Genomic DNA, 55,778 nt, shown 5'->3' with positions numbered 1-55,778 from the left:
TCGACGCTGCGGCATTCGATGCCTACCGCGCCCTGGCCACCGGCAGGAAGACTGTCTTCCACGCTGATCGCCGAGGTGATGCGGTCTTCGAACCCGAGGCGGATCAGACCGGCCGCGGCCAGAATGATCGCGTCATATTCCCCCGAGTCCAGCTTGGCCAGGCGCGTGTTGACGTTACCGCGCAGGAAGTGGATTTTCAGGTCGGGACGACGTGCCAGCAACTGGGACTGGCGACGCAGACTGGACGTCCCGACGATGCTCCCGGCGGGGAGTGCTTCCAGGCTGGCAAAGGTGTTGGACACGAACGCATCGCGGGCGTCTTCGCGCTCGCAGATGCAGAACAGCCCGAGGCCATCAGGGAAATCCATCGGCACATCTTTCATCGAGTGCACGGCGATGTCCGCTTCATTTTCAAGAAGCGCTGTTTCGAGCTCTTTGACGAACAGCCCCTTGCCGCCGATTTTCGACAATGGCGAGTCCAGCAGCTTGTCGCCACGACTGACCATCGGCACCAGCGTCACGACCAGGCCGGGGTGGGCTTTTTCCAGACGTGCTTTGACATATTCGGCCTGCCAGAGGGCCAACGCGCTCTTGCGGGTAGCGATGAGGATTTCGCGAGAAGACATTGAACGATCCGTACTGGGTAGATGCGACGGATAATAACAGCTCAGCCGGACAGCTTCAGCGTTGACCGAAAACCGACACCGACCCGCCTGCAGGTATCAGGACCACAGACTGGGCTCAATGAAAACGGAAGGTGGATTGTTCGCGTAGAACCGGAAAACCCAGGGTCTGGAATCCAATCCCAGGACCATGGCTCGGTTTTCGCGAGCAAACCCGTGCAACGGTGTTTCTACAACGTTTGCATCATCTTGCGCACGCCAGCCACATGACGACGGCTGACAATCAGGGCATCACCACCCAGCCCTCTCAGGAACAGCTGAAAGTGCCCCAGCGGCGTGCGCTGCAAGCGTTCGATCCGCTCACGTGCCACCAGGGCATTGCGATGGATACGCACGAATCGATCACCGAATTCGTCTTCCAGCGCCTTGAGTGGCTCATCCAGAAGAACTTCGCCACCCTCGTGACGCAGGGTCACGTACTTGTGGTCGGCGATGAAATAGATCACCTGGTCCAGCGGGATCAATTCGATACCTTTACGGGTACGCGCGCTGATGTGTGTCCGCGGGCCATTGCCACTTTCGGCTGCAGGCCGGGTCATGGCGGCCAATTGAACACGATTTGGCCGTTCGGCCTTCCTCAATGCCTCTATCAGATGCTCGGGACGTACGGGCTTGACCAGGTAGCCGACAGCGCTGACCTGAAAGGCATCCAGCGCAAATTCGTCATGCGCAGTACAGAAGACCACCGCAGGCGGGGCTTCGCGCTCGCACAACCTGGCCGCGACCTGCAAGCCGTCCATACCCGGCATACGGATGTCCAGCAGCACGACATCGGGCTTGAGATTATCAATCAGCGCCAATGCTTCATCACCATTTGTGGCGCTGGGTTCTAGTACCCGGTAACCCTCGAGTTCGCTGACCAATCGGCTCAGTCGCTCGCGGGCCAGGGGTTCGTCATCAACGATCAGGACATTCATATAGCTCTGGCTTCCTGCGTGAGTCTCGCACAAGGATAGCGTAGACAGGTGTAGTGACGACCGTCACGGCGCTCCACGCTCAGACTGGCGTACGGCCCAAAAAGTGCCGTAATACGAGCACCGATATTCGTCAGGGCCTGTTGAGTACCGTTGGAAGTCTGCCGATTGGCAACTTCTTCATAGGGATTGATGACACGCAATATAAACTCTCCCCCTCTATAGTCTGCTTCGACTGTTACTACACCCCCTTCGACTCGCGGGGCAATGCCATAGATCAAAGCGTTTTCAAGTAATGGCTGCAAGGTTAGCTGGGGAATCGGCAAGTCATCAGGAATTGCACTTACCCTCCAGTCCAACTGTAGACGCTCGCCGAGACGATATTGCTCAATCGATAAATATCGTTTCGCCAAAGCCAGTTCCTCGCTCCATGTCACCAGGCTGCCGGGCTTGGCCAGGCTGGCGCGAAAAAGGTCGGAAAGATCCAGTACCGCCTGCTCGGCCTTGGCCGGATTGCTGGCCACCAGGCTCGCGATGCTGTTGAGCGTGTTGAACAGGAAATGCGGCCGGATACGCGCCTGTAACGATTCGATCCTGGCCTGAAGCTCGCCCTGCTGTTGCTTGCGCCACTGACTCTGCAGGTAAAAGTAGCGCAGCATCAGGGCCGACATGATCAGCGCAATCATCGAATAGCGAATGTACCGATCCACCATGCCGCCCACCGTGATCCTGCCGGTCAGCTGGCATACGTCAGTGACCGCCGTGCACAGCAGCGTCAGGCCGACCACCAGCAGACAACCGAGCAGACCCGCCAGCCCCGGCGAGAGACGTGCCAGCCAGGGTCGCAGGCTGCACAGCAATGCGGCGGACAGCAGCACGATCCACTGCACGAATAGCGACATCAGTGCCAGCCGTACACAATCGAACCCCGCGCGCATCGGCTCGACCAGCACCAGAACCAGCACCAGCAACTCGGCCAGCACCACGAGCACGAGCAACGCCTGCGGCAGGCACAGTTCGGGGAGGAAGAATTCTTTGCCGGGAGCACGCCCGGCGTCACGCTTTACAGGATGATCTCGCATCGGCTCAGTCTCGGCTCTGGCAGGGCCAGCGGCAAGCCATCCGGAAATAAAAAAGTGTCAACCCTGTTATCATCGCAACCGCCTTTGTGCCACGTATCGGGCACGCCACTTTCCGTAGAGCAACGAGCGAATCCATGAGCACCGACAAGACCAATCAGTCCTGGGGCGGCCGCTTCAGTGAACCCGTCGACGCGTTCGTCGCGCGCTTCACTGCCTCCGTCACCTTCGATCAACGCCTGTATCGCCACGACATCATGGGCTCTATCGCCCACGCCACGATGCTGGCCAAGGTGGGCGTTCTGACTGACGCCGAGCGCGACACGATCATCGATGGCCTGAAGACCATTCAGACCGAGATCGAGGCAGGTACTTTCGAATGGCGCGTCGATCTGGAAGACGTGCACATGAACATCGAAGCGCGCCTGACCGACCGCATTGGCATCACTGGCAAGAAGTTGCACACCGGTCGAAGCCGCAACGATCAGGTGGCCACGGACATTCGCCTGTGGCTGCGTGACGAAATCGACCTGATCCTGAGCGAGATCACCCGCCTGCAGCAGGGCCTGCTGGGTCAGGCCGAGCGTGAAGCCGACACCATCATGCCGGGCTTCACCCATTTGCAGACCGCGCAGCCGGTCACGTTCGGTCACCATATGCTGGCCTGGTTCGAAATGCTCAGCCGTGACTACGAACGCCTCGTCGACTGCCGCAAGCGCCTGAATCGCATGCCGCTGGGCAGCGCTGCGCTGGCAGGCACCACATACCCGATCGACCGTGAGCTGACCTGCAAGCTGCTGGGTTTCGACGCTGTTGGCGGCAACTCGCTGGACGGCGTTTCGGATCGTGACTTCGCCATCGAATTCTGTGCTGCAGCCTCCGTGGCGATGATGCACCTGTCGCGCTTCTCCGAAGAACTGGTGCTATGGACCAGCGCGCAATTCCAGTTCATCGACTTGCCGGATCGTTTCTGCACTGGCAGCTCGATCATGCCGCAGAAGAAGAACCCGGATGTTCCAGAACTGGTACGCGGCAAGAGCGGGCGTGTATTTGGCGCCCTGATGGGTCTGCTGACCCTGATGAAAGGCCAGCCGCTGGCCTACAACAAGGACAATCAGGAAGACAAGGAGCCGCTGTTCGACGCAGCCGACACCTTGCGTGACTCGCTGCGTGCGTTTGCCGACATGATCCCCGCCATCAAGCCAAAGCACGCCATCATGCGCGAAGCGGCCCTGCGTGGCTTCTCGACCGCAACCGACCTGGCCGACTACCTGGTGCGTCGTGGCCTGCCGTTCCGTGACTGCCACGAGATTGTTGGCCACGCTGTGAAGTATGGCGTCGAGACCGGTCAGGACCTGGCTGAAATGAGCCTGGAGGAACTGCGCCAGTTCAGCGATCAGATCGAGCAGGATGTGTTTGCCGTGCTGACATTGGAAGGCTCGGTGAATGCACGCGACCACATCGGCGGCACTGCTCCAGGGCAGGTTCGCGCTGCGGTGGTTCGCGGGCAGGAGCTGCTGGCGACTCGTTGATCGTGCACAGGCTCTACGCCAACAAAGTCTCACTGGATACATGCACACTCTGTGGGAAGCGGCTTGCCGGCGATGCGATTTTTGCAGCGCCCTGTCAGTGAATAGACTGACGCCATCGCCGGCAAGCCGCCCCCCCACGGTTCGATATCTATTGCGAGACCTGTGTGGATAACGCTCGCGCGCAGCCTGGGAGCGATAAGCCCTGGAAGCAGGCACCGCCTACCCTGCCTGAAGCCCCGTCGGTCTCACCCGCGCCATGAACGTCGGCCAGTCGGCCTCTTTGTCTGCGGCGACTCGCTGCACATTCGGATTCAATGCCAGCCGCTCCAGCAAGGCCTGGGCTTTGGGCATGTCGCCCAGAAAGTCCAGATCGAACAATCGCTCGCCCACCTGCTGAGCCAGGTCGATGCTGTACAGAAAATACACATCCGCCACGCTGAACTGCTCACCTGCTACATAAGGCGCGAAGCGGGCACGCTGGGCCAGTGCGGCAATCCCCTTGATCAGATCACGACGCGCCTTGGCCTTCAGATCAGGCGGTGTCGGTCTGCCGCCGAATATCACCTCGGCATAGCAGACCCGCGCAGGCAACTCGATGTAGAGCTCGATCTCCTTGGCGATGGTCAAGACCTGAGCCCGCGAGAAGGGGTCGGCAGGTAGCAACGGCCTGTCCGGGCAGGTCTCTTCGATGTAACGCAGGATGACATCCGTTTCGCTGATGAAGCCTCCGGGCGTTCCCAGCACGGGCACCTTGCCGCGTGCGCTGACGGCGAGCACTTCAGGGCTCTGGCAGCCGAACAGCGGCACCTCCTGAAATGGCAACTGCTTCTCCAGCAACGCCAGCTTGACCATATTGAAATAATTGCTTGAGGCAAATCCGTAAAGTTTCAGCATCGTTGGCCTCCTTGACCTGACTCTCCATTGCAGATGACCGAAACCCTATAGATTTAGCTATATGAATCAATGATTTGTATCAAATATTGAAAATTCAAAGACCCTTCCTACGCGCAGCTTCCCTCGGTCTCACGAATGCCTCGTCGAAAGAATCCGGTTAGACTGCGTGCCTTACCTGAGGAATGACCATGACCGACGCCATCGACAATGATGAAGAAGAATTCGCTGCTTCGACCTTGATCGAAGCCATCGAAAACCAGATCGAGGCCGACAATCCGCCGGCGGCCAAAGCCACGTTCAACAAGCTGACGCTGGTCGGTTATGAGCGTGATGACATTCTCGAGATGATGGCCCATGTACTGGCCATCGAAATCGACGCCCTGTTGGAACAGGACCGTCCATTCGATACCGAATGGTACGAAGCCGCCCTGCGCGCGCTGCCTGAATTGCCGCCAGAGAAATAACCGGCCAGCCGGATCAAACCCGTCAGATATATGCTGCAAAGTTTCCAGACGCTGGACTACACTGCAAAAGCCCCGCTGCCGTTAAATTCTCCGGGGCTCTCACGCCACGCATGCTTTAGCGGTCATCCAGAACCGACGAGCGCAGCACGGACACGTCGATTCCAGAACACACCCGCAGCCTGCGAGGTCGTACTACTACAAAAAGTCTGGAGCACCTATGTCGTATACCCCTGAGCTGGTTGCCGAACTGGAAATCCTTGCACTGTTCAACCTGGGCAATACCCAGGAAGGCCTCAAAGTCCACCACGTGGCGGCCCCGACAGCCATTGCAGCTGCAAAAAGACTCTTTGAAAAAGGACTGACGACCCAGGTCGATGGCGGCTATCTCACGAGCCTGGGCCTGGAAGCTGCCGAGCACGCCCAATCGTTGCTGACCATTCTGAACGTATCCCGACGAGAAGCGGCCTGAGTGCCCTGAGGGCTTGCGCGCAAAAACTGCGCGACAGGCCCTTTATTTATTGCGGTAAAGGTCGATATAGAAAATTGGCGCCAGAATAACAACCCGACCGAACCTGCATTCTTTCGGCTGCAAACCTTCTTCGCCATCTTGCTCAGTAAATCCACGCCTGTCACAGGCCAGATGCCTTGAGTTGCGATGACGCGTAATCTTGAAATCCGCCCCGACCTGGATGAGGGGATAGACCGCAAGGTCCTCAGCCAGCTGCGTAACCGCTTCCTGACTCTCAATGACGGGCGGTATGCCCGTGCCATGGAAGGAATGTCGACCCGCCAGCAGACCGTCCTGACTCTGCTGCCGCTGTTCTTTCATGTGAACCATCCGTTGTTGCCGGGGTACGTCTCCAGCAGCACGCCTGCCGGTGTATCGCATTACGAGCCCGATGCACTGGCGCTGGCCGAAGCGCAGCGACTTACACGCTCGTTCTCCTACAAAGTCCGTCACGGCAATCCGCCGCAGCCCATTCACGGCCTGTTTCTGATGGGCAGTCTCGGCACGCTGGCGCAGGCCGAACAGAGCGACATGGACGTGTGGGTCTGTCATGACAGCGCACTTGATGAAGACGCCATCGCCGAACTGCGCAAAAAATGTCAGGCACTTGAAGCCTGGGCCGCGACCATGGGCGCTGAAGCTCACTTCTTTCTGATCGACCCACAGCGCTTCAGAGTCGGGGATCGCGACACGCAGCTCAGTTCAGACGATTGCGGCACGACCCAGCACTACCTGCTGCTCGACGAGTTCTATCGCACTGCCATCTGGCTCGCCGGGCGCACACCGATGTGGTGGCTGGTGCCTGTCTATGAAGAGCAAGGTTATGAGGACTACACCCACACCTTGCTGTCCAAGCGTTTCATCCGTGCAGACGAGGTCATCGACCTTGGCCCGATGGCGCAGATTCCGCCTGCGGAGTTCGTCGGCGCAGGCCTCTGGCAGCTGTTCAAGGGCATCGAATCACCTTACAAGTCAGTGCTCAAACTGCTGTTGATCGAGGTGTATTCCAGCGAACACCCTGACGTTCAATGCCTGAGCCTGCGCTTCAAGCAGGCCGTGTTTGCCAATCAACTGGACCTGGACGAACTCGACCCTTACATGGTCGTGTATCGCCGCATCGAAGAGCATTTGCTGGCGCGCAAGGAAACCGAACGCCTGGAGCTGGTTCGGCGCAGTTTATATCTGAAGGTCAACAAGAAGCTCACAGGTCCAACCCGCCAGCGCAGCAACAGCTGGCAGCGGCAATTGATGGAACGCCTGACCCGCGAATGGGGTTGGGATGATCGGCAACTGGCGCTGCTCGACAGCCGCAGCCAGTGGAAGGTGCGTCAGGTAGCACATGAACGGCGTGCGCTGGTCAACGAGCTGAATTACAGCTACCGCTTCCAGACCCAGTTTGCCCGACTGCAGAGCACGGTCGAGGCTCTGGATGCACGCGACCTGACGATTCTGGGCCGTCGCCTGTACGCCGCCTTCGAACGCAAGGCGGGCAAGGTCGAGTTCATCAATCCGGGAATCGCGCCGGACCTGGCCGAGGACACACTGACACTGGTGCACTCGCCCGATAAACGCGAACCCGGCAAACACCAATGGGCGCTGTATAACGGCAATCTCGGCATTCATGAAGTCACCAGCTTCTCGCCGATCAAACGCAGCCGCGAGCTGCTCGAGCTGTTGGCGTGGTGTCACCGCAACAACGTGATCGACACCTCCACCCGCCTGGCGCTGCATCCCGGCACCAGTGACCTGAGCGAATTCGAGCTGTTCAACCTGCTTGGCGCCCTGCAACAGACCATCGAGCTGCCGCTGCCCGACGTCAGCGATGAAGCCCTGCTGCAGCCCAGCGAGCCCAGGGAAATACTGCTGCTGGTCAATGTGGGTGTCGATCCGCTCAGGCATCACCGCGACCTGAATATCCTCATGACGACCGAGCGCACCGACTCGCTCAGTTACGCGGGCGTGCGGGAAAATCTCGTGCTGACCCTGGATCAGATCACGCTCAATACCTGGAATGAAACGCTGGTCAGCCGCTACGACGGTCCTCACGCATTGCTCGACTGTCTGAGCGAATTGCTGGGCAGCCTGCCGCAAGGCACGAGTCAGCCGAAAATTCATGTGCGCTGCTTCTGCCACAACCGAGCGCCAGCCATCGCGCAGCGTGTTGAAGAACTGGTCAGTACTGCACGCCTGCTGCTCGCCCGGCAGCTCAACCACCGCTACCTGATTCAGGTGCAGCAGCAATATCACGTACTGGAAATGGTGCCGGGCCGGGTTGGCCATGTGGTGGTCAACAGCCTGCCAGGTTTGTTCAAGTACCTGGGTGAAGAGCTGCCGCGTTACAGTCCATTGCATCTGGACCCGCACGCGCTGGACGAGCACGACCTGGCGCTGATTCTGCCGTTCGGGCAGCCGGAATGCATTCAGGTGTTTTATCGCGTCAACGAGACAGAAGCGGATCTGTACGTGCTGGACGAACACAACTCACTCTGGCATCAGCGCCTGCCCTATCACGATGACCAAAGCCTGCTGATGCCGCTGCAGCGCTTTTTTCACTCGCTGGTCTACCGCCGGGGCGCGTCGTTGCCACTGGACGATCCCAGCGAGCCGGTGATGCTCGAAACGCTCTATTACCAGGTCATGCCGTCGGGCAACTCCCGTGCCCGCCGCATCGAACCGCGTCCGGCCCCCACTGCGGCGGACAAGCCGTTTTACGACGTGCAGGCGATCATCGAAGAGACCTCACCGGGGCAGATCAACGTCACGCTGTACTGCGACAACCGCGAGTTTTCCGAGCTGGAATACGGTGATCAGCTTTACGAAGCCGTCGCGAGGCAGATTCTGGGCAAGCGCCTGGAGCCCAAGCGCTACCGCTGCTACATCACTGACCTGGACCTGTCAGGCCTGCTTGATGACGGGCACGGTCAGAGCATCCTGTTCCTGCGCCACAAGGCCGGACTGGAAAAACTGCTCAATGAGGCGATGGATGAGGCTTGAGGCGAAGGTTATTGAACCCGATCGGTCGTCACCTTCAGCGTAAACCGACCCCATGGGACGCAGAGCGTCCCGGGCTGCATGCCAACGCGGAGCATCGGCACGATCAGTTACATTGATCGTTCTTCACCGAAGCTTACTGGTATTCGCCCGCCGCTTCCGGCTGATACTCGACCGCAAGCAGGTTCAGTTTCAGGGTCTTGCCGCCCGGCGCCGGCCAGTCGATGTGCTGGCCGACCTGCAGGCCGAGCAACGCCGAGCCCATCGGGGCCAATACCGAAACCGTCCCATCGACACCCGCATCCTTCGGATAGACCAGCGTGAGGTGATAGTCCTTGCCGCTGCTCTCTTCGCGGCAGTGCACGCGGGAATTCATGGTCACCACGCCGTCTGGAACTTCATCGTGACCGACCACCTGCTCGGCACGATCCAGCTCGGCCTGTAGCGCCTGGACACCTGGCGTGGAGTCGTCCTGACTGTCGATCAGGCTTTCGAGACGCTGTATGTCGAGCCGGGTGAGGATGAGTGAAGGGGCAGTGTTCATGATCTGGGCAGACTCCTTTTTCCACGCGTTATAAAAGCAAAACCCCGCCGGGCTGGGCGGGGTTTTGGTGGGCCTCTCTTCAAGAGAAGCAGGTTCTGACACTAACACAGCCTAATAAATACACAACCCGACGAGGCGTCAGCCCGCAATCTTGCCCGACTCGGCATGCGCCCGGCGCTGATCGGCCTGATGACGGATCTGGCGGCGGCGGTCATCATCGGCCGAGCGCCACTCGCGGATGTCTTCGACATGGCGAAAACATCCCAGACAGACCTTTTGCTCATCCAGCCGACACGTGCTGATGCACGGCGATGGCACGGCCGGGCTGACATTGCTGAACAACGGCTTGGGCGGCCTGACGGTGGCAGGCTGAGGATTCTGGCTCACAATCAGATCTCGTCGAAGTCCAGCTCGGTACCGGCCTGTTCAAGCGTCATACGGGCAAGCATCTCGCTCAGCAGCTCATCGCTCGTGTCGCAGACCCATCGGCTTTCGACTTCGTCGTAATCGAAGTGAAAACCGCCGGAGCGGGCCGCCAGCCAAAGCTGACGAAGCGGTTCCTGGCGACTGAAGATCAGTTGGGAGCCGTTTTCGAACTTGACGGTCAACACGCCGGCCGAGTTTTCAAGGTCCACGTCCAGGCCACTCTCATCGAACACATCTTCCAGATTTTGCTGGGTGGCATCGACCAGATCGTGGAAGCGGGCTTCGGTCAAACTCATTGCGGGAACCTCGGAAAATGTCTACTGAAAGCGCAGTGAAGGCACGATACGGACGCCACCCGCCAAATGCAAAGCATACCCTTCATTGACACCGGGCTGACGCAATAATCCGGCGTAACCGGCCATTGCCCGCACAATCGCGTCAAAACCCCGCCGGACGGGAGGAGCATCACATAGGCAAGCCGCCGGGTGGTGGGTATACTCGGGCGCAATTAATGCTTTTACAAAGGATTTCGCCATGAAGCGCCTGATCTCTTCGCTTGCTGCGCTCGTCGCGGTCGCTTGTCTTGTTACAGCCTGTGGCCAGAAAGGCCCGCTGTACCTGCCGGATGACACCAAGTCTCCCGATGAACAAGCCAAATCGCACTCGTCGCACAAGCATCTTTAAGGGAATCCCATGGACGCCTTCAACTACCGCGACGGTGAGCTGTTCGCGGAAGGTGTAGCTTTGTCTGCCATTGCCGAGCGCTTTGGCACACCGACCTATGTCTACTCACGCGCTCACATCGAAGCGCAGTACCGCGCCTACACCGACGCTCTGGACGGCATGCCGCATCTGGTCTGCTTCGCGGTCAAGGCCAACTCCAACCTGGGCGTGCTCAATGTTCTGGCCCGCCTCGGCGCAGGCTTCGACATCGTCTCGCGTGGCGAACTGGAGCGTGTTCTGGCGGCAGGCGGCAAGGCCGAGAAAATCGTGTTTTCCGGCGTCGGCAAGACCCGTGAAGACATGCGTCGCGCCCTGGAAGTCGGCGTGCACTGTTTCAACGTCGAGTCCACCGATGAGCTCGAGCGTCTGCAGAGCGTTGCGGCCGAACTCAATGTCCGTGCGCCGATTTCGCTGCGTGTGAACCCGGATGTCGATGCAGGCACCCACCCGTACATTTCCACCGGCCTTAAAGAAAACAAATTCGGTATCGCCATTGCAGACGCTGAAGACGTTTACGTACGCGCCTCGCAGTTGCCGAACCTTGAAGTGATCGGCGTCGATTGCCACATCGGCTCGCAGCTGACCACGCTCGAGCCTTTCATCGACGCACTGGATCGCCTGCTGGATCTGGTCGATCGCCTGGGCGACTGCGGCATTCATCTGCACCACATCGATCTGGGTGGCGGTGTGGGCGTTCGCTATCGCGATGAAGAGCCACCGTTGGTGGCGGATTACATCAAAGCTGTGCGCGAGCGTCTGGCCGGGCGTGATCTGGGCCTGATGTTCGAGCCGGGGCGCTTCATTGTCGCCAACGCGGGCGTGCTGCTGACCCGTGTCGAATACCTCAAGCATACCGAGCACAAGGATTTCGCCATCGTCGATGCGGCCATGAACGACCTGATCCGTCCGGCGCTGTATCAAGCCTGGATGGACGTCACGGCCGTGCGCCCACGCGAAGGCGTTGCACGCCCGTATGACATCGTCGGACCGATCTGCGAGACCGGTGACTTCCTGGCCAAGGGCCGCGAACTGACGCTGGCCGAAGCTGATCTGCTGGCTGTGCATTCGGCTGGCGCGTATGGTTTCGTCATGAGTTCGAACTACAACACGCGCGGTCGTGCTGCCGAGGTACTGGTGGACGATACGCAGGCCTTTGAAGTGCGTCGTCGCGAAACCGTGGCCGAGCTGTTCGCTGGCGAAAGCCTGCTGCCGGAGTAACCCCATGCTGCTGCGTTTTACCAAAATGCACGGGCTGGGTAACGACTTCATGGTCCTGGACCTGGTGAGTCAGCACGCGCATATTCTGCCCAAGCACGCCAAACAGTGGGGCGACAGGCACACCGGTGTCGGCTTCGATCAGCTGTTGCTGGTCGAGGCGCCGAACAACCCGGACGTGGACTTTCGCTACCGCATCTTCAATTCCGACGGTTCGGAAGTCGAACAATGCGGTAACGGCGCGCGCTGCTTCGCCCGTTTCGTGCTCGACAAGCGTCTGACTGCCAAGAAGCAGATCCGCGTCGAGACGAAAAGCGGCATTATCGAACTGGATATCCGCAGCGACGGCCAGATCAGCGTCAACATGGGTCCGCCACGCCTGATCCCGGACGAGATTCCGTTTCAGGCTCCAGCGCAGGCCACGAGCTACACCCTCGATGTGGATGGACAGAGCGTTGAACTGGCCGCCGTTTCGATGGGCAATCCGCATGCGGTACTGCGGGTGGATGACATCAACAACGCCCCGGTTCACGCGCTGGGCCCGAAAATCGAGCATCACCCGCGCTTTCCGGCACGGGTCAATGTCGGGTTCCTGCACATTGTGGATCGCCAGCGCGCGCAATTGCGCGTCTGGGAACGCGGTGCCGGGGAAACACAGGCGTGCGGTACCGGCGCTTGCGCAGCGGCAGTGGCCGCCATCACCCAGGGCTGGATGATGTCGCCATTGCTGATCGACTTGCCCGGCGGGCGGCTGTCCATTGAATGGGCAGGCCCGGGGCATCCTGTGATGATGACTGGCCCGGCCGTCAGGGTTTACGAAGGCCAGGTTCGTCTTTGAGTGAGCATACGTGATGACCGATCAGCCTCCGGCTTCAACCGGCACCCCCAGCGAATCGCCTGCCGATAGCGCAGCGCCAAACCTTGAAGCAGAGGCGGTCATCGCCTTTCTGCTGCAGCATCCGGATTTCTTCGCCGAGCACGACGAACTGTTGGTGTCGATGCGCATTCCGCACCAGCGTGGTGACACGGTGTCGCTGGTCGAGCGACAACTCAAGCTGCTGCGCGAGCGCAACATCGAGATGCGCCATCGCCTTTCGCAACTGATGGATGTGGCGCGGGACAACGACCGGCTGTTCGAGAAAACCCGTCGCCTGAATCTGGCGCTGATGGATGCCACCAGCCTGGATGAAATCGTCATCGCCGTGGAAGACAGCCTGCGTCAGGACTTTCAGGTGCCCTATGTCAGCCTGATCCTATTCAGTGACACTCCCATGCCGGTTGGTCGCTGGGTCAGCAGTGCCGAAGCGCAGAAGACCATCGGCGGACTGATCGGCGAAAAGGTCGTATGCGGTGCTCTGCGTGAGCACGAGCTGGCGTTTCTGTTCGGTGCAGAGCAGGGCAAGGAAGTCGGCTCGACCGCTATCGCCAGCCTGAATCATCTGGGCCTGCATGGCGTGCTGGCCATCGGCAGCCGCGACCCGCAGCATTACAAAAGCTCGGTCGGCACCCTGTTCCTCAGCTATATTGCCGACGTCTTGAGCCGCCTGCTGCCACGCTTCGCCCACTCGCTGCGTTCGGTCCGCTAGCCATGGAACAGCATCTGGACGCCTACTGCATGCACCTGCGCAGTGAGCGGCAGGTGTCACCCCACACGCTGGAAGCCTATCGACGCGATCTGGACAAGGTGTTGGCGTTCTGCAAAAAAAACCAACTGTCCAGCTGGACCTCGCTGGACATTCAGCACCTGCGCAGCTTCACGGCCCGCCAGCACCAGCGGGGTCAGTCTTCGCGCAGCCTGGCACGCATGCTTTCCGCAGTGCGTGGTTTCTATAAGTACCTGAACCGCGAAGGCGTATGCCAGCACGACCCGGCAAACGGCCTGTCGCCACCCAAGGGGGAGCGTCGCCTGCCCAAGACGCTGGACACCGACCGAACCTCGCAACTGCTGGACGGCGCGGTCGAAGATGACTTTCTGGCACGCCGCGATCAGGCCATTCTGGAGTTGCTGTATTCCTCGGGCCTGCGCCTGTCGGAACTGACGGGGCTGAACCTGGATCAGCTCGACCTTCGCGACGGTCTGGTGCAAGTACTCGGCAAGGGCAGCAAGACCCGCGTGCTGCCTGTGGGCAGCAAGGCCCGTCAGGCGCTGGAAGCCTGGCTGCCGCTGCGCGCGCTGGCCAATCCACAGGACGACGCCGTGTTCATCAGCCACCGAGGCACACGCCTGGGACCTCGTGCCGTGCAAAATCGGGTGAAGGCCTTCGGCGAGCGCGAGCTGGGGCAGAACCTGCACCCGCACATGCTGCGTCACTCCTTCGCCAGCCATTTGCTTGAATCCTCGCAGGACCTGCGCGCCGTGCAGGAACTGCTGGGCCATGCCGACATCAAGACCACGCAGATATATACCCACCTGGACTTCCAGCACTTGGCTACTGTTTATGACAGCGCTCACCCCCGCGCCAAACGCAAAGGATCTGTAGATGATTAAGCTGGTGACGTTCGACCTCGACGACACACTCTGGGACTGCGCGCCCGCCATCGCTGGCGCCGAAGCTTCGTTGCGCGACTGGCTGGCCGAACACGCGCCCAGGCTTGGGTCTGTGCCGGTGGAGCATCTGTGGGAAATCCGCTCGCGACTGGTCGAGGCCGATCCGTCATTCAAGCACAGGATCAGCGCCCTGCGTCGCCGGGTGCTTTTTCACGCGCTGGAAGACGCCGGTTATGAAGAGGACGAAGCACAGGACCTGGCCGACCAGAGCTTCGAGGTTTTCCTGAAAGGACGTCATCAGGTACAGATATTCCCGGAGGTGCAGCCGACCCTGGAAATCCTCGCCAAAACCTTCACGCTCGGCGTGATCACCAACGGCAATGCCGATGTGCGCCGACTGGGGCTGGCGGACTACTTTTCCTTCGCGCTGTGCGCAGAAGACCTGGGCATCGGCAAACCGGATCCGGCCCCGTTCCTGGAGGCTCTAAGGCGCGGCAATGTGGACGCCAGTGCCGCCGTGCATGTCGGCGATCACCCCAGTGACGACATCGCCGGCGCTCAGCGCGCAGGCATGCGGGCCATCTGGTACAACCCGCAAGGCAAGGCCTGGGATGCCGATCAGCTGCCGGACGCGGAAATTCACAATCTGTCGCAATTGCCCGAAGTGCTGGCCCGCTGGGCCTGAAATCAGAAGCTCCTCAAAACGCAGCCAAGAAAAAGCCCGCAGCGACGGCGGGCTTTTTCTCATACGACATCTGCTGCCTTAGATAGGGCGGCTGCCGTATTTGTTGTCAGGCTTCTTGGGCGGATCGGCGACCACGTTGGCCTCCACTTCCTGCACCTTGCCACCACGCGCCAGGAATTCCTCCATGGCACGCGCAAGAGCATCACGTTCCTTGTTCTTGGCTTCTACGCTGGGCAGCTCGTCGACCGAAACTGCAGCCTTGGCCTTGCCTTTGGCAGCCGGTGCCGAAGGCTCGGCATCATCTACCTCGGCAACGTCGTCTTCGGGAGCAGCGGCAAGTTCCTCGCCGTCGTCCTCGCCTTCCAGGTCGTCTACCAGATCGTCGTTGTCGTTGTCGTCGTCGCTCATGTTGTACCTCATGACTTGCGAAAGCAGATTAGTTATAGCCCAGCAGCCCCAAGAGTTTAAAGCTGCCGGAAAAAATTCAATAACCACTGACCCCAGCGGTTATATCCATTCACCCTGAAGAGTGGCCAGGACGTTACGAGAACCACCTACATCTCGATGTTCGCCCAGGTAAACGCCTTGCCAGGTGCCCAGCGCCAGTCGCCCCGCCGTAACCGGCAACAGCAACTGGCAGCCCAGCAGACTGGACTTGAAGTGCGCGGGCAAGTCATCAGGCCCTTCATCGTTATGTTCATGTCCGGCCACGCCCTGGGGCACCAGCCGGTTGAAAAAACGTTCGAAGTCACGACGTACCGCCGGATCGGCATTCTCGTTGACGGTCAACGAGGCCGAGGTATGTTGCAGCCACAAGTGCAGCAGACCGACTCGACAATCCCGCAGCTGAGGCAAGCCTGCCAGTATCTCGTCAGTGACCAGATGGAACCCGCGAGGCCTGGCCCGCAAGGTAATTCCGGATTGATGCCACATACCGTTCTCCGCACCTTCGGCGCGCATTCTAACTCGCCTGAGAAAAAAGCAAAGCGCGCAATAAACCGGCTTCCCTGCAAGTTAACGAAGACTGTCGTGACAACGTTACAAGCACTGCGTCATGCTGCCGAAATCATTGACGCGGGCACATCAGTGACAGCAGAAATTCGCGGTTTATCCGCAAACGTCAGACAAAAAAATGCCCGGCAAACCGGGCATTCTTTTTTTCAGCGCAGCGGCTTTTACAAGTTGTAGCCACGCTCGTTGTGTTGCGCAAGGTCCAGACCGACAGACTCTTCTTCTTCGGTGACACGCAGACCCATGACCGCGTCCAGCACCTTGAGGATGATGAAGGTCACGATGGCCGTGTAAACGACAGTGAACGCGACACCTTTGAACTGAATCCAGACCTGAGCACCGATGTCGGTCACAGTGCCGAAGCCGCCCAGTGCAGGCGCTGCGAAGACGCCGGTCAGGATCGCGCCGACGATACCGCCGATACCGTGTACGCCAAATGCGTCCAGGGAGTCGTCGTAACCCAGCTTGCGTTTCAGGCTGGTGGCACAGAAGAAGCAGATCACGCCTGCCGCCAGACCGATGATCAGTGCCCCCATCGGGCCGACCGTGCCGGCTGCTGGCGTAATAGCCACCAGACCTGCAACCACACCCGAGGCGATGCCCAGAGCGCTTGGCTTGCCGTGGGTCAGCCACTCAGCGAACATCCAGCCCAATGCAGCGGCGGCGGTCGCGATCTGAGTGACCAGCATCGCCATGCCCGCAGTGCCGTTGGCAGCTGCAGCAGAACCTGCGTTGAAGCCGAACCAGCCTACCCACAGCATTGCTGCGCCGATCAGGGTGTAACCCAGATTGTGCGGAGCCATCGGGGTAGTCGGGAAGCCTTTACGCTTGCCCAGTACCAGACAGGCGACCAGACCGGCTACACCGGCGTTGATGTGCACAACGGTGCCGCCAGCGAAGTCCAGAACGCCCCAGTCCCACATCAGGCCACCGACGCCGCCCCAGACCATGTGAGCGATTGGCGCGTAGACCAGGGTGAACCAGATGCCCATGAAGATCAGCATCGCGGAGAACTTCATGCGTTCTGCGAAGGCACCCACGATCAGGGCAGGTGTGATGATTGCAAAGGTCATCTGGAAGGTGACGAACACCGCCTCAGGGAACAATGCCGCAGCGCCGGTAATGCTCGATGGCGTGATACCCGCCAGGAACGCTTTACCCATGCCGCCGAAGAAGGAATTGAAGTTGACGACGCCGGCTTCCATACCGGTGGTGTCAAACGCGATGCTGTAGCCGTAAACAACCCACAGGATGCTGATCAGGCCGGTGATGGCAAAACACTGCATCATCACGGACAGGATGTTTTTCGAACGAACCATGCCGCCGTAGAACAGGGCGAGGCCGGGGATGGTCATGAACAGGACCAGAGCGGTCGCCGTCAACATCCAGGCCGTGTCGCCGGAATTGAGCACGGGCTCGGCCACTGGGTCAGCCGCCAGGGCCAGACCAGGTACTGCAAGGGACAACAGGGCTCCTAGCCCTGCGAATTGACGCAGAGTCATATTGTTTTCTCCTGGGGCGTTGGGGTTTGGCGGCTTAAATTGCGTCGGTATCGGTTTCGCCGGTACGGATGCGGATGGCCTGTTCCAGATTGACCACGAAAATCTTGCCGTCACCGATCTTGCCGGTGTTGGCGGCCTTGGTTATGGCCTCGATGACGCGATCCAGATCCTTGTCATCGATGGCAACATCGATCTTCACTTTTGGAAGGAAGTCGACAACGTATTCAGCACCGCGGTACAGCTCAGTGTGACCCTTCTGACGCCCGAAGCCTTTGACTTCAGTGACGGTGATGCCCTGCACGCCGATTTCCGACAACGACTCGCGGACGTCATCCAGTTTGAACGGCTTGATGATGGCAGTGACTAGCTTCATGAAAACTTTCTCCCGAATTGGTGGACTTGCCCCAGGAAAACAAACCCGACTCAAGTCTAAGCGCAGTGTCTGGCTTTGTAACGCGTCGGTCGCCTGATCAGGCCAGACCAACGCCAGAAAACCGCTTCTGACGAAACACTTCCCCGCTCCGCCTGCCGCACTGCATTCGTCACAGCGACTGCATCAGTGCATGGGTCACAAGCCACTAAGCAGAAAGCTTGCCATCTCGCGAATATTCATCAAATACAGGTCCTTGGGCCGCCTTGATGCTGTCCAGACCCGGCACAGCGAATAAGAACGCACAAACGTGGTGCATACGTGCACGCCTGACTGCTCCATAAGCGCGCACTCCCGCCCCTGTGAAATGACTATAGACACTGCGTGCTACACTGCCGTGTATCTGATTCAGGAAAACCATCATGCTCGCGCCCAAAGCTTTCCTCGACGCCCTCAGCGGCCCCGCATCGCGCCTGTTCAACGGCGAAACCCCCGTGCCTCGCAGCGAATTCGAAACCCAGTTCAAGGCCCTGCTGCAAAGCGGCTTCAGCAAACTGGATCTGGTCAGCCGCGAAGAGTTCGACAGCCAGATGGCCGTTCTCGCCCGCACCCGCGCCCGCCTGGAAGCACTGGAGGCCAGGATGGCCGAGCTTGAAGAGAAAATGGGGCCAGCCGAAAAGGCTGAGTGAACAGCTAGCCTTGGTTCAGGTTGTCAGGCGCAGTGGGCCAGACGCCTGACCTGATCGCGAATCTGCGCTCCCCTCTCGATTTCTGCCTTGCGCAAATCGTAAGTCAGCTGCAAGTTCAGCCAGAACTCGGGGCTCGTCTCAAGGCATACGCCAAGACGCAGCGCCACATCCGCGCTCACGCCCCTGCGCTGTAGCACGATGTCATTGACTGTCGGTGTTGATACATTCAGCGCCCGAGCCAAGGCAGCGGCGGTCAGCCCCATAGGCTCAAGGTACTCTTCTTTAAGAACCTCGCCGGGATGGACGGGGCGCATTCCATTTTTGGTCATTGCTGCACCTCAGTGGTAATCGACAATTTCAACGTTCTCAGGGCCGTTCTCTCCCCAAACGAAGCAAATTCGAAACTGGATATTGATACGTATGCTGTGCTGACCGCGACGATCACCTTCAAGTATTTCAAGCCGGTTACCCGGTGGGGATCGAAGATCCGACAGCAGGACCGCCGCGTCCAGCATTGCGAGCTTTCGCTCTGCAAACGCCTTTAAAGCAGGCCAAAGCCGGGTTTTTCCACGCAGAAACAGTCCACGTGTATCACCGCATTTGAAACTCACAATCATGATTAAAGCTTAACGTTATTCGTTAAGAAAGCACTTTATTATTCCACCATTCGGTATCCAATACGACGTATCGGAAGATGCTGTAGGAATACTTTCTTTTTAATCACATTATCCTGGCCTCATGCTCAGCGCCGTCCCGCGCGCCCGGAGGTGAAAAATGTCACGACAGAATTGCTGTTTTGATTGATCCTTCTGGCCGTAGAACGGCGCGTGAGGCTCTCAACGAGTGCGAACCCGAGCAGGTCTTATCCCAATGATTCGTATCACAGCACACGGAAGTAAAAATGCCTTTTAAACGCTTCATTTCCCGCTACGTCCTAGCCGCCACGATCTCTGCCTGTATCGGCACACCCACATTCGCCGAGGGCCTGACACTCCACTCCGGCAAGTACGAACAACTGATGCTGGCTGTGACGCCAGAAGGTCAGATCGAAGGGTTCTATTCAGAAGAACGCGGCGTAGGCACCACCTTCAGTTGCGCCTTTTACCTGCAAGGCAAGACTGAAGCCGGAAAGGCCAGCGCGGTATCCACCTGGCTGGATGAGGTGTATCCGGGAACCGTAGAACCTTCGATTGGCGGTGTGGTTCTGACGATCGAAAAAGGCCAGCAACATCCAGGCTGTATGAACGTGCTCATGCCGGACATCTCGACAGGACTCGACCTGAGCAAGACCGAGAGCAAGAAGTGGATCGGCCTGGTCACCATTGCAGCCGACAAGGCCTGGCTGCAGAAAACGCCGGAAGCCCATTCCACCCATGGCGCCTATATCGTCAAGGATGATGTGGTGGGCGTATTGGCATTCAAGAATGGGGCAGCGAAAGTCGAGTTCATCAACGACAAGGGGCGATCGTTCACGGGCTGGATCGGCCAGGATCAATACGCTCGGGTGAAGGTGCCTGGGGGCTGAAGTCCGCAGGCGAAACCAGGGGAGCAGGGTCAACTCTGAAGGCTTTTACACACTTCACGACCCAGCTCTTCGAGTACAGGGCTGAGCCCGAAAGGCCATTTACACGCAGTTCCGATCATCTCAATTTGATGCTCAACGAACGGTGTCGCCGGATGCTTTAAAAACATCACCCAACATCGTTGTTTGGCTATGGCTGCTTTTAATGGAGCCGCAATATTTGCCTCAACAGCCTCTTCTGCTAAAAATATAGGCTCCGCTCGGAGGTAATGACTATCTACTTTCTCGGCAGGACTCCTTGATCGCGGGTGACTGCTCAGCAGCAGGAACGAAAGCCGATTCCCGTTGCTCGACTTGGTTTCAGGCTAACTGCATCGTGTATACCGCTTTTCGCTTTCCATAGACCGCAATTTTGATCACCCCGTTGCTGGCGCTGACAGCATCGGCAACCTTGATGAGCTTGGCCATGCTGTTGACCGTGCTCGTTTTTGATTGATATTTGAATCGTTCAATTTCGCTCACTGAACACGCCCTGTATGCCGTTCGGATCACGCCGCTTTTCTCAAGAAGATCTGTCTTTTCAGGCGAAATCCATGAAATCAACTCTGTGATTTTGCCAATTTTTTCATGCAAATGGTCTACGGCCTGCTGCTCGTTCATCACTCCGAAGCGCTTCCACGCAGGCTCATGATGGAACACCCGGTTTCGGAAATTTCGGACGAGCGTGACGCGATCCTTGCACTGGGCAAGCATGTTTGAAGCGGCGTTTGTTGGCCAGACGCCTCTGAACACAGTGCCTAGGTTCTTTGGCCAGATCAGGTTGTCCCCCATGTACTCATTCTCAAGAATGAACTCCCATGTCGAAAAGTCCGTTTTGGACACGATCTCGTGATGATCTGGTGTACCTTTGAACGGCCTCCCAGTGCGCTTGGATCGCTCTTTTTGGGCAGCTTTGAAGGCTGACAAAAAATTTCCGGTCAGGAACTCCACAGGGTATGGCGCTTTGACGGCCTCAGGATCGAAGCTCTTGTAAAGCAGCGTCCCTTTTTTCCACCAGAACCTTCCGAGATCAGCCGTCAAGGCAGCGTCTACAGAGTTCCTGAGGGAGACTTCTGCAGAGCTGAGCAACGGGTAAAGCGCTGCGCAAACATTTGAGTTCCACAGATACGCGCCAACAAGCTCTGCGTCGTTGCGTGTAGCAAATACTTTGCTGTAGCTGGAAATTCTGTGTGAGCTGATCAGCTCATCAATCAGCAACGGTCTATACCGAATGTTGTGCGGCATACTCAGGCGTCCTTATCTGCGAGGCGCCTGTATAGAGCTGGCTTGACACGTCTGTCAACTGCTCGTAGCATCGGTTCACAGGTTGGCAACGAGCTCCAATGAGCGATGCTTACGACTCGTTGCAAAGACCACGAAACACCCACCCCGGCCTAGAGTCGGGGTTTTCGTTTCCGGGTATTCATACCCCTCTCAAATCACTCTGCTGCAATCCTCCCTTGATACGCATGCCATCGCAACACCTTGGCCATTCCTTCGCTATTTGGCCTTCCCGTGTCGTAGCGACCGTACAATAAGCACGTCAACCCGCCCCACATCCCCACCCTCTTCACCCGCCACAAAGCCCACCTGTACGCCATTAGCCTGCAAGACCAGACCTGGTTCTGCGCCCGCGATCTGGGCATTCTAATGGGGATGTTTCTCGACGAGTTCCGGGCACGCAAGCTCGCGCCCGATCAGCGCAAGACCTTGTGGCTGGAGCGTTATGGCAAAGCGCAGGAGACGTTGATGGTGAGTGAGTCGGGCGCTCTGATTGCTGTGCTGAGCTCAACAGCAATTACGCACGTTGAGCTCACGCCTTCAGCCTGTCCGTAGCCCTCATTAACACCCTGTATCCATTCCCCACCTGCCCTTCATCCTCGAATGACGCACGATAACGCCCCGTCGCTCATATCAAGGAATGATCCATGTCGCTGGCCATTGTTCATAGCCGTGCCCAGGTCGGGGTTGAAGCCCCGGCGGTTACTGTCGAAGCGCATCTGGCCAACGGCCTGCCGACCCTGACGCTGGTCGGGTTGCCCGAGGGGGCGGTCAAGGAGAGCAAGGACCGGGTGCGCAGTGCCATTCTCAATTCAGGGCTGGATTTTCCGGCGCGGCGTATCACGCTCAACCTGGCGCCTGCCGATTTGCCCAAGGATGGCGGCCGGTTTGATCTGGCGATCGCGCTGGGTTTGCTGGCGGCCAGTGGGCAGGTGCCGTTGACGGCGTTGCAGGATGTCGAGTGCCTGGGGGAATTGGCGCTGTCGGGTGGTATTCGGCCGATTCAGGGTGTGCTGCCCGCGGCACTGGCGGCGCGTGCAGCGGAGCGGACGTTGATCGTGCCAGCCGTTAATGCCGAGGAGGCGTGTCTGGCGTCGGGCTTGCGGGTGATCGCGGTGAATCATCTGCTGGAGCTGGTGGCGCATTTCAACGGGCGCACGCCGATTACGCCCTATCAATCCAGTGGCTTGCTGCATCAGTCCAAGCCCTACCCGGACCTCAGCGAAGTGCAGGGGCAGACGGCTGCAAAACGTGCGTTGGTGGTCGCTGCGGCAGGCGCGCACAACCTGCTTTTCAGCGGTCCGCCCGGCACAGGGAAAACGCTGCTGGCCAGCCGACTGCCCGGTTTGTTGCCGCCGCTGGATGAGTACGAAGCGCTGGAAGTGGCGGCGATTCAATCGGTCGCCAGCCAGGTCCCGCTGACCAATTGGCCGCAGCGTCCGTTCAGGCAACCGCACCACTCGGCATCCGGGCCGGCGCTGGTCGGTGGTGGCAGTCGTCCGCAACCGGGCGAGATTACGTTGGCGCATCACGGCGTTCTGTTTCTGGATGAGTTGCCGGAGTTCGACCGGCGCGTGCTGGAGGTGTTGCGCGAGCCGCTGGAGTCCGGCCATATCGTGATTTCCCGCGCGCGGGATCGGGTGCGCTTTCCGGCGCGTTTTCAGTTGGTCGCGGCGATGAATCCATGCCCATGCGGTTATCTGGGTGAACCGACAGGCCGTTGCCGTTGCTCCACCGAGCAGGTGCAGCGCTACCGCAACAAACTGTCCGGCCCGCTGCTGGACCGTATCGACCTGCACCTGACCGTTGCGCGTGAAACCACCTCGCTCAATCCCGGCCCGCAGACTGGCGACACGACTGCCAGTGCAGCCGCCATCGTTGCGCAGGCTCGCGACCGACAGAATCGGCGCCAAGGCTGCGCCAATGCTTTCCTCGACCTTCCGGCCCTGCGCCAGCATTGCGCGCTGTCGAGTGCTGATGAGAACTGGCTGGAAACGGCATGCGAACGCTTGACGCTATCACTGCGCTCGGCGCATCGGCTGCTGAAAGTGGCGCGGACCCTGGCGGATCTGGAGCAGGTGGAGGCGATCAATCGCGGTCATCTGGCGGAGGCGTTGCAGTATCGACCTGCGAGTGGGTGAGAGGGCATGCACCGGTACAACTGGATCCGACTGCACCCATCTAATAGTGGGCTGCCACCGGCTCAGGCCGAGAAAAAACTTAACGTCCTGTCCGGGATCAGTTGACCACTACACTCTTTCAAACCCGAAAAGACCATGCCAGTAAACAGCACCGGCATGATCGCATCAGGATTGACGCAAGCTACCCCTCACCGAAACCGATCAACCTCTTTGCGCAACTCACCTGCCAGCGAATTCAGCTCTTCGGCGGTAATGGCCAGATTGGAAACCACTTCGCGCTGCTCACTGTTGGCCATGGCGATGCTTTGCAGGTTGCTGCTCAGCATAGTGGCGGTGCTGCTCTGCTCTTGTGTGGCGGTGGTGATCGCGGCGAACTGGTGGCCGGCGGAGCGGCTTTGTTCGTCGATCTGGGCCAGGGCCGAAGCGACTTTGGCGTTGAGCGAAAGGCCTTCCTGCATCAGCGCATTGCCTTGTTGCATGGTGTTGATGGCGTTGCCGGTTTCCTGCTGGATGCTGGCGATCATGCCGGAGATTTCGTCGGTGGCCTTGCGGGTGCGCGAAGCCAGGCTGCGGACTTCATCGGCAACCACGGCAAAACCGCGACCCTGTTCACCAGCGCGTGCGGCTTCAATGGCGGCGTTGAGGGCCAGCAGGTTGGTCTGGTCGGCAATCGAGGTGATCACGCCGACGATGCTGCCGATTTCCTGAGAGCGCTGGCCCAGGGTGTCGATCACGGTCGCAGTGCTGCTCAGCGAGGTGGCGATCTGTTGCAGCGACGAGGAGGCTTCTTCCATGGAGGTGCGGCCAATACGCGTCTGTTGCGCGTTGTCCTGTGCCAGCCGTTCGGTGTTGCTCATGTTGTCGGCGATGTTCATCGACGTTGCGCTGAACTCTTCAACGGCGCCCGCCATGCTGGTGATCTCGCCGGACTGCTGCTCCATGCCTTCGTAAGCGCCGCCGGACAGGCCGGACAAGGCGTGGGCACGGGTACTGACTTCCTGCGCGGCGGTGCGGATGTGCGACACCATCGAAGAAAGCGCTTCACTCATCTTGTTGAAGCTGCCCGACAACTGACCGATTTCGTCGTTGCTGGTGATGTTCAGGCGCACGCTCAGGTTGCCCGCACCCAACTCATCGGCCTGGCGAACCAGTTCGGAAAGTGGACGCAGTTTGCTGCGCAGCAGCCAGATGGCGCTGATGACGGCAATGAGCATCGCCAGCAGGCTGCCGATAGCCAGTTGCGTGCCGACGTCCCAGGTCACAGCGCTGATTTCATCGCCCGGCATGCTGGCAATGACGGTCCATGGACCGCCTGCGAATGGCTGGCCGACACTGTAGAAGTCCTGTTTGCCGTCATTCCAGAACTGGGCCTTGCCCGGTTTGCTGGCCAGATCGGCGACGGCTTTGGCAGCGCCTTCAGGCGACTGGATGCCAGCAGGCGGGACGAGCCAGGTGCCTTTGTCGTCCAGCAGTGCCAGTGAACCGGTGGTGCCGATGCGGAAGTTTTTCAGGTCGTCGAACTGGGTTTTCTGGGCATCGGTGTAATCGAAGCCTACGAACAGCGCTGCGATGATCTTGCCGCTGCTGTCGCGAACCGGGCTGTACTGGGTCATGTAATAGCGATCGAACAACACCGCCTTGCCCACGTAGCCCTGACCGGACATCAGGCGATCATAGGCAGGCGCCTTGCGGTCCAGCAGCGTGCCGATGGCGCGTGTACCGTCCTGCTTGCTCAACGAGGTGCTGATGCGAATGAAATCATCGCCGCTGCGCACGAAAATTGTTGCCACACCGGCTGTCATCCGACGGAACTCGTCCACTTCGGTGAAGTCATTATTCAGCGCCGTGTCACGCAGGAACAGGCCGGGCGTTTGAGTGCCTGCCACGGTCACCGGTTTGTCGGCCTGCAGGGTCAGGCCGACCGCAAAGCGCTTTTCGAACAACCCGCTCAGGCGCTGCGTGCTGTCACGCAAAGTGCTGTGGAAGGTGTTGAGCTGATCGGCGAGCAGGCGTGCTTCACTGGACATGTGCTCCTCACGGATGACCAGGTTGGATGCATCCAGGGATCTCAACGCAAAAAGCGTACTGCCGCTGATGACGACTGCCAGGATCACTGCCAGGGCGATACCAAGTTGCGTAGCAATCCGGGTGCGGGGCTTGGACATAAAGGCTCCAGACCGAATGATTATCGCCAGATCCTTGGCTCCATCGTTCAGCAAACGTTAGTTAGATGTTGTACCGTTTTGAATAAACGGTTCTTAGGCAGTGCTTCGGCCAGCAAGAACGATACTTGAGTATCTTGCGTGGGCATTAGTAAAGATGGCATTTTCGCACTACGCGAGGCGTATTAGTGCAAAATTTCAACTAAGGGCAATTCCATTGCCTTGACTTCTGCCTGCAAAAAATCGCTCAGACGCCTCAAGCGCTCTACTCCGGGCCTTGTACGCGGCCAGACCAGATAATAATTTTCGCCACTGGCCACCGCAGTTCGCCACGGCAGGCTGAGTCTGGCCTGCGCAACGTCTTCCGCGACCATCAACAAATCGCCCATCGATACGCCATAACCGCGTGCTGCTGCAATCATCCCCAGCTCAAGCGTGTCGAACACCTGACCACCCTTGAGCGATACCTTGTCTGCCAATCCCATTCGGTTAAGCCAGGTGCGCCAGTCACGCCGATCCGGCGTTGGGTGCAGCAGCTCGGCCTTGGCCAGCCGCTCGACGTTCCACGGTGGATCCTGCAACAAAGTTGGCGCACCGACCGGTATCAGCCATTCCGGAAACAACAGAGTGGCTTCCCAGTCTGTCGGAAAGTGACCATGACTGAGCAGGATCGCGCAGTCGAACGGTTCCTGCGCGAAGTCCACCGCATCGATGTCCATCCAGGCGCTGGTCAACTGCACTTCATTCCCGACCTGAAGATGACGAAAACGACTGAGGCGCGCCAGCAGCCAGCGCATAGTCAGGGTCGACGGTGCCTTCATGCGCAGGATTCCCTCTTCCGTCTGCAAGGTGCTGCAGGCGCGTTCAAGGGCCAGAAAGCCGTCCCGCACACCCGGTAACAAAGCACGCGCCGATTCGGTCAGTTGCAGGTTGCGCCCGTTGCGCTGAAACAATCGGCAGGCAAAGTGCTCCTCCAGCGTGCGGATGTGCCGACTGACCGCACTCTGGGTAATGGACAGCTCTTCAGCTGCGCGGGTGAACGAGGTATGCCGGGCCGCAGCTTCGAACGCACGCAACGCATAAAGAGGAGGGAGACGACGAGACATGCGGGCTTTCCTGACAGGCCGGACGACTACTTTACTGTAAATGTTATTCGCATGAGTTTTAATCATGCTGAGCATCGGATTTATCGCTTTGTGCTTTTCACCTCGAATGCTGACAATACGCCGCTCATCAGTCCTTTCGCCGTCGAGCATCGTCCATGCAACAGCCTGCCCTCAAAGAACTCTGGATCATCCTGCGCCTGGCCGGGCCGCTGATCGCTTCGCAGATGGCGCACATGCTGATGGTGTTCACCGATACGGTGATGATGGGCAAGATCGGCCCTGAAGCCCTGGCGGGCGGTGGTCTCGGCGCGGCCACCTACAACTTCATCTCGTTTTTCTGCGTGGGCGTGATGGCTGCTGTCGGCACGCTGGTTTCCATTCGTCACGGCGCAGGCGACTCCGAAGGCGCGGCCCGGTTGACGCAAGCCGGGCTCTGGCTGGCCTGGGGCATGGCCCTGGTCGCGGCGCTGATTCTGTGGAATCTGGAACCCATCCTGCTGCAGTTCGGCCAGGCCGAAGCCAACGTGCACATGGCCGCTCAATTTTTGATCACCCTGCCGCTGGCCCTGCCCGGACTGCTCAGTTTCATGGCCCTGCGCGGCTTCACCAGCGCGCTGGGTCGGGCGCGTCCGGTGATGACCATCAGCCTGATCGGGGCTGTCGCCAATTACGCGCTCAACTACGTGCTGATCCATCAATGGTTCGGCCTGCCCAACCTGGGCCTGATGGGCATCGGTCTGGTCACGGCCATCGTTACCAACTGCATGGCGCTTGCGCTGGCGTTGCACATTGGTCGACACCCGGCCTATGCGGCGTATCCGATTCGCAAAGGCCTGTCGAAGCTGTCACGCAGCCATCTGGCCGAACTGTGGCGTCTGGGTCTGCCGATCGGCGGGACCTATGCGGTGGAAGTCGGGCTGTTCACTTTTGCGGCGTTCTGCATGGGCGCGATGGGCAGCACCCAGATGGCGGCGCACCAGATTGCGCTGCAGACGGTGTCCATGGCCTTTATGGTGCCGGTCGGCATTTCCTACGCTGTGACCATGCGCATCGGCCAGCATTACGGCGCGGGCAACATGCTCATGGCCCGCACCGCAGGACGTCTCGGAATCGGTTTCGGCGGCACAGTGATGCTGTTGTTCGGCCTGTTGTTCTGGCTGGCACCGCATCAGATCATCGGACTGTTTCTGGACATCAACGACCCGGCGTTCGCCGACATTGTGGTCATGGCCGTGCATTTGCTGGCCATCGCGGCCTGGTTCGAGTTTTTCGACGGTACGCAGACCATTGCGATGGGTGCGATTCGTGGGCTCAAGGATGCGCGCACGACCTTTCTGGTCGGCCTGCTCTGCTATTGGCTGATCGCGGCACCTGCGGCGTGGCTGCTGGGTTTTTCCGCCGACGGCGGGGCTCTGGGCGTGTGGTGGGGTCTGGCGCTGGGCCTGCTCTGCTCGGCGGTCGCGCTCACCGGGGCGTTCGAATGGAAAACCGCAAGGCTGCTGCGCAAACACCCGGTCGGCGAGACTGTGATGGGCTGACGCGTCAGGAAGACGCCGGCTGGCGGGACGCTTCGCAGCGACTCGCGTCCGATTTCAGCCATTCCACCAGTTGTGGCATCGGCAACGGCCTGCTGATCAGGTAACCCTGCAATTGATCACAGGCAAAACCGCGCAACAGCGCCAGTTGTCCCGGCGTTTCGACGCCTTCGGCAACCACCTCCAGACTCAGGTTGTGCGCCAGATTGATCATCGCGTGCACCAGCTTGCGGTTTTCCTCACGGGTTTCCATTTCACCCACAAAGCTCTTGTCGATCTTCAGCAGCGTGATCGGCAGGCTGTTGAGGTGCATGAAGGACGAGTAACCGGTACCGAAGTCATCCAGCGAGAAACGCACGCCAAGACGTCCGAGGGCGTCCATGGTCTGCCGGACCTGATCGCTGCGGCGCATGACGGCGGTTTCGGTCAGTTCGAATTCCAGCCAGTGGGCGTCGATGTTGTGCTGAGCGATCAGCCGGCTCAGGGTTGCCAGTAACTGGCTGTCCTGAAACTGCCGAAACGAAAGGTTGATCGCCATGTGCAGTGGCGCGAAACCCTGTTCGCGGAGCACTTGCATGTCGCTCAGGGCGCGGAAGATAACCCAGTAACCCAGCGGCACGATCAGTCCGCTTTGCTCGGCCAGCGGTACGAACTCGTCGGGAGACAGCAGCCCCCGCTCGGGATGCCGCCAGCGTACCAGCGCTTCCAGGCCGACAATCCGGCCAGTACCCAGACACAGCCGGGGCTGGTAATGCAGCTCCAGCTCGTCGCGGCGCAGACCACGGCGTAACTCACCTTCCAGGTCCGTCAGGCTGCGGGCGTTGCGATTGATGCTGTCGTCGAACACGTGAAACGTGCAGCCATTGAGGCTCTTGGCTTGGCGCATGGCGATGTGCGCGTGCCACATCAGCGAGTCGGCGCCCGCTTCGGCCTGCGAATGAGCGATGCCAAGACTGCAGCCCAGCAGCAGACTTTCACCACCGATCCAGTAAGGCTCGGCCAACGCATCGGTGATGCGCTCGGCCACTTGCGTCGCCCGTCTGGCGTCTTGATGGGTGTCGATCAGCAGAGCGAATTCGTCGCCTCCCAGCCGAGCGACCTGGTCACCGGCCTGAAGCTGGTTCTTCACCCGCGCCACGACCTGCAGAATCAGCCGGTCGCCAGCCTGATAACCCAAGGCGTCATTGGCGCGGCGAAAGTCGTCCAGGTCCAGATGGCCGAGCGCCAGCTGGCTGCCACCGGCTAGACGTGCGGCCAGCATGGCCTGAAACCCCTGCCGGTTGGCAATCCCGGTCAGCGTGTCCTGTCCGGCCAGACGCTGCAGGTTTTCTTCAAGACGGCTACGCTCACGAACGTGCCGAAGGCAGCGACGAAGGGTATCGTCCGTCAGCGCATCGCGTACCAGCCAGTCATTGACGCCGGTCGGGTCGACCACAGGCGCTTCGTCGAGCAGCACCACCATTGGCAAGGTGCAACTGCCGGTGGGCGGCTGCAGACCGGGGGTGGTGAACAGCACCGTATTGCGCTCGTTGCCGTACCGGGCACTGAACACCTGCCAGTCGCAAGCGTGCAATAACGTGACGGCATTGCCCGGGTCAGTCAGACAACCGCTCAACAGCGTCTGCCAGGATGGCTCTTGCGTCAGCAAAAGCAACCGCAGGGGTTCGACAGGCGTAGGCAATCTAACTTCCTAAGTTCAAAGGAAAAAACGATGATCACGCTCCCTCGGGAACGCAACGAATACACTTCTCTTCGCGCTGCGGCGCAAATGTAACAAAAAAGCAGAAATTAGATAGCCGTTACGACCTTTCTACGATGACCGCCGCATGAAACCTGCGGGCCTGCTAAAATGCCCGACCTTTTCGAAAGCGACCTTTCAGACCGTCATGTCCCGACTCAATCCCCGGCAACAGGAAGCGGTGAACTACGTCGGCGGCCCTCTTTTGGTGCTCGCCGGTGCAGGCTCCGGCAAAACCAGCGTGATCACGCGCAAGATCGCGCACCTGATCCAGAACTGCGGCATCAAGGCCCAGTACATCGTCGCCATGACCTTTACCAACAAGGCCGCGCGCGAGATGAAGGAGCGTGTCGGCACGCTGCTCAGGGCGGGTGAAGGACGCGGCCTGACCGTCTCGACGTTCCACAACCTGGGCCTCAATGTCATCCGCAAGGAGCACACGCGGCTGGGTTACAAGCCGGGCTTCTCGATCTTTGACGAGGCCGACGTCAAGGCGTTGATGACCGACATCATGCAGAAAGAGTATTCGGGCGACGACGGCGTCGACGAAATCAAGAACATGATCGGCGCCTGGAAAAACGACTTGATCCTGCCCGCCGAAGCGCTGGAAAACTCGCGCAACCCCAAGGAGCAGACCGCCGCCATTGTCTACACCCACTATCAGCGCACGCTCAAGGCGTACAACGCGGTGGACTTCGACGACCTGATCCTGCTGCCGGTGAAGCTGTTCCAGGAACACGCCGACATTCTGGAAAAGTGGCAGAACAAGGTCCGCTACCTGCTGGTGGACGAATATCAGGACACCAACGCCAGCCAGTACCTGCTGGTCAAGCTGCTGATCGGTACGCGGCATCAGTTCACCGTGGTGGGCGACGACGACCAGTCGATCTACGCCTGGCGCGGCGCACGGCCGGAAAACCTGATGCTGCTCAAGGACGACTACCCGTCGTTGAAAGTGGTGATGCTGGAGCAGAACTACCGCTCCACCAGCCGCATCCTGCGCTGCGCCAACGTACTGATTTCCAACAACCCGCACGAATTCGAGAAACAGCTCTGGTCCGAGATGGGCCACGGCGACGAGATCCGGGTTATCCGCTGCCGTAACGAAGACGCCGAGGCCGAGCGCGTCGCCGTGGAAATTCTCACCCTGCATCTGCGCACCGACCGGCCTTACAGCGACTTTGCGATCCTGTACCGCGGTAACTATCAGGCCAAGCTGATCGAGCTGAAACTTCAGCACCATCAGATTCCGTATCGCCTGTCAGGTGGCAACAGCTTCTTCGGCCGTCAGGAAGTGAAAGACCTGATGGCCTATTTCCGCCTGCTCGTGAACCCGGACGATGACAACGCCTTTTTGCGGGTCATCAACGTGCCGCGTCGGGAAATCGGCTCGACCACGCTGGAAAAACTTGGCAACTACGCCACCGAGCGCAAGATTTCGATGTACGCCGCCACCGACGAAATCGGTCTGGGCGAGCATCTGGACAGCCGTTTCACCGACCGCCTGCAACGCTTCAAACGCTGGATGGATGGCGTGCGCCAGCAATGTGCGCAGAACGACCCTATCGCCGCGCTACGCAGCATGGTGATGGACATCGATTACGAAAACTGGCTGCGTCAGAACAGCTCCAGCGAGAAAGCCGCCGATTACCGCATGAGTAACGTCTGGTTTCTGATCGAAGCGTTGAAGAACACGCTGGAGAAGGACGAAGAAGGCGGTATGACCATTGAGGAAGCCATCGGCAAGCTGGTCCTGCGCGACATGCTCGAACGTCAGCAGGAAGAGGAAGACGGTGCCGAAGGTGTGCAGATGATGACCTTGCACGCGTCCAAGGGCCTTGAGTTTCCCTATGTATTCATCATGGGCATGGAAGAAGAAATTCTGCCTCACCGTTCCAGCATCGAAGCCGACACCATCGAAGAAGAGCGTCGCCTGGCCTACGTGGGCATCACCCGTGCGCGCCAGACCCTGGCCTTCACTTTCGCTGCCAAGCGCAAGCAGTACGGCGAGATCATCGACTGCGCACCCAGCCGTTTTCTCGATGAATTGCCGCCTGACGACCTGGCCTGGGAAGGTAACGACGACACCCCGACTGAAGTCAAGGCGGTACGCGGCAACACGGCCCTGGCGGATATCCGCGCCATGCTGAAGCGCTGACCGGCACAAGAATCGATCATTTATTGCGCAATGGCGCACCCAAGGAACCGAAGTGGAAGCACTGCACAAGAAGATTCGCGAAGAAGGCATCGTACTGTCCGACCAGGTCCTGAAGGTCGATGCGTTCCTCAACCATCAGATCGACCCTGCGTTGATGAAGGCCATTGGCGATGAGTTCGCCCGGCTGTTCGCAGACGCGGGCGTTACCAAGATCGTCACCATCGAAGCGTCGGGCATCGCGCCAGCGGTCATGGCGGGCCTGAACATGGGTGTGCCGGTGATCTTCGCGCGCAAGCATCAGTCGTTGACCCTGACTGAAAACCTGCTGTCGGCCACGGTGTACTCGTTCACCAAACAGGTCGAAAGCACTGTCGCGATCTCGCCGCGTCACTTGAGCAGCGACGACCATGTGCTGATCATTGATGACTTTCTGGCCAACGGCAAAGCCTCGCAGGCGCTGATTTCAATCATCAAGCAAGCAGGCGCCACCGTTGCCGGACTGGGCATCGTGATCGAGAAGTCCTTTCAGGGCGGCCGCGCCGAGCTGGACGCGCAGGGTTATCGCGTCGAGTCGCTGGCGCGGGTCGAATCGCTGGCTGACGGCGTCGTCACCTTCAAATAACAGGGTTCAGTTCAGCACGCCGAGCGCGCGCAACCGTCGATACAGGGTGCGCTCGCTCAACCCCAGCTCTTTTGCCAGCTCGCTGCGTGAGCCCTGAAATACGCTGAGGGCGTGCGCAAGCTTTTCCAGCCCGTCGTCCTGACGGCGATGCAGAACACGAACCGCCTCGCTGTGCCCACGGACTTCGTCGGGCAGGTCCTGCACGCGAATCACCCCGTCGTCGGTGAACAACCGGGCGCGGTCGAGAATATTGCGCAGCTCGCGAATATTGCCGGGGTAGCTGTACAGCCGCAGCCGTTTCATGGCTTCGGGATCGATACGCGGCACCGCCCCTTGCGAGCCGCGCTGCAACAGGCTGTCGATCAGCAGCGCCAAATCATCGGTACGCTCGCGCAGAGCGGGCAGGCGGATCGGGAAAGCGCTGATGCGATAGAACAGGTCCTGCCGGAAAGTACCCTCAGCCACCATGTCCTTGAGCGGTTTGTGAGTTGCGGTCACCAGCCGGAAGTCCGAATGCACCGTTCTCAGACTACCTACCGGCCGGAAGCTGCCCGACTCGATCAGCCTCAGCAGCTTGACCTGCATGGCCAATGGCACCTCACCTATCTCGTCGAGAAACAATGTGCCGCCGTGGGCCGCTTCGGCCAAGCCGGTCTTGCGTTGCAAGGCTCCGGTGAATGCGCCCTTTTCATAGCCGAACAGCTCGCTCTCCAACAGCGTTTCGGTCAGCCCGGTGCAGTCCACGACCACCAGCGGTCCGGCAGAGCGCGAGCTGCTGGCGTGCAGAGCGCGAGCGAACAGCTCCTTGCCGGTGCCGGACTCACCTTGCAGCAATACCGGAATCTGCGCGGGCGCGGCGCGTTGCAGTGCCGCCAGAACCTCTTTGAACGCGGCGCAGCGACCGACCAGCCCGTGCCGCTGGGGCTGAACCGACGCCACGGCCACCGAACTCAGTCGCTCTACATAGGCAATCACCTCGCCCTGATCGCCCAGGATCGGACGCAACTCAACATCCACATGCTCCGGGCCACGCGGGGTGTGATGGATATGCAGAAGGCGCTCCGGCAGCCTGGTTTCATGCGCCTTGCGCATGGGGCAGTGCTCACCGGCCTGATCGCAGGGCACCGCGTATTGATGCGACACCCGATAGCACTTTTCGCCCACATGCGGCACGCCCTCGACCCCGAATTGACGCTGGTAGGCGGTGTTGGCTGCGATGATGTTGTAGTCGGTGTCGAGCACGATGGTGGGACGCGCATCGTGTTCAAGGTAGGACACCAGTGACCGCATGCGGCTGCCAGGTGAGTCGGTGGCGATGAGGGACATGAGGTTTCCGATTCTGGACGCAGGGTGAGCGTGGTGAAGCTTATCCCATCGGGCTGCCAGATGCTGCCAATCACTGCCACTTCACTGCCAGAAAGTGGCAGCAACGTCGACAGCAGACCCATAAAACTCTCTGCCTCAATCCGATGAAAGCACTCCAAATAAAGGATCCGAGCCTGCTCTCGCTCTGGTTGGCATGCTACTTGTAGTAGCTAACGAAACTGCCAACCGCCTTGCCTGCCACTGCGGGTACGCGCGATTTACAGTCAGGAGATTTGAAGATGATCATCGGTGAAACGCTCTATGTCGAAGCGCTGTTCGACAGCCAGACCTGTACCGTCAGTTACCTGGTGATGGACCTGCATGGCAAACAGTGCGCAATCATCGACAGCGTGCTCGATTACGATCCCAAATCCGGACGTACTCACACCGCCTCTGCTGACCGGATGATCGGCCGCGTACGGGCCTTGCAGGCCTCGGTGCAGTGGATCCTGGAAACCCACGTACACGCCGATCACATGTCCGCGGCGGCCTACCTGAAGGAACACCTGACCGGGCAGATCGCAATCGGTCGGCACATTACCCAGGTTCAGGAAACCTTCGGCGCGCTGTTCAACGCCCCGGCCGACTTCGCCCGCAATGGCAGCCAGTTCGACGTCCTGCTGGACGATGGCGCGACATTCTCCATTGGTTCGCTGCAAGCCCGCGCGCTGCACACACCGGGTCACACCCCGGCGTGCATGAGCTACCTGGTCGAGATCGGCGGTCAGACGGTAGCCTTCGTCGGCGATACGCTATTCATGCCCGACTACGGCACCGCCCGCTGCGACTTCCCCGGAGCCAGTGCACGCACGCTGTACCGCTCGATCCGCAGGCTTCTGGACCTGCCGCCGCAGACCCTGCTGTTCATGTGCCACGACTACCTGCCGGGAGGCCGGGAACTCAAGTACATGACCACCGTGGCCGAACAACGCGCCAGCAACATTCATGTACGTGACGGCATCGATGAGGACGCCTTCGTCAGCATGCGCGAAGCCCGTGATGCAACGCTGGAAATGCCAGTCCTCATGCTGCCCTCGGTGCAGGTCAACATGCGCTGCGGTCACCTTCCCGAACCTGAAGACAACGGCGTGCGCTACCTGAAAATCCCGCTCAACTCCCTCTGAACCCAGCCAGCTCCGGACTTCTGCAATGACTGCCTCAAACGCTTCCTGCCAGATCCTGATCGTCGGGGCCGGCGCTGCCGGTATCTCGACGGCAGCGAGCCTGCTCGCCCGCGACAAGACATTGAACATCACGCTCGTCGACCCGGCCGACACGCACTATTACCAGCCTGGCTGGACCCTGGTCGGGGCAGGCATCTTCTCGCCCGAAGCCACCGCCCGCAGCATGGCGTCGCTGATGCCCGATGACGTGCAATGGATCAAGGTCGCCGTGGCGAGTTTCGAACCGCAGCTCAACAGCCTGACGCTGCAGGACGGCCGCACGCTCGGTTATCAGCAATTGGTGGTCTGCCCTGGGCTCAAGCTGGACTGGGCCGCCATCGACGGGCTGGTCGAAACGCTGGGCAGCAACGGCGTGACCTCCAACTACCGTTACGATCTGGCGCCCTACACGTGGAAGCTGGTGCAGAACCTGAAGCAAGGCCGCGCACTGTTCACCCAGCCACCGATGCCTATCAAATGTGCGGGTGCGCCGCAAAAAGCCATGTACCTGTCCTGCGATCACTGGCGCAAGGCGGGTCGTCAGGAGCAGATAAAGACACAGTTCTTCAACGCAGGAGCCGCGCTGTTTGGCGTGGCGGACTACATTCCGGCCCTCATGAAATATGTCGATCGCTACGCCATCGATCTCCAGTTCAGCCACAGGCTGGTCGCGGTCGATGGCCCCGGCAAACGCGCAACCTTTGTCCGTACAGGGCCTGACGGGGTCAGTGAACGCGTCGAGCAGGGCTTCGAGATGCTGCACGTCGTGCCGCCACAGACCGCTCCGGATTTCATTCGCACCAGCCCGTTGGCGGATGCAGCAGGTTGGGTGGACGTGGATCCGGCCACGCTTCGTCATAAGCAGTTCGCCAATGTGCATGGCTTGGGTGATGCCACTAACACCAGCAACGCCAAGACCGCAGCGGCGGCCCGAAAGCAGGCGCCCGTGGTTGCCCATAACGTGCTGGTGGCGATGGGGCGCCTGGCTGACCCGGTTGTCTACGACGGTTATGGCTCATGCCCGCTGACGGTCGAGAAAGGCAGGATCGTGCTCGCCGAATTTCTGTATGGCGGGAAAGTCGCGCCGAGTTTTCCGCAATGGCTGCTCAACGGACGCCAGCCCAGCCGTCTGGCCTGGTGGCTGAAGGAGCGCGTGCTGCCGCCGCTGTATTGGCACGGCATGCTCAAGGGTCGCGAGTGGCTGGCGAAACCGAAAAAGGCCGCTGCCGAACATGGATGAACATCAACTGTTGGGCACGGCGCTCGGCGCGATCATCGGTGCAGTACTGGCGCTGACTGGCGCGGGCGGCGGTATTCTCGCCGTGCCGTTGCTGGTGTTCGGGCTGGGGCTGTCAATTGTCGAGGCGGCACCGGTCGGTTTACTGGCCGTGGGCATGGCGGCCGGTGTGGGCGCAGTGTTGGGTTTGCGTCAGGGCATCGTGCGTTATCGCGCTGCGGCTTATATCGCGGGGATCGGCGTCGTGCTGGCGCCGCTGGGGTTGTGGCTGGCCCATCATCTGCCCAATGCACCGCTGGCGCTGATTTTTTCGGCCGTGTTGCTGTATGCCTGCACGCGCATGCTGCTCAGGGCCCAACGCGAACTGCGCAACGGTAAACCCGCCCCGCGTGCCGACGTGCTGCCCTGCGTACTCAATCCGTTGCAAGGACGATTGCGCTGGACCATGCCGTGCCTGCGGGCGTTGACGCTGACCGGCATCGGCTCGGGGCTGCTGTCCGGCCTGCTCGGCGTGGGCGGCGGTTTCGTGATTGTGCCTGCACTGACGCGCTACACCGACCTGGATATGAAAAGTGTCATGGCCACATCGCTGGCGGTGATTGCTCTGGTATCGACCGGCAGCGTCGTTACAGCCTCGCTGAGCGGGGTGATGCACTGGGGCGTCGGACTGCCGTTTGCACTGGGCGCGCTGATCGGCCTGCTGGCGGGCAGGCAGATCTCACACTACCTGGCAGGCCCCAGGTTGCAGCAGTTGTTTGCCGGCTGCGGGATCATTGCGGCAGGCATGCTGGCGGTCTCAGCGCTGCACGGCTGATGATCGTGCGCGTCGCTCTGTGTGGGTGGCGTCATCACGCCGGAGTGGGAACGACGATCATGAGATAGCCGTATTCTGCAATCCGGCCAGCAGAAGCCTTTGATACAGCTCTTCGCGCAATCCCTGCGGCTGATCAAGCTGCATGCGTTGCAGATGTTCCCTATAGGCACCCGGCTCCGGCGCATCGAGGGTGGCTTTGCCCAGCTCCAGAATCTCGGTGATCTTGAATTTGCCCTTGAGCCAGTTCAGCGCCCTCAGCAGGTCGCGCTCCTGTGCGGAGAAGTCGGAGCCCAGCGGGTATTCGGTGAACAGCGCCGGATAGCGTGAAGCAATGTCCTGCAAACGCTCAGGCGTATTCTGCGTGAAGCGCGGATCCAGGCTGAAGTTCTTCGGCAACTTTCCGGCCTTTTGCGCCTGCTCTATCAGGCCGCTCTGGAAGCGCGAGTCGCTGATGTTCAACAGACGCTCGATAACGGTCGCATCAGTCTGGCCACGCAAATCGGCGATGCCATATTCGGTCACGACGATGTCGCGCAGGTGTCGGGGGATGGTTGTGTGGCCGTATGCCCAGACGATATTGGACGTGGTCTCGCCGCCCGACTCCCGCCAGCTGCGCAGCATCAGGATCGAACGGGCGTCCTCCAGTGCGTGGGCCTGCGCCACAAAGTTGTACTGCCCGCCTACACCACTGATGACACGTCCATCTTCCAGCTGATCGGCCACTGCAGCGCCCATCAGTGTGACGGTGAAGGCACTGTTGATGAACCGCGCATCACGACGCTGCAAGCGCTTGAGTTCTTCGTGGCCGTACAGTTCGTTGATGTAGCTGATGGCGGTCATGTTGAACTGCGCCAGGCGCTCGGCAGGCAACTCGCGCAGTCGCTCGTAGAAGCTGGTCGGGCCGAGGAAAAATCCACCGTGCACCACCACACCATCGGGATGAGCGTTTTCATCCAGCGTGCCCATGTTGGCCAGCCGCTGCAGCTCGGCGTCGGGGTACACCTTACGCCGAATGATCCCGGCATCGGCCAGCACCAGCAGACCGTTGACGAACATTTCGCTGCAACCGTACAGACCGCTGGCAAAGGGTTGCATCCCGCCTTCACGGTCAATCAGGGTCTGCCAGTTGCTCATGTTCAACTCGGCCAGCAAGGCGCGCCAGGTTTCGTTATCCGCCTGACGGGCCAGCAATGCGCCGGTCAGCGCATCGCCCATCGAGCCGATGCCGATCTGCAGCGTGCCGCCGTCACGCACGAGGGTACTGGCATGCAGGCCGATCAAATGGTCCTGATAGCCCACCGGCATATTCGGGGTGGAAAACAACGTGCTGTGTTCTTCTTCATCCAGCAGCAGGTCGAACGCCACGCTATCCAGCTCCGAATCTCCGGGCATGTAGGGCAAGTCACTGTGTACCTGCCCAAGTATCAGAATGGTTTCGCCGGCTGCACGGCGCTTGGCGATCATCGGCAGCAGGTCGAGGGTTACGTCCGGGTTGCAACTGAGGCTCAACTTGCCGGGCCGTTGATCGTCATGCGCCACCAGTTGCGCGATGAGGTTCAGGCCACAGGCATTGATGTCGCGGGCGGCGTGGCTGTAATTGCTGCTGACATAATCCTGCTGGGCAGACTCGCTGTTGAGCAGGCTGCCTGGCTGCATGAAGAACTGCTGAACACGGATGTTGTCCGGCAGGTTGTCGCGGCGCAGTGCAGCCAGATAATCGAGTTCGGGATAATCACCGAAAGTGCGTTCCAGAAACGGCTCGAGAAAGCGCGCCTGCAAGCCTTCACCCGGTGTCGGCCGACCCAGGCTCAACGCGGTGTAGATCGTCAGCCGCCGCTCGGGCAATTCACTGATCCGTTGATACAGCGCGTTGACGAAACGATTGGGCTTGCCCAGCCCAAGCGGCATGCCGAGGTGAATGTGCTCGGGCAACTGCGAAAGAACGTGATCAACGGCTTGCTCGATGGAACAGGACTGCGGCATCCCAGCTCTCCTGATTTGTTATTGGTTGCAGCTTGGACAGGTGCGGGCGGGAAAGTGCTGCGTGGCGTGCGATTTGATCGTTTCATGCTCTGCGCCCGCTCCAGAGCCAGAACAACAATCGCTGACTGAACAGACACCCTGTGGGAGGCGGCTTGCTGGCGAGGCGGTCTCTGCAGCGCCGTATCAGTGACTGGGCTGACGTCATCGCCGGCAAGCCGCTTCCCACAATCCGCTATCTACTGCGAAACCTGTGTTAACCGGCGAGCCCGGAACATCGACTCGATCAGCAGCCAGAAATAATTACTTCAACCCCGACATTTTCTGAATGGCAGCCTTGAGGTCTTCATCAGAGCAATCACCACACGTGCCCTTGGGCGGCATGGCGTTGATGCCAGTGATGGCCTTGGCCAGCAGGCCGTCCAGGCCACCTTCTTTTCCGGCTCGCTCGGTCCAGGCGGCGGTGTCGCCAATTTTCGGCGCATTGGGCATGACGCCGCTGTGGCAGACGTTGCAGTGTTTGGCGATCACATCGTCCGCTGATCTGGGACCGCCCGCGCTGGCAGAACCTGCGACCTGCACTCCGGGACACTCCTTGCCCTGAATACAGACCTGCCCGACCGGATCGAGTCGCCTGGCGATCTCTTCATTGCTCGCCGCCTGCGCGTTGAGTGCCCAGAACGCCAGCGCCGCAGCGACGGCCAGAAGCTTGTTTGTCAGGTTCACGCGAACGCCCTCGAGGAGACTGGGTCACACCTGCGGGAACAGGCTGGCAGGCTGAAAAAGTATAGCGGCCAGCTGACGGGGCTGAAATGCACACGCAGTCGGAAAGGTGCCTTCGGCGACGAACATGATCCACCGCCAGAACGCCGCAAAGCGCCTGAAAGCACGGGCTGCGGATCAACGGCGGTCAGAAGTTGGCAGGGGTGGCTGCGCTGATCAGTCGCGCCGGGGCGTCGAACGGATTGCGAAAACGGTGCGGACGGGTGCTTTCAAAGTAATAGCTGTCGCCGACTTCGAGGACGTAAGTGTCCAGCCCGACTACCAGTTCCAGGCGTCCTTCAACGACGATGCCGGTTTCTTCACCCTCATGAACCAGCATTTCCTCGCCCGTGTCGGCACCCGGCGGGTAGGTCTCGGTGAGAAAGGCGATGGCGCGGCCCTGGTGCGACTTGCCGACCAGTTTCATGGTCACGGCACCGTCCGAGATATCGATCAGTTCGCTGGCTTTGTAAACCACCTGAGTCGGGTTCTCGGCTTCGATCTCTTCGGAGAAGAATTCGACCATCGACATGGGAATACCGCCCAGCACCTTGCGCAGGGAACTGATCGACGGGCTGACGCTGTTTTTCTCGATCATGGAAATGGTGCTGTTGGTCACGCCTGCACGCTTGGCGAGTTCACGCTGGGACAGGCCCTTGAGCTTGCGGATCGATTGCAGTCGTTCACCCACGTCCAATGCGGTATTCCCCCGGATTCAGTCAGGTCAAGTTGTTATGAACGCCATGATGGCACAGCGTTCGATATTTACAACACTCGACCGGCGACCGGAACTTTGGTGTTATCGGCGATGGGCAGACGTCAAGACAACGTCTCAGCTTTCGGAATAGACCCGTGGCACTCGGCGCAGATTGCAGAATATCTGATAGGGAATGGTGCCCGCGTGTGCGGCGACATCGCTGGCCAGCACGTTCTTGCCCCAGAGTTCGACGCGGCTGCCCAGACCTGCCTGAGGTAGACCCGTCAGGTCGACGCCGAGCATGTCCATGGACACCCGGCCTACGATTCTTGAGGGCTGACCCTCGATGAATACCGGTGTTCCGGTCGGTGCCTGACGCGGGTAACCGTCGGCGTAACCCATGGCCACGACGCCGATGCGTGAAGGACGATCCGTCACGAAGGTGGCGCCATAACCCACAGGCTCACCTGCGGCCAGTTCGCGGACACTGATGATCTTCGACTCCAGGGTCATGACCGGCTGCAGGCGATCCGCCAGCGGCTGCGACTCACCAAACGGCGTGGCGCCATAGAGCATGATGCCGGGCCGTACCCAGTCGCTGTGAATCGTCGGCCAGCCCAGCACGGCGGGCGAATTTTTCAGACTGGTCTCGGCAGCGAGCCCCTGACGGGCCGCATCGAACACCGCGACCTGATCATCGCTGGTCGAACAGTTCAATTCGTCAGCACGCGAAAAGTGGCTCATCAGCACAATCCTGGCCACCTTGCCGGTTGCCAGCAGACGTTGATACGCGCTGCGGTACTCCGACGGATCCAGGCCTACCCGATGCATGCCCGTGTCCAGCTTGAGCCAAACCGTGACGGGCCTGGCAAGACGTGCCTGCTCGACCGCTTCCAGTTGCCATGTCGAATGGACGACCGTCCACAAGTCATGCCGGGCGATCAGCGCCAGCTCGTCGGCCTCGAAAAAGCCTTCAAGTAACAGGATGGGCGCTGTGATACCGGCGGCACGCAGCTCCAGCGCCTCTTCGATGCAGGCCACTGCAAACCCGTCCGCCATCGCCTCCAGCGCCTGCGCGACACGCACGGCCCCATGGCCATAGGCGTCGGCCTTGATCACGGCGAGCGCTTTCGCACCGGCGCTTTCGCGGGCCAACTGGTAGTTGTGACGCAGGGCTTGAAGATCGACGAGGGCGCGGGCTGGACGCATGAGAAAGGTATTGCCTGAAGAGGTTGTAAAAAAGCCCGACGCCGAGGGTGCGTCGCCGGGCCGGGAAACAGGTTACGGCAGTGCAGCGACCACCGACAGCTCGACCAGAATTTCCGGTTCGCACAGCTTGGCTTCGACAGTAGCGCGAGCCGGGGCAACGCCTTTTGGCAGCCATTTGTCCCACACGCTGTTCATGCCTGCGAAGTCGGCATCGATGTCTTTCAGGTAAATCGTCACGGACAGGATACGGGTCTTGTCGGTGCCTGCCAGATCGAGCAGACGCTCGATGCTGTCCAGCGTTTCCTGGGTCTGTTTCTCGACACCGGCGGTCATGTCATCGCCCACCTGGCCCGACAAATAGACGGTGCCGTTGTGGACGACGATCTGACTCATGCGCTCATTGGTGAGCTGGCGCTGGATTGACATGCTTTGCGTTCTCCTGGGTACTGCCATAGCGAGAGATATCAAGGCCTTCGGCACTGATCTGGGGTGTCTTGCGAGCCATGAGGTCGGCGAGCAAACGGCCTGAACCGCACGCCATCGTCCAGCCCAACGTGCCGTGGCCGGTGTTGAGGAACAGGTTGCGGAACGGCGTGGCACCCACGATCGGCGTGCCATCCGGCGTGGTGGGACGCAGCCCGGTCCAGAAACTGGCCTGGGTCAGGTCGCCGCCGTGAGGATAGAGGTCACCGACGATCATCTCCAGTGTTTCGCGCCGACGCGGATTGAGCGACAGGTCAAAACCGGCGATTTCGGCCATGCCGCCGACGCGGATGCGGTTGTCGAAACGAGTGATTGCGACCTTGTAGGTCTCGTCAAGAATGGTCGAGGTCGGTGCCATGGCCGGATCAGTGATCGGGATGGTCAGCGAATAGCCTTTCAGCGGATAGACCGGGGCTTTGATGCCCAGCGGCTTGAGCAGCTTCGGCGAGTAGCTGCCCAGCGCCAGCACGTAACGGTCAGCGGTTTCCAGCTTGCCGTCGATCCACACGCCGTTGATGCGGTCACCGGCAAAATCCAGACGCTCGATGCTCTGCCCGTAACGGAACTCGACGCCCAGTTTCTCGGCCATTTCGGCCAGACGCGTGGTGAACAGCTGGCAGTCGCCGGTCTGATCGTTGGGCAGGCGCAGCGCACCGCTCAAGATCCCGGTCACGCCCGCCAGAGCGGGTTCGACGCGGGCGATGCCTTCGCGGTCGAGCAGCTCGTAAGGCACGCCGGACTGCTCGAGCACGGCGATATCCTTGGCGGCGTTATCCAGCTGCGCCTGGGTGCGGAACAACTGGGTAGTGCCCAGGCTGCGGCCCTCGTAAGCGATGCCGGTCTCCAGACGCAGCTCGTCGAGACAGTCGCGGCTGTACTCGGACAACCGCACCATGCGCTCCTTGTTCACGGCATAACGGCTGGCCGTGCAGTTGCGCAGCATCTGCGCCATCCACAGGTATTGATCGATATCGGCCGTGGCCTTGATTGCCAGCGGTGCGTGGCGTTGCAGCAGCCACTTGATCGCCTTGAGCGGCACACCCGGCGCAGCCCACGGCGAGGCGTAGCCCGGCGAGACCTGACCGGCGTTGGCAAAGCTGGTTTCCATGGCTGCAGCAGGCTGACGGTCGACCACAGTGACCTGAAAGCCGGACCGCGCCAGATAGTAGGCACTGGTTATACCGATCACACCACTACCAAGGACCAGAACGCGCATGTCGATGACCTCATCGCGGATATCCGCTGACGTTTTGAAGTTTTAAGCAAGGATGTGGCCAGTATATTGAGCATCGAGCAGTGCTTTTAACTGTATAAATGCCTATATTCGGTGTTAATCCACGGCAAAGATCGCTTTCGTAGAGGGGATATCAACCTTGCGCACCCAACACCAGTCAAAACGTGAGCTGGACAAGATCGATCGCAATATCCTGCGAATCCTGCAGGCGGACGGACGCATCTCGTTCACCGAGCTGGGCGAGCGGGTCGGCCTGTCGACGACACCCTGCACCGAGCGGGTCCGCAGGCTGGAGCGCGAAGGCATCATCATGGGCTACAACGCCCGGCTGAACCCGCAAAGCCTCAAGGCCAGTCTGCTGGTGTTTGTGGAGATCAGCCTGGATTACAAGTCCGGCGACACGTTTGAGGAGTTCCGCCGCGCGGTGCTGAAATTGCCGCATGTGCTGGAGTGTCACCTGGTATCAGGTGACTTCGACTATCTGGTGAAAGCGCGTATTTCCGAGATGGCGTCTTACCGCAAACTGCTGGGCGACATCCTGCTCAAGCTGCCGCATGTACGCGAGTCCAAGAGCTACATCGTGATGGAAGAAGTGAAAGAGAGCCTGAACCTGCCGATTGCCGACTGAACCGACCCGCTACACCAGCACCTGTCGGGTCGAAGCAATGTAGGCGTGGACCTGTTTTTCGACCCGTGGGTGGATCAGCTCGACCGGGCGGCGGCCGTTGGGGCATGGCAGGGTTTGGGTGGTGCCGAACAGGCGGCAGATCAGCGGACGTTCGTCGTATACCGTGCAGCCCTGAGGCCCAAGATGCACACAGTTCAGCTCGTTCAATGCCGCTTCCTGCTCGGCTGCAGACTTGCGTGGCAGACGCGCCATTTCCTCGGACGAGGTGGTGACCGGACCGCAGCAGTCATGACAGCCGGGCACGCACTCGAACGAGGGAATCTGGCGACGCAGCTCGCGGACTTTCTGAAGGTTGCAGCTCATTGAAACGATCACCCGGACACAATGCAGGGATTTTGCCTCAGTTGGCAGGCTCATGACAGCAGCTTATCCTCCTGAAACTTTCCAGCGCCGCCAACAGGACATGTCCATGAACGCCCGCGTTCAGCACCTGACCCATCAAGATTCGCACACCGCTTCGTACTACGCCGCCAGCAGCCATCCGCAGCCGGATCATCCAGCGTTGCAAGGCGAGGTGAAGGTCGATGTGTGCGTGGTCGGCGGCGGGTTTTCAGGGCTCAACACGGCCATCGAACTGGCCGAGCGCGGTTTGAGCGTGGCGCTGCTGGAAGCCCGCAGAATCGGCTGGGGCGCCAGCGGGCGCAATGGCGGTCAGTTGATTCGCGGCGTCGGGCATGGCGTCGAGCAGTTCGCCAATGTCATCGGCAACGACGGCGTCCGCCAGCTCAAGCTGATGGGCATCGAGGCGGTCGAGATCGTGCGCCAGCGGGTTGAAAAGCATGGCATCGATTGCGCACTGAAGTGGGGTTATTGCGACCTGGCCAACAAGCCGCGTGACATGACTCATCTGGCCGAAGACGCGGAAGAACTGCGCAGCCTGGGTTATCGGCATGAGCTGAAACTGGTGCCGCTCGACCAGATGCGCAGCGTGGTGGGGTCGGATCGTTACGTGGGTGGCCTGATCGACATGGGTTCCGGGCATTTGCACCCCTTGAATCTGGCGTTGGGCGAAGCCGCTGTGGCGCAGTCGCTGGGCGTGCAACTGTTCGAACACTCCGAGGTGACGCGCATCGACTACGGCCCGCAAGTCAAGGTGCACACCGCGCAGGGCTCGGTGCTGGCGAAAACGCTGGTGCTGGGTTGCAACGCTTACTTGAAGGACCTCAACCCGGAGATCAGCGGCAAGGTACTGCCCGCGGGCAGCTACATCATTGCGACCGAACCCTTGAGCCCGTCGCAAGCCAGTGAACTGCTGCCGCAGGACATGGCAGTCTGCGACCAGCGCGTGACGGTGGATTACTACCGGCTTTCAGCCGACCGGCGTCTGCTGTTCGGCGGTGCCTGTCATTACTCGGGCCGCGACCCGCAAGATATCGCCGCCTACATGAGGCCCAAGATGCTGGATGTGTTTCCGCAACTGGCTGGCGTGAAGATCGATTATCACTGGGGCGGCATGATCGGCATCGGCGCCAACCGCCTGCCGCAGATCGGGCGGCTCAAGGATCAACCAAACGTTTACTACGCCCAGGCGTATTCAGGTCACGGCGTCAATGCCACGCATCTGGCAGGCCGCCTGCTGGCCGAAGCCATCGCCGGACAGCACAGCGATGGTTTCGAACTGTTCGCGAAAATCCCGCACATGACCTTTCCCGGCGGCAAACATCTGCGCTCGCCGCTGCTGGCGCTCGGCATGCTCTGGCACCGCCTGAAAGCGTTGCGTTGATCGCGCTACTCCCGCCAGAAAGACTTCATCGCCTCGACTCTGGCCTGCTGAAAATCGATGCCTATGTCACGAAGTTGATCGTCCGTCAGTTCCAGCAATGCGCGGCGGGATGTCCAGCGATGGCGGTAAAGCGCCCAGCGGCTCATGCCTGTCGGCACGTAGATCCGATTGCTCTGAATGGCCTTGAACACCACTGGCCGGCTCTCGTTCAGTTCCTGGCTGTGAAACGCTAATCGTACATCGCTGAACCCGTTCATTTCCGGTTCCTCCATCGGGGTGGGTGTCCATGCTCAACACACGCCATTCCCCACACAGATCCTTCCCGACGCTCTGCGCTCAACGTTATGTACACGTCGAAAAGACACGCAAAACGAGGCCAGAACGAAAGTGCCTGACTACATCAATACCCCGTGGGAGGCAGCTTGCCGGAATGCGTTTGCGCAGCGATAAAACAGCGACTGAACTGACGCCATCCCCGGCAAGCCACCTCCCACAGTGCGTTGGTTGCAGCAAGGCTGTGTAAGACGCTGAGTGGTGAGCGTGAATCCATGATGAAGCGGATTGCCAAACCATTACAGATTCAAAAACGACTTATATTTTCCATACAGAAGATTCAAAACCGCCGCTGAATGCTGTATTTTCGCGCCATCTGTATTGCTTCTCTGCCAAAATCACTTTGAGGGTACGCCATGACGTTGTACGTCAACCTTGCCGAAATGCTCGGCTCGCGGATCGAAAAGGGCTTCTACCGCCCCGGCGACCGCCTGCCTTCGGTTCGCGCCCTCAGCGTTGAACATGGCGTCAGTCTCAGCACCGTACAACAGGCCTATCGGGTGCTGGAAGACAGCGGGCTGGCGACCCCGAAGCCCAAATCGGGCTACTTCGTTTCGGCCTCCCGCCAGGCTCCGGCGCTTCCGGTCGTAGGACGTCCGGTGCAGCGGCCTGTGGATATCTCGCAGTGGGATCAGGTGCTGGACTTGATTCGGGTATCGCCCCGGGAGGCAGTCACCCAACTGGGGCGCGGGATGCCGGATGTGTCCAGCCCGACCCTGAAACCGTTGATGCGCGCGCTGGGCCAGTTAAGCCGTCATCAGGACATGCCCGGTCTGTATTACGACAACATCCATGGCGTGCATACACTTCGCGAACAGATCGCCCGCCTGCTGCTGGACTCCGGCTGCAACCTGACCGCCAATGACCTGATCATCACCTCCGGCTGCCATGAAGCGCTGTCGGCAAGCATCCGCGCCGTCTGCTCGCCCGGCGACATCGTGGCGGTGGATTCGCCGAGCTTTTTCGGCGCCATGCAGACCCTCAAGGGCCTGGGCATGAAGGCGCTGGAAATCCCGACCGACCCGTTGACCGGCATCAGCCTGGAGGCGCTGGAACTGGCATTGGAGCAATGGCCGATCAAGGCCATCCAGTTGACGCCCAGTTGCAACAACCCACTGGGCTACGTGATGCCGGAAGAGCGCAAGCGAGCCCTGCTGATGCTGGCGCAACGCTTCGACGTGGCGATCATCGAAGACGATGTGTACGGCGATCTGGCCTTCACCTATCCGCGTCCACGCACCATCAAGTCCTTCGACGAAGACGGTCGCGTGCTGCTGTGCAGTTCGTTTTCCAAGACCCTCGCGCCGGGCCTGCGCATCGGCTGGGTAGCGCCGGGCCGCTACCTTGAGCGGGTGCTGCACATGAAGTACATCGGCACCGGCTCGACCGCGCCGCAACCGCAACTGGCGATTGCCGACTTCATCGAAGGCGGACATTACGAACCCCACCTGCGCCGCATGCGCACGCAGTACCAGCGCAGCCGCGACGTGATGATCGATTGGGTCATGCGCTATTTTCCGCAGGGCACGCGGGCCAGCCGTCCGCAGGGCAGCTTCATGCTGTGGGTGGAACTGGCCGAGGATTTCGACACTGTGCGCCTCAATCGCGCGCTGCTGAGCAAGGACGTGCAGATCGCCGTAGGCAGTATCTTTTCCGCATCGGGCAAGTACCGCAATTGCCTGCGCATGAACTACGCTGCCAAGCCGACGCCGAAAATCGAGAGCGCAGTACGCATCGTTGGCGAGACCATCGCGCAGCTGATTGCGCAAAATGACTGACGTTGGCAAATTTTTCCCGCTTTTGCCGGTCTTATCGCCAAGTCGAGCCAAGCCTGGTTGTGGATATCAATTTGAAGAACTCATGGGCCTTGCCCTTTTCCCTGCTGGTTGCGCTGTGCGTCAGCGGTTGCGCACATCAAGCCCCGCTCGGTGAGCCAAGCCAGGCCATTGCGTCTTCAGACTCAGCCTTTGGCCGGTCGATCCAGGCGATGGCACAACCTCATGAAGGGCGCTCGGGCTTTCGCCTGCTGCCTGACAGCAGCGACGCCTTCAAGGCCCGCGCGGAGCTGATCCGCAATGCCAAGAGCAGCCTCGATCTGCAGTACTACATCGTCCATGATGGCCTGAGCACACGGGCACTGATCGATGAACTGCTCAAGGCCGCCGACCGTGGCGTGCGCGTGCGCATCCTGCTGGACGACACCACCAGTGACGGACTGGATCAGGCCATCGCCACCCTCGCAGCCCATCCGAACATTCAGATTCGTCTGTTCAACCCGCAGAACCTGGGGCGCGAGACCGGCATCACCCGCAGCCTCGGCAGACTGATGAATCTGTCCCGCCAGCATCGACGCATGCACAACAAACTGTGGCTGGCGGACAACAGCGTGGCCATCGTCGGCGGGCGCAATCTGGGTGACGAGTATTTCGACGCCGAGCCCAATCTGAACTTCACTGACATCGACATGCTCAGCGTCGGGCCGGTCGCCGAACAGCTCGGACACAGCTTCGACCAGTACTGGAACAGCACGCTGAGCAAGCCGATCGATGACTTCATGTACTTCCTGCCAGACACCAAAGACCTGGCGGCGGCCAGAAAGCGACTGGCGGCCTCGCTGGAACAGGCCCATCAACAGCACAAGGCGTTGTATGAGCGTCTGATGGCCTACAAGACCGAACCGCGCATGAAGACATGGCTCAACGAACTGGTCTGGGCCTGGAACCAGGCGCTGTGGGACGCGCCGACCAAGGTGCTGGCGCAGGGCGAGCCCGACCCGCATCTGCTGCTGACCACACAACTGGCCCCCGAACTGCTCAATACCCGCAAGGAACTGATGCTGATCTCGGCCTACTTCGTGCCGGGCCAGGAAGGTCTGCTGTACCTCACCGGCCGCGCCGATGCGGGCGTGGACGTCAGCCTGCTGACAAACTCGCTGGAAGCCACCGATGTGCCCGCCGTACACGGGGGTTATGCGCCCTATCGCAAGGCGCTGCTGGAACATGGCGTCAAGCTGTTCGAACTACGCCGCCAGCCGGGCGATGTCGAAACCATGCGCGGCAGCGGCCCGCATCTGTTCAGAAAAAGCCAGTCGCTGGCCAGCTCTGAATCCAGTCTGCACAGCAAGGCGATGATTTTTGATCGTCGCAAAGTATTTGTCGGCTCGTTCAACTTCGACCCGCGCTCGGTGCTGTGGAACACTGAAGTCGGTGTACTGGTCGACAGCCCTGAACTGGCCGAGGAGCTGCGTGAGCTCACACTGCAGGGCATGGCGCCTTCACTCACTTACCAGGCAAAGCTGGAAGACGGCAAGGTGGTCTGGGTGACCGAGGACAACGGCGTCATCCACACACTGCACACTGAGCCGGGCGACTGGTGGCGACGCTTCAATGCCTGGATGAGCAAGGCGATCGGCCTGGAGCGGATGCTCTAGGCCTGCGCGGCGTCTACGCCAAACGCTTCGCGCCTCGTGGTCAGGACCAGCAGGCCAAAGGCTCCCGCCGCCATCAACAGCGGCAAGGCATCGATGCTGATCCACTGGCTGCCGGCACCCGCGGCCAGAGGCCCGAGCAGACAGCCGACCCCCCAGAGCTGAGCCACATGCGCGTTCGCCCGTACCAGCGCATCATCGCGATAGCGTTCGCCGATCAGAATCAATGACAGCGTGAACAGACCGCCAGCGCTGGCACCGAACAGCACCCACAACGGCCAGATCACCGCCGTATTGACCAGTAACGGAATGGCCAGACTGGACAGCATCAGCGCGCTCGCGCAGCCAGTGAACAGCGTGCGGCGTGAGATCCGGTCCGCCAGCAGGCCAATCGGCATTTGCAGCACCGCGTCGCCGACCACTACCGCACTGACCATCATCAAGGCGATTTCAGGTGTGAAGCCATGCCGGATGCAGTAGATCGGCAGCAGCGTCAGGATCAGCGCCTCGAACGCTGCAAACAGCGCAACAGCGCCCGCGATGGCTGGCATGCCACGGCAGAAACCGAGCAGGTCAGCAAAGGTCACGCTGGCTGACTCAGTCGAAGGTGCGCCGGTTCGCCCCAGTAATAGCAGTGGGGAACACGTCATGAGCAGCACGCCGATCCAGAAGCCGTAGTCGGCCTCGGTGCCGATGACGCCCAGCAACAGCGGTCCTGCAAGCTGGCTCAGCGCGTAAGTGCTGCCGTACAGCGCGACCAGTCTTCCGCGCAGGCGCTCGATCACCAACTGGTTGATCCAGCTTTCACCCAGCACGAAAACGATGGTCAGGATCATGCCCAGCATCAGGCGCAGGACCAGCCAGACCGGATAATAGGGCAGCAGCGCCAGAGCCCCGACCGAAACCGCCCCGCTCCATAGACACAACCGCATCAGGTTGGCAGTTCCGAACCGCGATGCCAGCGCACTGGCCACGCCTGCTCCGACCAACACACCGACCGCAGGCATCGCCGCCATCACGCCAATGGCGAATGTGCCGTAACCCCAGTCTGCGAGCCTCAGCGAAACCAGCGGCATGCTGACGCCGATGGCCAGACCGACACTCAGGATCGAGGCCAGAACGGCAAAATAAGTACCCCAACGCATTTCCGTGTTCCTGCGGGTGAAGATTCAACGCCAAAAGCTGATCGTGCCCACCGCTCCGCGTCATATTCGAGCGCGGACGCGGAGCGTCCTGAGCCGCGTTAGCACACAGGAATGGGAACGATCATGCGCCCCGCGCTGTAACGCGGGGGCGCTTCAGGAGAGCAACCGCCTAGAGTTTGATCCAGGTGGCTTTCAGCTCGGTGTATTTGTCGAACGCGTGCAGCGACTTGTCACGGCCGTTACCGGACTGCTTGAAGCCACCGAACGGCGCGGTCATGTCGCCACCGTCATACTGGTTGATCCAGACACTACCGGCACGCAGGGCCTTGGCGGTCAGGTGCGCCTTGGAGATGTTGGAAGTCCAGACAGCTGCAGCAAGCCCGTACTGCGTGTCGTTGGCGATCTGGATGGCCTCTTCGGCAGTGTCGAAGGTCAACACCGACAGCACAGGCCCGAAGATTTCTTCCTGAGCGATTCTCATGGCGTTATTCACGCCATCGAAGATCGTCGGCTCGACATAAGTGCCGCCGGTTTCTTCCATGATGCGCTTGCCGCCCGCGACCAGTTTGGCGCCGTCGGCATGACCAGCCTCGATGTAGGACAGCACAGTGTCCATCTGCTGGGTATCGACCAGCGCACCGACGTTGGTGGCCGGGTCCAGCGGGTTGCCCGGCTTCCAGCCCTTGAGCGCTTCGATGACCAGCGGCAGGAAGCGGTCCTTGACGGAGCGCTCGACCAGCAGACGCGATCCGGCCGTGCACACCTCGCCCTGGTTGAAAGCAATCGCACTGGCGGCGGCGTGCGCAGCCGCTTCCAGATCAGGCGCATCGGCAAACACAATATTCGGGCTCTTGCCGCCCGCTTCCAGCCAGACACGCTTCATGTTCGATTCGCCGGAGTAGACCAGCAACTGCTTGGCGATCTTCGTCGAACCGGTAAACACCACGGTGTCCACGTCCATGTGCAGCGCCAGCGCCTTGCCAACGGTATGGCCGTAGCCCGGCAGCACATTGAGGACGCCTGCGGGAATGCCCGCTTCGATGGCCAGTTGGGCAATACGAATGGCCGTCAGTGGCGATTTTTCCGAAGGCTTGAGGACCACTGAGTTGCCGGTCGACAGCGCCGGACCGAGCTTCCAGCAAGCCATCATCAGCGGGAAGTTCCACGGCACGATGGCAGCGACTACACCGACCGGCTCGCGTGTGACGAGACCCAGTTGGTCATGAGGCGTCGCGGCGACCTCGTCATACAGTTTGTCGATGGCCTCGCCACTCCAGCTAAGCGCATTGGCGGCACCCGGAATGTCGACGCCCAGCGAATCGCTGATCGGCTTGCCCATATCCAGCGTCTCAAGCAGCGCCAGCTCGTCGGCATTCTGCTTGAGCAGACCGGCGAAACGGATCATGGCCGCCTTGCGCCTGGACGGTGCCAGACGCGACCAGACGCCGGAGTTGAAGGTGCTGCGAGCACTGGCGATGGCGCGTTCGGCATCGGCGACATCGCAACTGGCGATGCTGGCAAGCACGCGACCATCCACCGGACTGATGCAGTCAAAGGTCTCGCCGGACGCAGCGTGCGTGTACTCACCCTGAATGAAGGCACGACCTTCGATCTTCAGGTTCTGGGCACGCTTTTCCCAGTCGGCGCGGGTCAGAGCGATCATGCGGATGTCCTCCTTGTTGAACAGGCGTGTGTCATGATTGATTAAAGACACATTTCGCAATTTCGGGGTGACCGCCACCCTAAACCAGCCGCTTGGTAAAACCAATATATTTGACACCCGTAACGCTAAACGCGCTTGTTTGTTGATTTTATTAAACGGCCAGAACGCTCTAAAACGGGCACTATTGCCCGTCACGCCGCTCAAATCTCCATCATTTCAGCCTGAGGAACCCGCCATCATGAGCATCGAAAGCATTGTCGACTTCAGCGAAGCCAGCACCGCCGCCGAGCACTACCGGCCAGCACCGGAAAAGGTGTTCAAAGGCGATCCGCAACAAACCGTCTACAACCACTACAACAGCCCCTGCGGGCAAATGAATGCTGGCGTCTGGCAAGGAGAGATCGGGCAATGGCAGGTCAATTACACAGAGCATGAGTACTGCGAGATCGTGCAGGGCGTGTCGGTGCTGCGCGACGATCAGGGCCGCGCCAAAACGCTGCGGGCCGGAGACCGGTTCGTCATCCCGGCAGGCTTCAAGGGCACGTGGGAAGTGCTGGAAGCCTGCCGCAAGATTTACGTGGTGTTCGAGGCCAAAGATATAAACAAGTAACGCCAGACGCGTGGTTGATTGGACGACCCTAGGCACGTCCAATCCGGACATCATTCATAAGGGATTATGAAAAATGACCAACGAAGAAATCACCCAGGCCCTTCACTACCTGATCGGCAGCCGTTACGTCCCCACCGTCAAGGCCTATATTGGCGAACTGACCGGCCGAACCCGAATCGTCGGTCCGATGGATCGCAGCGACCGAATGCGCGATAACAACCGAATCCACATCACCGTCGACACGGCGGGCCTGATTTCGGACTTCAAATACTACTGATGAAGGCCTGCCCGCAAACGCCCGGTGCCACTCACCGGGCGTTTGCGTTTTCAGGGCAATGCCTGACTGTCCGTAGCAGAACCAGCCGAATGACAGGCACAAAAAAGCCCGCCATAGGCGGGCTTTCTTGCAGGTGACAGAATCAATTACTTGATTTTGCCTTCCTTGTACATCACGTGCTTGCGTACAACCGGATCGAATTTTTTGATTTCGATTTTATCCGGGGTAGTACGTTTGTTCTTGTCGGTGGTGTAGAAATGGCCTGTACCAGCGCTCGACACCAAACGGATCAATTCACGCATGATTCTCTCCCTTAAATTTTGCCGTCGCGACGCAGTTCAGCGAGCACAACTTCGATGCCACGCTTGTCGATGATACGCATGCCTTTAGCAGATACGCGCAGACGAACAAAACGCTTCTCGCCTTCAACCCAGAAGCGGTGATGCTGCAGGTTTGGCAGGAAACGACGACGGGTTTTGTTGTTTGCGTGGGAAATGTTATTCCCGGTTACCGGACCCTTACCGGTAACTTGACAGACTCTCGACATGCCTCAGCCCTCTAAAACCACATGCCCAACCCGGCATGGGTTGGCCGCTTAATCTCTCAGTCATTTGGCGCCAGGCGCCGCGTTTCTTTAAGGGTCTTACCGGCTACACCTACAGTGAAGGAACCGGGCCCCTAGAAAAGAGCGCTGCTTTATACCAGAAAGCCTTGCGCGCAACAACAGGCAATGCACTCTACAGCAATCGGGCAGGCCTTGCGCGGCGCTTGAATCAAGCGATGCGGGGCGCGCTGGCAAAAGACCGCTCGTCGCTCCGTGGCGATTGTTCTGCGCCAGCACATGGTCTAGGGTTAGTCCCTCACCAGACTGCGCCGGCAGATGGGGCCCTTTCTGAACAGGAATTTCGCCATGCGCCTTGCTGCACTTCCCTTTTTGCTTGTCCCGCTGCTGCTCCCGATTGCCTCTCAGGCGGCGAGCCTTGCGGTCTGCACCGAGGCCAGCCCGGAGGGCTTCGACGTGGTGCAGTACAACTCGCTGACCACCACCAATGCTTCGGCCGACGTGCTGATGAATCGCCTTGTGGAGTTCGATGCCAAAAGCGGCAAGCTGGTGCCTGGCCTGGCGGAGAGCTGGACCGTTTCCGAGGACGGCCTGACCTACACCTTCAAGCTGCGCCCCGGTGTGAAGTTCCACACCACTGATTACTTCAAGCCCACCCGTGAACTGACGGCCGACGATGTTCTGTTCAGCTTCCAGCGCATGCTCGATCCGCAAAACCCGTGGCACAAGGTCGCCCAGAGCGGCTTCCCGCACGCGCAGTCCATGCAGTTGCCAGCACTGATCAAGACCCTCGATGCGCCTGACATCCACACCGTGAAATTCACCCTCAACCATGCCGATTCGACCTTCCTCGCCACGCTGAGCATGGGCTTCGCCTCGATCTATTCGGCCGAATACACCGCGCAACTGCTGAAGGCGGGCACGCCAGAGAAACTGAACAGCCAGCCCATCGGCACGGGGCCGTTCGTGTTCAAACGCTTCCAGAAAGACGCCGTGGTGCGTTACGAGGCGTTCGACGATTACTTCGCAGGCAAGTCCGGCATCGACACGCTGGTGTACGCCATCACTCCGGACGCCAATGTGCGCCTGCAGAAGATCCGCCAGAACGAATGCCAGATCGCCCTTTCGCCCAAGCCCCTCGATATTCAGGCCGCCAGCAAGGACGCTTCGTTGAAGGTTGAAAAGACCGAGGCGTTCATGACCGCGTTTGTGGCGATCAACAGTCAGCATCCACCGTTCGACAAACCGGAAGTCCGTCAGGCGGTTAACCTGGCCTTCGACAAGGCCAGCTACCTGAAGGCTGTGTTCGAGGGCACCGCCGAAACCGCCAGCGGGCCTTATCCGCCGAACACCTGGAGCTTCGCCAAGGACCTGCCCGGTTATC

Annotated in this window: 56 protein-coding genes (2 of these 56 only partly in view); 26 read left to right on the top strand and 30 right to left on the bottom strand. The window is 60.0% G+C overall.

What is annotated here, in order from left to right:
* The 3 genes from hemC to JTJ32_RS10155 all read right to left on the bottom strand — a co-directional run.
* Window positions 1–626 carry the 5' portion of a hydroxymethylbilane synthase gene (gene hemC / locus JTJ32_RS10165; protein ID WP_210041938.1) on the bottom strand. 316 nt of this gene lie to the left of the window's left edge, so only the first 626 of its 942 coding nucleotides appear in the window; its start codon is at window positions 624–626; its stop codon lies off the left edge, out of view.
* 227 nt (window positions 627–853) lie between these two features.
* The gene (locus JTJ32_RS10160; protein ID WP_099228876.1) at window positions 854–1,600 is read right to left on the bottom strand and encodes a LytR/AlgR family response regulator transcription factor; all 747 of its coding nucleotides are present in this window, start codon (window positions 1,598–1,600) and stop codon (window positions 854–856) included.
* Window positions 1,597–2,679 carry a sensor histidine kinase gene (locus JTJ32_RS10155; protein WP_210041937.1) on the bottom strand — a complete coding sequence of 361 codons (1,083 nt, stop codon included), beginning with the start codon at window positions 2,677–2,679 and terminating at the stop codon, window positions 1,597–1,599. The genes JTJ32_RS10160 and JTJ32_RS10155 overlap by 4 nt, the downstream gene beginning before the upstream one ends.
* A gap of 134 nt (window positions 2,680–2,813) precedes the next feature.
* On the opposite strand from JTJ32_RS10155, the gene argH reads away from it, so the two are divergent.
* Window positions 2,814–4,208 (top strand): argininosuccinate lyase, encoded by a 1,395-nt coding sequence (gene argH, locus JTJ32_RS10150; RefSeq protein WP_210041936.1) that lies wholly within the window; start codon window positions 2,814–2,816, stop codon window positions 4,206–4,208.
* A gap of 219 nt (window positions 4,209–4,427) precedes the next feature.
* On the opposite strand, the gene JTJ32_RS10145 is transcribed toward argH, so the two are convergent.
* The gene (locus tag JTJ32_RS10145; RefSeq protein ID WP_099228879.1) at window positions 4,428–5,102 is read right to left on the bottom strand and encodes a glutathione S-transferase family protein; all 675 of its coding nucleotides are present in this window, start codon (window positions 5,100–5,102) and stop codon (window positions 4,428–4,430) included.
* 188 nt (window positions 5,103–5,290) lie between these two features.
* Here JTJ32_RS10145 and JTJ32_RS10140 point away from each other — a divergent pair, with 188 nt between their 5' ends.
* The 3 genes from JTJ32_RS10140 to JTJ32_RS10130 all read left to right on the top strand — a co-directional run bounded on the left by JTJ32_RS10140 (window position 5,291) and on the right by JTJ32_RS10130 (window position 9,068).
* Window positions 5,291–5,566, top strand: a complete 276-nt coding sequence (locus tag JTJ32_RS10140; RefSeq protein WP_099228923.1) for a hypothetical protein — start codon at window positions 5,291–5,293, stop codon at window positions 5,564–5,566.
* 217 nt (window positions 5,567–5,783) lie between these two features.
* Window positions 5,784–6,035, top strand: a complete 252-nt coding sequence (locus JTJ32_RS10135; protein ID WP_210041935.1) for a TIGR02647 family protein — start codon at window positions 5,784–5,786, stop codon at window positions 6,033–6,035.
* Between the two features lie 186 nt (window positions 6,036–6,221).
* Window positions 6,222–9,068 carry a class I adenylate cyclase gene (locus JTJ32_RS10130; RefSeq protein WP_210041934.1) on the top strand — a complete coding sequence of 949 codons (2,847 nt, stop codon included), beginning with the start codon at window positions 6,222–6,224 and terminating at the stop codon, window positions 9,066–9,068.
* A gap of 133 nt (window positions 9,069–9,201) precedes the next feature.
* Here the strand turns inward: JTJ32_RS10130 and rnk are convergent, their stop codons facing one another.
* From rnk to cyaY, 3 genes are all read right to left on the bottom strand, one after another.
* Window positions 9,202–9,609, bottom strand: coding sequence for a nucleoside diphosphate kinase regulator (gene rnk, locus JTJ32_RS10125; RefSeq protein WP_210041933.1), 408 nt, complete (start codon window positions 9,607–9,609; stop codon window positions 9,202–9,204).
* A gap of 138 nt (window positions 9,610–9,747) precedes the next feature.
* Entirely contained in the window at window positions 9,748–9,999 is a 252-nt protein-coding gene (locus JTJ32_RS10120) for a DUF1289 domain-containing protein (protein WP_371321808.1), read from the bottom strand.
* Window positions 9,999–10,331: an iron donor protein CyaY gene (gene cyaY, locus JTJ32_RS10115; RefSeq protein ID WP_004887389.1), complete on the bottom strand. Its 333-nt coding sequence runs from the start codon at window positions 10,329–10,331 to the stop codon at window positions 9,999–10,001. Before cyaY ends, JTJ32_RS10120 begins: the two co-directional genes overlap by 1 nt.
* 238 nt (window positions 10,332–10,569) lie before the next feature.
* On the opposite strand from cyaY, the gene lptM reads away from it, so the two are divergent.
* From lptM to JTJ32_RS10085, 6 genes are read left to right on the top strand one after another with little or no spacing between them, the layout of a single operon-like run.
* Window positions 10,570–10,719 (top strand): LPS translocon maturation chaperone LptM, encoded by a 150-nt coding sequence (gene lptM, locus JTJ32_RS10110; RefSeq protein WP_004887391.1) that lies wholly within the window; start codon window positions 10,570–10,572, stop codon window positions 10,717–10,719.
* A 9-nt stretch (window positions 10,720–10,728) separates the two neighbouring features.
* Window positions 10,729–11,976, top strand: a complete 1,248-nt coding sequence (lysA, locus tag JTJ32_RS10105) for a diaminopimelate decarboxylase (RefSeq protein ID WP_210041932.1) — start codon at window positions 10,729–10,731, stop codon at window positions 11,974–11,976.
* A 4-nt stretch (window positions 11,977–11,980) separates the two neighbouring features.
* Window positions 11,981–12,811, top strand: coding sequence for a diaminopimelate epimerase (dapF, locus tag JTJ32_RS10100; protein ID WP_184322384.1), 831 nt, complete (start codon window positions 11,981–11,983; stop codon window positions 12,809–12,811).
* A 13-nt stretch (window positions 12,812–12,824) separates the two neighbouring features.
* On the top strand, window positions 12,825–13,559 hold the full coding sequence (locus tag JTJ32_RS10095; RefSeq protein WP_099228885.1) for a DUF484 family protein: 735 nt from the start codon (window positions 12,825–12,827) through the stop codon (window positions 13,557–13,559).
* A 2-nt stretch (window positions 13,560–13,561) separates the two neighbouring features.
* Complete coding sequence (gene xerC, locus JTJ32_RS10090) at window positions 13,562–14,461, top strand: tyrosine recombinase XerC (RefSeq protein WP_210041930.1); 900 nt, start codon at window positions 13,562–13,564, stop codon at window positions 14,459–14,461.
* Window positions 14,454–15,146: an HAD family hydrolase gene (locus tag JTJ32_RS10085; RefSeq protein WP_210041929.1), complete on the top strand. Its 693-nt coding sequence runs from the start codon at window positions 14,454–14,456 to the stop codon at window positions 15,144–15,146. The genes xerC and JTJ32_RS10085 overlap by 8 nt, the downstream gene beginning before the upstream one ends.
* Before the next feature lie 78 nt (window positions 15,147–15,224).
* Here JTJ32_RS10085 and sutA read toward each other — a convergent pair whose 3' ends face one another.
* From sutA to glnK, 4 genes are all read right to left on the bottom strand, one after another.
* Window positions 15,225–15,554 carry a dormancy-specific transcriptional regulator SutA gene (sutA, locus tag JTJ32_RS10080; RefSeq protein ID WP_004887402.1) on the bottom strand — a complete coding sequence of 110 codons (330 nt, stop codon included), beginning with the start codon at window positions 15,552–15,554 and terminating at the stop codon, window positions 15,225–15,227.
* 99 nt (window positions 15,555–15,653) lie between these two features.
* Window positions 15,654–16,079 (bottom strand): secondary thiamine-phosphate synthase enzyme YjbQ, encoded by a 426-nt coding sequence (locus JTJ32_RS10075; protein WP_210042203.1) that lies wholly within the window; start codon window positions 16,077–16,079, stop codon window positions 15,654–15,656.
* A 242-nt stretch (window positions 16,080–16,321) separates the two neighbouring features.
* Window positions 16,322–17,659 carry an ammonium transporter gene (locus JTJ32_RS10070; RefSeq protein WP_004887406.1) on the bottom strand — a complete coding sequence of 446 codons (1,338 nt, stop codon included), beginning with the start codon at window positions 17,657–17,659 and terminating at the stop codon, window positions 16,322–16,324.
* Between the two features lie 34 nt (window positions 17,660–17,693).
* Window positions 17,694–18,032 (bottom strand): P-II family nitrogen regulator, encoded by a 339-nt coding sequence (gene glnK / locus JTJ32_RS10065; RefSeq protein WP_002555808.1) that lies wholly within the window; start codon window positions 18,030–18,032, stop codon window positions 17,694–17,696.
* 419 nt (window positions 18,033–18,451) lie between these two features.
* Between glnK and JTJ32_RS10060 the strand changes: the two genes are divergently transcribed.
* Window positions 18,452–18,718, top strand: a complete 267-nt coding sequence (locus JTJ32_RS10060) for an accessory factor UbiK family protein (RefSeq protein ID WP_210041928.1) — start codon at window positions 18,452–18,454, stop codon at window positions 18,716–18,718.
* A gap of 23 nt (window positions 18,719–18,741) precedes the next feature.
* On the opposite strand, the gene JTJ32_RS10055 is transcribed toward JTJ32_RS10060, so the two are convergent.
* Both JTJ32_RS10055 and JTJ32_RS10050 read right to left on the bottom strand, forming a co-directional pair.
* Entirely contained in the window at window positions 18,742–19,047 is a 306-nt protein-coding gene (locus JTJ32_RS10055) for a HigA family addiction module antitoxin (RefSeq protein WP_210041927.1), read from the bottom strand.
* 9 nt (window positions 19,048–19,056) lie between these two features.
* Window positions 19,057–19,335 carry a type II toxin-antitoxin system RelE/ParE family toxin gene (locus JTJ32_RS10050; protein WP_210041926.1) on the bottom strand — a complete coding sequence of 93 codons (279 nt, stop codon included), beginning with the start codon at window positions 19,333–19,335 and terminating at the stop codon, window positions 19,057–19,059.
* Window positions 19,336–19,619: 284 nt separating this feature from the next.
* Between JTJ32_RS10050 and JTJ32_RS10045 the strand changes: the two genes are divergently transcribed.
* A complete protein-coding gene (locus JTJ32_RS10045) occupies window positions 19,620–20,243 on the top strand; it encodes a hypothetical protein (RefSeq protein WP_210041925.1) in 624 nt (207 codons plus the stop codon).
* Window positions 20,244–20,600: 357 nt separating this feature from the next.
* On the opposite strand, the gene JTJ32_RS10040 is transcribed toward JTJ32_RS10045, so the two are convergent.
* On the bottom strand, window positions 20,601–21,524 hold the full coding sequence (locus JTJ32_RS10040) for a CAAX protease (RefSeq protein WP_210041924.1): 924 nt from the start codon (window positions 21,522–21,524) through the stop codon (window positions 20,601–20,603).
* Window positions 21,525–22,207: 683 nt separating this feature from the next.
* Here JTJ32_RS10040 and JTJ32_RS10035 point away from each other — a divergent pair.
* Window positions 22,208–23,701, top strand: a complete 1,494-nt coding sequence (locus tag JTJ32_RS10035) for a YifB family Mg chelatase-like AAA ATPase (RefSeq protein ID WP_210041923.1) — start codon at window positions 22,208–22,210, stop codon at window positions 23,699–23,701.
* Between the two features lie 188 nt (window positions 23,702–23,889).
* On the opposite strand, the gene JTJ32_RS10030 is transcribed toward JTJ32_RS10035, so the two are convergent.
* The gene (locus JTJ32_RS10030) at window positions 23,890–25,866 is read right to left on the bottom strand and encodes a methyl-accepting chemotaxis protein (RefSeq protein ID WP_184322390.1); all 1,977 of its coding nucleotides are present in this window, start codon (window positions 25,864–25,866) and stop codon (window positions 23,890–23,892) included.
* A 182-nt stretch (window positions 25,867–26,048) separates the two neighbouring features.
* Window positions 26,049–26,969: a LysR substrate-binding domain-containing protein gene (locus tag JTJ32_RS10025; RefSeq protein WP_210041921.1), complete on the bottom strand. Its 921-nt coding sequence runs from the start codon at window positions 26,967–26,969 to the stop codon at window positions 26,049–26,051.
* A gap of 155 nt (window positions 26,970–27,124) precedes the next feature.
* On the opposite strand from JTJ32_RS10025, the gene JTJ32_RS10020 reads away from it, so the two are divergent.
* Window positions 27,125–28,507, top strand: a complete 1,383-nt coding sequence (locus tag JTJ32_RS10020) for a NorM family multidrug efflux MATE transporter (RefSeq protein ID WP_210041920.1) — start codon at window positions 27,125–27,127, stop codon at window positions 28,505–28,507.
* Between the two features lie 4 nt (window positions 28,508–28,511).
* Here JTJ32_RS10020 and JTJ32_RS10015 read toward each other — a convergent pair whose 3' ends face one another.
* Window positions 28,512–30,185, bottom strand: a complete 1,674-nt coding sequence (locus JTJ32_RS10015) for a putative bifunctional diguanylate cyclase/phosphodiesterase (protein ID WP_210041919.1) — start codon at window positions 30,183–30,185, stop codon at window positions 28,512–28,514.
* 205 nt (window positions 30,186–30,390) lie between these two features.
* Here JTJ32_RS10015 and rep point away from each other — a divergent pair, with 205 nt between their 5' ends.
* Window positions 30,391–32,400, top strand: a complete 2,010-nt coding sequence (gene rep, locus JTJ32_RS10010; RefSeq protein WP_210042202.1) for a DNA helicase Rep — start codon at window positions 30,391–30,393, stop codon at window positions 32,398–32,400.
* A 52-nt stretch (window positions 32,401–32,452) separates the two neighbouring features.
* Entirely contained in the window at window positions 32,453–33,022 is a 570-nt protein-coding gene (locus JTJ32_RS10005; protein ID WP_099230842.1) for a xanthine phosphoribosyltransferase, read from the top strand.
* Window positions 33,023–33,028: 6 nt separating this feature from the next.
* Here the strand turns inward: JTJ32_RS10005 and JTJ32_RS10000 are convergent, their stop codons facing one another.
* Complete coding sequence (locus JTJ32_RS10000) at window positions 33,029–34,348, bottom strand: sigma-54 interaction domain-containing protein (RefSeq protein ID WP_184322392.1); 1,320 nt, start codon at window positions 34,346–34,348, stop codon at window positions 33,029–33,031.
* Between the two features lie 278 nt (window positions 34,349–34,626).
* On the opposite strand from JTJ32_RS10000, the gene JTJ32_RS09995 reads away from it, so the two are divergent.
* From JTJ32_RS09995 to JTJ32_RS09985, 3 genes are read left to right on the top strand one after another with little or no spacing between them, the layout of a single operon-like run.
* Window positions 34,627–35,511: an MBL fold metallo-hydrolase gene (locus tag JTJ32_RS09995; RefSeq protein WP_210041918.1), complete on the top strand. Its 885-nt coding sequence runs from the start codon at window positions 34,627–34,629 to the stop codon at window positions 35,509–35,511.
* 25 nt (window positions 35,512–35,536) lie between these two features.
* Window positions 35,537–36,790, top strand: coding sequence for an NAD(P)/FAD-dependent oxidoreductase (locus JTJ32_RS09990; protein ID WP_210041917.1), 1,254 nt, complete (start codon window positions 35,537–35,539; stop codon window positions 36,788–36,790).
* Complete coding sequence (locus JTJ32_RS09985) at window positions 36,783–37,601, top strand: sulfite exporter TauE/SafE family protein (RefSeq protein ID WP_210041916.1); 819 nt, start codon at window positions 36,783–36,785, stop codon at window positions 37,599–37,601. Before JTJ32_RS09990 ends, JTJ32_RS09985 begins: the two co-directional genes overlap by 8 nt.
* 57 nt (window positions 37,602–37,658) lie before the next feature.
* Here JTJ32_RS09985 and JTJ32_RS09980 read toward each other — a convergent pair whose 3' ends face one another.
* The 6 genes from JTJ32_RS09980 to dadA all read right to left on the bottom strand — a co-directional run bounded on the left by JTJ32_RS09980 (window position 37,659) and on the right by dadA (window position 43,948).
* Window positions 37,659–39,584 carry an acetyl-CoA hydrolase/transferase C-terminal domain-containing protein gene (locus JTJ32_RS09980; protein WP_210041915.1) on the bottom strand — a complete coding sequence of 642 codons (1,926 nt, stop codon included), beginning with the start codon at window positions 39,582–39,584 and terminating at the stop codon, window positions 37,659–37,661.
* Window positions 39,585–39,884: 300 nt separating this feature from the next.
* Window positions 39,885–40,307 carry a c-type cytochrome gene (locus JTJ32_RS09975; RefSeq protein ID WP_210041914.1) on the bottom strand — a complete coding sequence of 141 codons (423 nt, stop codon included), beginning with the start codon at window positions 40,305–40,307 and terminating at the stop codon, window positions 39,885–39,887.
* 184 nt (window positions 40,308–40,491) lie between these two features.
* Window positions 40,492–41,040, bottom strand: coding sequence for a cupin domain-containing protein (locus JTJ32_RS09970; protein WP_099230856.1), 549 nt, complete (start codon window positions 41,038–41,040; stop codon window positions 40,492–40,494).
* A gap of 135 nt (window positions 41,041–41,175) precedes the next feature.
* Window positions 41,176–42,249, bottom strand: a complete 1,074-nt coding sequence (gene alr / locus JTJ32_RS09965) for an alanine racemase (RefSeq protein ID WP_184322398.1) — start codon at window positions 42,247–42,249, stop codon at window positions 41,176–41,178.
* A 72-nt stretch (window positions 42,250–42,321) separates the two neighbouring features.
* Window positions 42,322–42,675 carry a RidA family protein gene (locus JTJ32_RS09960; RefSeq protein WP_004887130.1) on the bottom strand — a complete coding sequence of 118 codons (354 nt, stop codon included), beginning with the start codon at window positions 42,673–42,675 and terminating at the stop codon, window positions 42,322–42,324.
* Window positions 42,647–43,948, bottom strand: coding sequence for a D-amino acid dehydrogenase (dadA, locus tag JTJ32_RS09955; RefSeq protein WP_210041913.1), 1,302 nt, complete (start codon window positions 43,946–43,948; stop codon window positions 42,647–42,649). Before dadA ends, JTJ32_RS09960 begins: the two co-directional genes overlap by 29 nt.
* Before the next feature lie 157 nt (window positions 43,949–44,105).
* On the opposite strand from dadA, the gene dadR reads away from it, so the two are divergent.
* Entirely contained in the window at window positions 44,106–44,594 is a 489-nt protein-coding gene (gene dadR / locus JTJ32_RS09950; RefSeq protein WP_004887134.1) for a transcriptional regulator DadR, read from the top strand.
* Between the two features lie 9 nt (window positions 44,595–44,603).
* Here dadR and JTJ32_RS09945 read toward each other — a convergent pair whose 3' ends face one another.
* Window positions 44,604–44,957 (bottom strand): YkgJ family cysteine cluster protein, encoded by a 354-nt coding sequence (locus JTJ32_RS09945; protein WP_210042201.1) that lies wholly within the window; start codon window positions 44,955–44,957, stop codon window positions 44,604–44,606.
* Between the two features lie 106 nt (window positions 44,958–45,063).
* On the opposite strand from JTJ32_RS09945, the gene JTJ32_RS09940 reads away from it, so the two are divergent.
* Window positions 45,064–46,377: an NAD(P)/FAD-dependent oxidoreductase gene (locus JTJ32_RS09940; RefSeq protein WP_210041912.1), complete on the top strand. Its 1,314-nt coding sequence runs from the start codon at window positions 45,064–45,066 to the stop codon at window positions 46,375–46,377.
* Window positions 46,378–46,382: 5 nt separating this feature from the next.
* Here JTJ32_RS09940 and JTJ32_RS09935 read toward each other — a convergent pair whose 3' ends face one another.
* On the bottom strand, window positions 46,383–46,634 hold the full coding sequence (locus JTJ32_RS09935) for a DUF1127 domain-containing protein (protein WP_210041911.1): 252 nt from the start codon (window positions 46,632–46,634) through the stop codon (window positions 46,383–46,385).
* A 432-nt stretch (window positions 46,635–47,066) separates the two neighbouring features.
* Here JTJ32_RS09935 and JTJ32_RS09930 point away from each other — a divergent pair, with 432 nt between their 5' ends.
* Both JTJ32_RS09930 and JTJ32_RS09925 read left to right on the top strand, forming a co-directional pair.
* Window positions 47,067–48,488, top strand: coding sequence for an aminotransferase-like domain-containing protein (locus JTJ32_RS09930; RefSeq protein ID WP_210041910.1), 1,422 nt, complete (start codon window positions 47,067–47,069; stop codon window positions 48,486–48,488).
* Between the two features lie 71 nt (window positions 48,489–48,559).
* On the top strand, window positions 48,560–50,140 hold the full coding sequence (locus tag JTJ32_RS09925; RefSeq protein ID WP_099230868.1) for a phospholipase D family protein: 1,581 nt from the start codon (window positions 48,560–48,562) through the stop codon (window positions 50,138–50,140).
* Here JTJ32_RS09925 and JTJ32_RS09920 read toward each other — a convergent pair.
* Complete coding sequence (locus tag JTJ32_RS09920; protein ID WP_210041909.1) at window positions 50,137–51,282, bottom strand: MFS transporter; 1,146 nt, start codon at window positions 51,280–51,282, stop codon at window positions 50,137–50,139. The two genes, JTJ32_RS09925 and JTJ32_RS09920, sit on opposite strands and share 4 nt — an antisense overlap.
* 169 nt (window positions 51,283–51,451) lie before the next feature.
* Window positions 51,452–52,945, bottom strand: a complete 1,494-nt coding sequence (locus tag JTJ32_RS09915) for an aldehyde dehydrogenase (RefSeq protein WP_099230872.1) — start codon at window positions 52,943–52,945, stop codon at window positions 51,452–51,454.
* A gap of 238 nt (window positions 52,946–53,183) precedes the next feature.
* Here JTJ32_RS09915 and JTJ32_RS09910 point away from each other — a divergent pair, with 238 nt between their 5' ends.
* Window positions 53,184–53,555 carry a cupin domain-containing protein gene (locus JTJ32_RS09910; RefSeq protein ID WP_099230874.1) on the top strand — a complete coding sequence of 124 codons (372 nt, stop codon included), beginning with the start codon at window positions 53,184–53,186 and terminating at the stop codon, window positions 53,553–53,555.
* A gap of 73 nt (window positions 53,556–53,628) precedes the next feature.
* Window positions 53,629–53,832, top strand: a complete 204-nt coding sequence (locus JTJ32_RS09905; RefSeq protein ID WP_099230876.1) for a hypothetical protein — start codon at window positions 53,629–53,631, stop codon at window positions 53,830–53,832.
* A 146-nt stretch (window positions 53,833–53,978) separates the two neighbouring features.
* Here the strand turns inward: JTJ32_RS09905 and rpmG are convergent, their stop codons facing one another.
* A complete protein-coding gene (gene rpmG / locus JTJ32_RS09900; RefSeq protein ID WP_004887154.1) occupies window positions 53,979–54,134 on the bottom strand; it encodes a 50S ribosomal protein L33 in 156 nt (51 codons plus the stop codon).
* A gap of 11 nt (window positions 54,135–54,145) precedes the next feature.
* Complete coding sequence (rpmB, locus tag JTJ32_RS09895) at window positions 54,146–54,379, bottom strand: 50S ribosomal protein L28 (protein ID WP_002551514.1); 234 nt, start codon at window positions 54,377–54,379, stop codon at window positions 54,146–54,148.
* A gap of 363 nt (window positions 54,380–54,742) precedes the next feature.
* On the opposite strand from rpmB, the gene JTJ32_RS09890 reads away from it, so the two are divergent.
* Window positions 54,743–55,778, top strand: the 5' portion of a protein-coding gene (locus JTJ32_RS09890) for an ABC transporter substrate-binding protein (protein ID WP_210041908.1). 551 nt of this gene lie beyond the right edge of the window; only the first 1,036 of its 1,587 coding nucleotides appear in the window; it begins with the start codon at window positions 54,743–54,745; the stop codon falls past the right edge of the window.

The organism is Pseudomonas alliivorans, from assembly GCF_017826695.1.
GTDB classification, from domain to species: Bacteria; Pseudomonadota; Gammaproteobacteria; order Pseudomonadales; family Pseudomonadaceae; genus Aquipseudomonas; species Aquipseudomonas alliivorans.
The sequence above is the reverse complement of the archived record's forward strand: the minus strand, read 5'-3'. Positions and strand labels throughout refer to the sequence as shown.

What these genes read in the sequence shown, in the direction of transcription:
- JTJ32_RS10160 (WP_099228876.1), bottom strand. Translation starts at nt 1,600, where the DNA reads ATGAATGTCCTGATCGTTGATGACGAACCCCTGGCCCGCGAGCGACTG.
- JTJ32_RS10155 (WP_210041937.1), bottom strand. Translation starts at nt 2,679, where the DNA reads ATGCGAGATCATCCTGTAAAGCGTGACGCCGGGCGTGCTCCCGGCAAA.
- argH (WP_210041936.1), top strand. Translation starts at nt 2,814, where the DNA reads ATGAGCACCGACAAGACCAATCAGTCCTGGGGCGGCCGCTTCAGTGAA.
- JTJ32_RS10145 (WP_099228879.1), bottom strand. Translation starts at nt 5,102, where the DNA reads ATGCTGAAACTTTACGGATTTGCCTCAAGCAATTATTTCAATATGGTC.
- JTJ32_RS10140 (WP_099228923.1), top strand. Translation starts at nt 5,291, where the DNA reads ATGACCGACGCCATCGACAATGATGAAGAAGAATTCGCTGCTTCGACC.
- JTJ32_RS10135 (WP_210041935.1), top strand. Translation starts at nt 5,784, where the DNA reads ATGTCGTATACCCCTGAGCTGGTTGCCGAACTGGAAATCCTTGCACTG.
- JTJ32_RS10130 (WP_210041934.1), top strand. Translation starts at nt 6,222, where the DNA reads ATGACGCGTAATCTTGAAATCCGCCCCGACCTGGATGAGGGGATAGAC.
- rnk (WP_210041933.1), bottom strand. Translation starts at nt 9,609, where the DNA reads ATGAACACTGCCCCTTCACTCATCCTCACCCGGCTCGACATACAGCGT.
- cyaY (WP_004887389.1), bottom strand. Translation starts at nt 10,331, where the DNA reads ATGAGTTTGACCGAAGCCCGCTTCCACGATCTGGTCGATGCCACCCAG.
- lptM (WP_004887391.1), top strand. Translation starts at nt 10,570, where the DNA reads ATGAAGCGCCTGATCTCTTCGCTTGCTGCGCTCGTCGCGGTCGCTTGT.
- lysA (WP_210041932.1), top strand. Translation starts at nt 10,729, where the DNA reads ATGGACGCCTTCAACTACCGCGACGGTGAGCTGTTCGCGGAAGGTGTA.
- dapF (WP_184322384.1), top strand. Translation starts at nt 11,981, where the DNA reads ATGCTGCTGCGTTTTACCAAAATGCACGGGCTGGGTAACGACTTCATG.
- JTJ32_RS10095 (WP_099228885.1), top strand. Translation starts at nt 12,825, where the DNA reads ATGACCGATCAGCCTCCGGCTTCAACCGGCACCCCCAGCGAATCGCCT.
- xerC (WP_210041930.1), top strand. Translation starts at nt 13,562, where the DNA reads ATGGAACAGCATCTGGACGCCTACTGCATGCACCTGCGCAGTGAGCGG.
- JTJ32_RS10085 (WP_210041929.1), top strand. Translation starts at nt 14,454, where the DNA reads ATGATTAAGCTGGTGACGTTCGACCTCGACGACACACTCTGGGACTGC.
- sutA (WP_004887402.1), bottom strand. Translation starts at nt 15,554, where the DNA reads ATGAGCGACGACGACAACGACAACGACGATCTGGTAGACGACCTGGAA.
- JTJ32_RS10075 (WP_210042203.1), bottom strand. Translation starts at nt 16,079, where the DNA reads ATGTGGCATCAATCCGGAATTACCTTGCGGGCCAGGCCTCGCGGGTTC.
- JTJ32_RS10070 (WP_004887406.1), bottom strand. Translation starts at nt 17,659, where the DNA reads ATGACTCTGCGTCAATTCGCAGGGCTAGGAGCCCTGTTGTCCCTTGCA.
- glnK (WP_002555808.1), bottom strand. Translation starts at nt 18,032, where the DNA reads ATGAAGCTAGTCACTGCCATCATCAAGCCGTTCAAACTGGATGACGTC.
- JTJ32_RS10060 (WP_210041928.1), top strand. Translation starts at nt 18,452, where the DNA reads ATGCTCGCGCCCAAAGCTTTCCTCGACGCCCTCAGCGGCCCCGCATCG.
- JTJ32_RS10055 (WP_210041927.1), bottom strand. Translation starts at nt 19,047, where the DNA reads ATGACCAAAAATGGAATGCGCCCCGTCCATCCCGGCGAGGTTCTTAAA.
- JTJ32_RS10050 (WP_210041926.1), bottom strand. Translation starts at nt 19,335, where the DNA reads ATGATTGTGAGTTTCAAATGCGGTGATACACGTGGACTGTTTCTGCGT.
- JTJ32_RS10045 (WP_210041925.1), top strand. Translation starts at nt 19,620, where the DNA reads ATGCCTTTTAAACGCTTCATTTCCCGCTACGTCCTAGCCGCCACGATC.
- JTJ32_RS10040 (WP_210041924.1), bottom strand. Translation starts at nt 21,524, where the DNA reads ATGCCGCACAACATTCGGTATAGACCGTTGCTGATTGATGAGCTGATC.
- JTJ32_RS10035 (WP_210041923.1), top strand. Translation starts at nt 22,208, where the DNA reads ATGTCGCTGGCCATTGTTCATAGCCGTGCCCAGGTCGGGGTTGAAGCC.
- JTJ32_RS10030 (WP_184322390.1), bottom strand. Translation starts at nt 25,866, where the DNA reads ATGTCCAAGCCCCGCACCCGGATTGCTACGCAACTTGGTATCGCCCTG.
- JTJ32_RS10025 (WP_210041921.1), bottom strand. Translation starts at nt 26,969, where the DNA reads ATGTCTCGTCGTCTCCCTCCTCTTTATGCGTTGCGTGCGTTCGAAGCT.
- JTJ32_RS10020 (WP_210041920.1), top strand. Translation starts at nt 27,125, where the DNA reads ATGCAACAGCCTGCCCTCAAAGAACTCTGGATCATCCTGCGCCTGGCC.
- rep (WP_210042202.1), top strand. Translation starts at nt 30,391, where the DNA reads ATGTCCCGACTCAATCCCCGGCAACAGGAAGCGGTGAACTACGTCGGC.
- JTJ32_RS10000 (WP_184322392.1), bottom strand. Translation starts at nt 34,348, where the DNA reads ATGTCCCTCATCGCCACCGACTCACCTGGCAGCCGCATGCGGTCACTG.
- JTJ32_RS09995 (WP_210041918.1), top strand. Translation starts at nt 34,627, where the DNA reads ATGATCATCGGTGAAACGCTCTATGTCGAAGCGCTGTTCGACAGCCAG.
- JTJ32_RS09990 (WP_210041917.1), top strand. Translation starts at nt 35,537, where the DNA reads ATGACTGCCTCAAACGCTTCCTGCCAGATCCTGATCGTCGGGGCCGGC.
- JTJ32_RS09985 (WP_210041916.1), top strand. Translation starts at nt 36,783, where the DNA reads ATGGATGAACATCAACTGTTGGGCACGGCGCTCGGCGCGATCATCGGT.
- JTJ32_RS09980 (WP_210041915.1), bottom strand. Translation starts at nt 39,584, where the DNA reads ATGCCGCAGTCCTGTTCCATCGAGCAAGCCGTTGATCACGTTCTTTCG.
- alr (WP_184322398.1), bottom strand. Translation starts at nt 42,249, where the DNA reads ATGCGTCCAGCCCGCGCCCTCGTCGATCTTCAAGCCCTGCGTCACAAC.
- JTJ32_RS09960 (WP_004887130.1), bottom strand. Translation starts at nt 42,675, where the DNA reads ATGTCAATCCAGCGCCAGCTCACCAATGAGCGCATGAGTCAGATCGTC.
- dadA (WP_210041913.1), bottom strand. Translation starts at nt 43,948, where the DNA reads ATGCGCGTTCTGGTCCTTGGTAGTGGTGTGATCGGTATAACCAGTGCC.
- JTJ32_RS09945 (WP_210042201.1), bottom strand. Translation starts at nt 44,957, where the DNA reads ATGAGCTGCAACCTTCAGAAAGTCCGCGAGCTGCGTCGCCAGATTCCC.
- JTJ32_RS09940 (WP_210041912.1), top strand. Translation starts at nt 45,064, where the DNA reads ATGAACGCCCGCGTTCAGCACCTGACCCATCAAGATTCGCACACCGCT.
- JTJ32_RS09935 (WP_210041911.1), bottom strand. Translation starts at nt 46,634, where the DNA reads ATGAACGGGTTCAGCGATGTACGATTAGCGTTTCACAGCCAGGAACTG.
- JTJ32_RS09930 (WP_210041910.1), top strand. Translation starts at nt 47,067, where the DNA reads ATGACGTTGTACGTCAACCTTGCCGAAATGCTCGGCTCGCGGATCGAA.
- JTJ32_RS09920 (WP_210041909.1), bottom strand. Translation starts at nt 51,282, where the DNA reads ATGCGTTGGGGTACTTATTTTGCCGTTCTGGCCTCGATCCTGAGTGTC.
- JTJ32_RS09915 (WP_099230872.1), bottom strand. Translation starts at nt 52,945, where the DNA reads ATGATCGCTCTGACCCGCGCCGACTGGGAAAAGCGTGCCCAGAACCTG.
- JTJ32_RS09910 (WP_099230874.1), top strand. Translation starts at nt 53,184, where the DNA reads ATGAGCATCGAAAGCATTGTCGACTTCAGCGAAGCCAGCACCGCCGCC.
- JTJ32_RS09905 (WP_099230876.1), top strand. Translation starts at nt 53,629, where the DNA reads ATGACCAACGAAGAAATCACCCAGGCCCTTCACTACCTGATCGGCAGC.
- rpmG (WP_004887154.1), bottom strand. Translation starts at nt 54,134, where the DNA reads ATGCGTGAATTGATCCGTTTGGTGTCGAGCGCTGGTACAGGCCATTTC.
- rpmB (WP_002551514.1), bottom strand. Translation starts at nt 54,379, where the DNA reads ATGTCGAGAGTCTGTCAAGTTACCGGTAAGGGTCCGGTAACCGGGAAT.